Annotated in this window: 53 protein-coding genes and 1 tRNA gene (1 of these 54 running past the window's edge); 28 read left to right on the top strand and 26 right to left on the bottom strand. The window is 37.1% G+C overall.

The annotated features are described in order from the left end of the window. The 4 genes from ACTBZY_RS01785 to ACTBZY_RS01770 form a co-directional block, all read right to left on the bottom strand. Nucleotides 1-280, bottom strand: the 5' end (the start) of a protein-coding gene (locus ACTBZY_RS01785; RefSeq protein ID WP_463044608.1) for a DMT family transporter. Its footprint begins 608 nt before the window's first position; only the first 280 of its 888 coding nucleotides appear in the window; the start codon lies at nt 278-280; its stop codon lies off the left edge, out of view. Between the two features lie 105 nt (nt 281-385). Continuing rightward, complete coding sequence (gene metK, locus ACTBZY_RS01780) at nt 386-1,675, bottom strand: methionine adenosyltransferase (protein WP_463044607.1); 1,290 nt, start codon at nt 1,673-1,675, stop codon at nt 386-388. 303 nt (nt 1,676-1,978) lie between these two features. Further along, nucleotides 1,979-2,848 (bottom strand): lipoyl synthase, encoded by an 870-nt coding sequence (gene lipA, locus ACTBZY_RS01775; protein ID WP_463044606.1) that lies wholly within the window; start codon nt 2,846-2,848, stop codon nt 1,979-1,981. 12 nt (nt 2,849-2,860) lie between these two features. Further along, nucleotides 2,861-3,640, bottom strand: coding sequence for a hypothetical protein (locus ACTBZY_RS01770; RefSeq protein ID WP_463044605.1), 780 nt, complete (start codon nt 3,638-3,640; stop codon nt 2,861-2,863). Nucleotides 3,641-3,735: 95 nt separating this feature from the next. On the opposite strand from ACTBZY_RS01770, the gene xerD reads away from it, so the two are divergent. Beyond that, nucleotides 3,736-4,641, top strand: coding sequence for a site-specific tyrosine recombinase XerD (xerD, locus tag ACTBZY_RS01765; RefSeq protein WP_463044604.1), 906 nt, complete (start codon nt 3,736-3,738; stop codon nt 4,639-4,641). Here the strand turns inward: xerD and ACTBZY_RS01760 are convergent. From ACTBZY_RS01760 to ACTBZY_RS01735, 6 genes are all read right to left on the bottom strand, one after another. After that, entirely contained in the window at nt 4,638-5,360 is a 723-nt protein-coding gene (locus ACTBZY_RS01760) for an alpha/beta fold hydrolase (RefSeq protein WP_463044603.1), read from the bottom strand. The genes xerD and ACTBZY_RS01760 overlap by 4 nt on opposite strands. Then, on the bottom strand, nt 5,357-5,797 hold the full coding sequence (locus ACTBZY_RS01755; protein WP_463044602.1) for a hypothetical protein: 441 nt from the start codon (nt 5,795-5,797) through the stop codon (nt 5,357-5,359). The genes ACTBZY_RS01760 and ACTBZY_RS01755 overlap by 4 nt, the downstream gene beginning before the upstream one ends. A 175-nt stretch (nt 5,798-5,972) precedes the next feature. Then, complete coding sequence (clpX, locus tag ACTBZY_RS01750) at nt 5,973-7,241, bottom strand: ATP-dependent Clp protease ATP-binding subunit ClpX (protein WP_463044601.1); 1,269 nt, start codon at nt 7,239-7,241, stop codon at nt 5,973-5,975. A 143-nt stretch (nt 7,242-7,384) separates the two neighbouring features. Beyond that, nucleotides 7,385-8,056 (bottom strand): ATP-dependent Clp protease proteolytic subunit, encoded by a 672-nt coding sequence (locus ACTBZY_RS01745; protein WP_463044600.1) that lies wholly within the window; start codon nt 8,054-8,056, stop codon nt 7,385-7,387. Between the two features lie 121 nt (nt 8,057-8,177). Beyond that, nucleotides 8,178-9,524, bottom strand: a complete 1,347-nt coding sequence (locus tag ACTBZY_RS01740; RefSeq protein WP_463044599.1) for a trigger factor — start codon at nt 9,522-9,524, stop codon at nt 8,178-8,180. Between the two features lie 72 nt (nt 9,525-9,596). Beyond that, a tRNA-Leu gene (locus tag ACTBZY_RS01735) sits at nt 9,597-9,678 on the bottom strand. A gap of 177 nt (nt 9,679-9,855) precedes the next feature. Between ACTBZY_RS01735 and ACTBZY_RS01730 the strand changes: the two genes are divergently transcribed. From ACTBZY_RS01730 to ACTBZY_RS01675, 12 genes are all read left to right on the top strand, one after another. Then, nucleotides 9,856-12,111, top strand: coding sequence for a RelA/SpoT family protein (locus ACTBZY_RS01730; protein ID WP_463044598.1), 2,256 nt, complete (start codon nt 9,856-9,858; stop codon nt 12,109-12,111). Between the two features lie 34 nt (nt 12,112-12,145). Next, complete coding sequence (locus tag ACTBZY_RS01725) at nt 12,146-12,679, top strand: hypothetical protein (RefSeq protein WP_463044597.1); 534 nt, start codon at nt 12,146-12,148, stop codon at nt 12,677-12,679. 76 nt (nt 12,680-12,755) lie between these two features. Further along, on the top strand, nt 12,756-13,220 hold the full coding sequence (locus tag ACTBZY_RS01720; protein WP_463044596.1) for a Fur family transcriptional regulator: 465 nt from the start codon (nt 12,756-12,758) through the stop codon (nt 13,218-13,220). Nucleotides 13,221-13,257: 37 nt separating this feature from the next. After that, entirely contained in the window at nt 13,258-14,529 is a 1,272-nt protein-coding gene (locus tag ACTBZY_RS01715) for an adenylosuccinate synthase (protein ID WP_463044595.1), read from the top strand. Between the two features lie 6 nt (nt 14,530-14,535). Further along, nucleotides 14,536-15,126, top strand: coding sequence for a hypothetical protein (locus ACTBZY_RS01710; protein ID WP_463044594.1), 591 nt, complete (start codon nt 14,536-14,538; stop codon nt 15,124-15,126). Between the two features lie 146 nt (nt 15,127-15,272). After that, nucleotides 15,273-17,441, top strand: a complete 2,169-nt coding sequence (locus ACTBZY_RS01705) for a TonB-dependent receptor (RefSeq protein WP_463044593.1) — start codon at nt 15,273-15,275, stop codon at nt 17,439-17,441. Between the two features lie 59 nt (nt 17,442-17,500). Then, complete coding sequence (locus ACTBZY_RS01700) at nt 17,501-18,139, top strand: hypothetical protein (protein WP_463044592.1); 639 nt, start codon at nt 17,501-17,503, stop codon at nt 18,137-18,139. Further along, a complete protein-coding gene (locus ACTBZY_RS01695) occupies nt 18,130-18,732 on the top strand; it encodes a hypothetical protein (protein WP_463044591.1) in 603 nt (200 codons plus the stop codon). Before ACTBZY_RS01700 ends, ACTBZY_RS01695 begins: the two co-directional genes overlap by 10 nt. After that, nucleotides 18,729-20,990: a histidine kinase gene (locus ACTBZY_RS01690; protein ID WP_463044590.1), complete on the top strand. Its 2,262-nt coding sequence runs from the start codon at nt 18,729-18,731 to the stop codon at nt 20,988-20,990. The genes ACTBZY_RS01695 and ACTBZY_RS01690 overlap by 4 nt, the downstream gene beginning before the upstream one ends. Further along, complete coding sequence (locus ACTBZY_RS01685) at nt 20,980-21,741, top strand: LytR/AlgR family response regulator transcription factor (RefSeq protein WP_463044589.1); 762 nt, start codon at nt 20,980-20,982, stop codon at nt 21,739-21,741. Before ACTBZY_RS01690 ends, ACTBZY_RS01685 begins: the two co-directional genes overlap by 11 nt. 746 nt (nt 21,742-22,487) lie before the next feature. After that, nucleotides 22,488-23,468 carry a helix-turn-helix transcriptional regulator gene (locus tag ACTBZY_RS01680; RefSeq protein ID WP_463044588.1) on the top strand — a complete coding sequence of 327 codons (981 nt, stop codon included), beginning with the start codon at nt 22,488-22,490 and terminating at the stop codon, nt 23,466-23,468. Nucleotides 23,469-23,489: 21 nt separating this feature from the next. Then, the gene (locus ACTBZY_RS01675) at nt 23,490-24,116 is read left to right on the top strand and encodes a GyrI-like domain-containing protein (RefSeq protein ID WP_463044587.1); all 627 of its coding nucleotides are present in this window, start codon (nt 23,490-23,492) and stop codon (nt 24,114-24,116) included. A gap of 1 nt (nt 24,117) precedes the next feature. On the opposite strand, the gene lhgO is transcribed toward ACTBZY_RS01675, so the two are convergent. Beyond that, complete coding sequence (gene lhgO, locus ACTBZY_RS01670; RefSeq protein ID WP_463044586.1) at nt 24,118-25,320, bottom strand: L-2-hydroxyglutarate oxidase; 1,203 nt, start codon at nt 25,318-25,320, stop codon at nt 24,118-24,120. 147 nt (nt 25,321-25,467) lie between these two features. On the opposite strand from lhgO, the gene ACTBZY_RS01665 reads away from it, so the two are divergent. Next, on the top strand, nt 25,468-25,695 hold the full coding sequence (locus ACTBZY_RS01665) for a hypothetical protein (RefSeq protein WP_463044585.1): 228 nt from the start codon (nt 25,468-25,470) through the stop codon (nt 25,693-25,695). Between the two features lie 79 nt (nt 25,696-25,774). Continuing rightward, entirely contained in the window at nt 25,775-26,836 is a 1,062-nt protein-coding gene (locus ACTBZY_RS01660; RefSeq protein WP_463044584.1) for an NAD-dependent epimerase/dehydratase family protein, read from the top strand. Here the strand turns inward: ACTBZY_RS01660 and ACTBZY_RS01655 are convergent. After that, a complete protein-coding gene (locus ACTBZY_RS01655) occupies nt 26,823-27,932 on the bottom strand; it encodes a nucleotidyltransferase domain-containing protein (RefSeq protein WP_463044583.1) in 1,110 nt (369 codons plus the stop codon). The genes ACTBZY_RS01660 and ACTBZY_RS01655 overlap by 14 nt on opposite strands. A gap of 439 nt (nt 27,933-28,371) precedes the next feature. On the opposite strand from ACTBZY_RS01655, the gene ACTBZY_RS01650 reads away from it, so the two are divergent. Continuing rightward, entirely contained in the window at nt 28,372-28,572 is a 201-nt protein-coding gene (locus ACTBZY_RS01650; RefSeq protein WP_463044582.1) for a hypothetical protein, read from the top strand. Between the two features lie 13 nt (nt 28,573-28,585). Here the strand turns inward: ACTBZY_RS01650 and ACTBZY_RS01645 are convergent, their stop codons facing one another. The 10 genes from ACTBZY_RS01645 to ACTBZY_RS01600 all read right to left on the bottom strand — a co-directional run bounded on the left by ACTBZY_RS01645 (nt 28,586) and on the right by ACTBZY_RS01600 (nt 39,064). Then, the gene (locus tag ACTBZY_RS01645) at nt 28,586-29,374 is read right to left on the bottom strand and encodes a class I SAM-dependent methyltransferase (RefSeq protein WP_463044581.1); all 789 of its coding nucleotides are present in this window, start codon (nt 29,372-29,374) and stop codon (nt 28,586-28,588) included. A 17-nt stretch (nt 29,375-29,391) separates the two neighbouring features. Beyond that, nucleotides 29,392-30,648 (bottom strand): cytochrome P450, encoded by a 1,257-nt coding sequence (locus ACTBZY_RS01640; protein ID WP_463044580.1) that lies wholly within the window; start codon nt 30,646-30,648, stop codon nt 29,392-29,394. Further along, nucleotides 30,638-32,689 carry a prenyltransferase/squalene oxidase repeat-containing protein gene (locus ACTBZY_RS01635; RefSeq protein WP_463044579.1) on the bottom strand — a complete coding sequence of 684 codons (2,052 nt, stop codon included), beginning with the start codon at nt 32,687-32,689 and terminating at the stop codon, nt 30,638-30,640. The genes ACTBZY_RS01640 and ACTBZY_RS01635 overlap by 11 nt, the downstream gene beginning before the upstream one ends. A 3-nt stretch (nt 32,690-32,692) precedes the next feature. Further along, a complete protein-coding gene (locus tag ACTBZY_RS01630) occupies nt 32,693-33,595 on the bottom strand; it encodes a hypothetical protein (RefSeq protein WP_463044578.1) in 903 nt (300 codons plus the stop codon). 25 nt (nt 33,596-33,620) lie between these two features. Further along, the gene (locus ACTBZY_RS01625; RefSeq protein WP_463044577.1) at nt 33,621-33,761 is read right to left on the bottom strand and encodes a hypothetical protein; all 141 of its coding nucleotides are present in this window, start codon (nt 33,759-33,761) and stop codon (nt 33,621-33,623) included. Nucleotides 33,762-33,806: 45 nt separating this feature from the next. Then, nucleotides 33,807-35,636 (bottom strand): asparagine synthetase B family protein, encoded by a 1,830-nt coding sequence (locus tag ACTBZY_RS01620; RefSeq protein WP_463044576.1) that lies wholly within the window; start codon nt 35,634-35,636, stop codon nt 33,807-33,809. Further along, on the bottom strand, nt 35,633-36,091 hold the full coding sequence (locus ACTBZY_RS01615) for a lasso peptide biosynthesis B2 protein (protein WP_463044575.1): 459 nt from the start codon (nt 36,089-36,091) through the stop codon (nt 35,633-35,635). Before ACTBZY_RS01615 ends, ACTBZY_RS01620 begins: the two co-directional genes overlap by 4 nt. Continuing rightward, nucleotides 36,091-36,366 carry a PqqD family protein gene (locus ACTBZY_RS01610; protein WP_463044574.1) on the bottom strand — a complete coding sequence of 92 codons (276 nt, stop codon included), beginning with the start codon at nt 36,364-36,366 and terminating at the stop codon, nt 36,091-36,093. Before ACTBZY_RS01610 ends, ACTBZY_RS01615 begins: the two co-directional genes overlap by 1 nt. Nucleotides 36,367-36,638: 272 nt before the next feature. Beyond that, nucleotides 36,639-37,793 (bottom strand): MFS transporter, encoded by a 1,155-nt coding sequence (locus ACTBZY_RS01605; RefSeq protein WP_463044573.1) that lies wholly within the window; start codon nt 37,791-37,793, stop codon nt 36,639-36,641. 77 nt (nt 37,794-37,870) lie between these two features. After that, a complete protein-coding gene (locus ACTBZY_RS01600) occupies nt 37,871-39,064 on the bottom strand; it encodes an Nramp family divalent metal transporter (RefSeq protein ID WP_463044572.1) in 1,194 nt (397 codons plus the stop codon). Nucleotides 39,065-39,170: 106 nt separating this feature from the next. Here ACTBZY_RS01600 and ACTBZY_RS01595 point away from each other — a divergent pair, with 106 nt between their 5' ends. From ACTBZY_RS01595 to ACTBZY_RS01560, 8 genes are all read left to right on the top strand, one after another. Beyond that, nucleotides 39,171-40,163 carry a 2-hydroxyacid dehydrogenase gene (locus ACTBZY_RS01595; RefSeq protein ID WP_463044571.1) on the top strand — a complete coding sequence of 331 codons (993 nt, stop codon included), beginning with the start codon at nt 39,171-39,173 and terminating at the stop codon, nt 40,161-40,163. A 50-nt stretch (nt 40,164-40,213) separates the two neighbouring features. Continuing rightward, nucleotides 40,214-40,924, top strand: a complete 711-nt coding sequence (locus ACTBZY_RS01590; protein ID WP_463044570.1) for a DUF2927 domain-containing protein — start codon at nt 40,214-40,216, stop codon at nt 40,922-40,924. A gap of 168 nt (nt 40,925-41,092) precedes the next feature. After that, complete coding sequence (locus ACTBZY_RS01585; protein WP_463044569.1) at nt 41,093-43,468, top strand: TonB-dependent receptor; 2,376 nt, start codon at nt 41,093-41,095, stop codon at nt 43,466-43,468. 90 nt (nt 43,469-43,558) lie between these two features. Then, entirely contained in the window at nt 43,559-45,784 is a 2,226-nt protein-coding gene (locus tag ACTBZY_RS01580; RefSeq protein WP_463044568.1) for a DUF5916 domain-containing protein, read from the top strand. 8 nt (nt 45,785-45,792) lie between these two features. Next, on the top strand, nt 45,793-46,563 hold the full coding sequence (locus tag ACTBZY_RS01575) for a sulfite exporter TauE/SafE family protein (protein ID WP_463044567.1): 771 nt from the start codon (nt 45,793-45,795) through the stop codon (nt 46,561-46,563). Between the two features lie 194 nt (nt 46,564-46,757). Then, nucleotides 46,758-48,374 (top strand): sodium:solute symporter, encoded by a 1,617-nt coding sequence (locus ACTBZY_RS01570; protein WP_463044566.1) that lies wholly within the window; start codon nt 46,758-46,760, stop codon nt 48,372-48,374. 134 nt (nt 48,375-48,508) lie between these two features. Further along, nucleotides 48,509-49,654, top strand: coding sequence for an aldose epimerase family protein (locus tag ACTBZY_RS01565; protein ID WP_463044565.1), 1,146 nt, complete (start codon nt 48,509-48,511; stop codon nt 49,652-49,654). A gap of 204 nt (nt 49,655-49,858) precedes the next feature. Next, nucleotides 49,859-50,629 (top strand): glycerophosphodiester phosphodiesterase, encoded by a 771-nt coding sequence (locus ACTBZY_RS01560; RefSeq protein WP_463044564.1) that lies wholly within the window; start codon nt 49,859-49,861, stop codon nt 50,627-50,629. Here the strand turns inward: ACTBZY_RS01560 and ACTBZY_RS01555 are convergent. Further along, complete coding sequence (locus ACTBZY_RS01555; RefSeq protein ID WP_463044563.1) at nt 50,626-50,919, bottom strand: Dabb family protein; 294 nt, start codon at nt 50,917-50,919, stop codon at nt 50,626-50,628. The genes ACTBZY_RS01560 and ACTBZY_RS01555 overlap by 4 nt on opposite strands. Before the next feature lie 207 nt (nt 50,920-51,126). Here ACTBZY_RS01555 and ACTBZY_RS01550 point away from each other — a divergent pair, with 207 nt between their 5' ends. Further along, nucleotides 51,127-51,705 carry a superoxide dismutase family protein gene (locus tag ACTBZY_RS01550; RefSeq protein ID WP_463044562.1) on the top strand — a complete coding sequence of 193 codons (579 nt, stop codon included), beginning with the start codon at nt 51,127-51,129 and terminating at the stop codon, nt 51,703-51,705. Between the two features lie 79 nt (nt 51,706-51,784). Here the strand turns inward: ACTBZY_RS01550 and ACTBZY_RS01545 are convergent, their stop codons facing one another. Both ACTBZY_RS01545 and ACTBZY_RS01540 read right to left on the bottom strand, forming a co-directional pair. Then, on the bottom strand, nt 51,785-52,258 hold the full coding sequence (locus ACTBZY_RS01545; protein WP_463044561.1) for a hypothetical protein: 474 nt from the start codon (nt 52,256-52,258) through the stop codon (nt 51,785-51,787). Between the two features lies 1 nt (nt 52,259). After that, entirely contained in the window at nt 52,260-53,129 is an 870-nt protein-coding gene (locus tag ACTBZY_RS01540; RefSeq protein ID WP_463044560.1) for an acyl-CoA thioesterase, read from the bottom strand. A gap of 384 nt (nt 53,130-53,513) precedes the next feature. On the opposite strand from ACTBZY_RS01540, the gene ACTBZY_RS01535 reads away from it, so the two are divergent. Continuing rightward, nucleotides 53,514-54,692 (top strand): alpha/beta hydrolase family protein, encoded by a 1,179-nt coding sequence (locus ACTBZY_RS01535; protein WP_463044559.1) that lies wholly within the window; start codon nt 53,514-53,516, stop codon nt 54,690-54,692. A gap of 44 nt (nt 54,693-54,736) precedes the next feature. Continuing rightward, complete coding sequence (locus tag ACTBZY_RS01530; RefSeq protein ID WP_463044558.1) at nt 54,737-55,165, top strand: nuclear transport factor 2 family protein; 429 nt, start codon at nt 54,737-54,739, stop codon at nt 55,163-55,165. Nucleotides 55,166-55,167: 2 nt separating this feature from the next. Here the strand turns inward: ACTBZY_RS01530 and ACTBZY_RS01525 are convergent, their stop codons facing one another. After that, a complete protein-coding gene (locus ACTBZY_RS01525; RefSeq protein WP_463044557.1) occupies nt 55,168-56,256 on the bottom strand; it encodes a LacI family DNA-binding transcriptional regulator in 1,089 nt (362 codons plus the stop codon). 289 nt (nt 56,257-56,545) lie between these two features. Here ACTBZY_RS01525 and ACTBZY_RS01520 point away from each other — a divergent pair. Beyond that, a partial coding sequence (locus tag ACTBZY_RS01520; RefSeq protein WP_463044556.1) for a rhamnogalacturonan acetylesterase occupies nt 56,546-57,671 on the top strand: 1,126 nt, incomplete at its 3' end.

Raw genomic sequence — 57,671 nt, 5'->3', positions numbered from 1 at the left:
CCACTTCATTAATGGCTACAACAAATAGACCTAGTGCCACCGTAACATTCAAAAAACCAAACAAGGCTAATTGTCCCCATTCCTTTCCTTTAGGGAAGCGTTTTCGTTGAATTAAGTAGACCAGAATAAGTAGGCAGATAGCCGCTAATGTAAACCTACCTTGATAAAGGACAAAGGGTTGGACAAACTTCAAACCCAGCTTTGCGGTTACTGAAGCTGAAGACCATACCAACGCAAATAGAACGCCAAAGAAATAAAACTTATTAGAGGAAGATTGCATCGTACAAAAGTGTTAAGTACTTCAAAAAAAAGCAACAGCTTAGAAACAAAAAAACTCGTAATCTTTAAAGACCACGAGTTCATTCTAATAAAAACCCCTTAAATCCTAAAGGTTAAAAGCAGCTTTTACTTTATCTACATAATCCAATTTCTCCCATGTAAACAATTCCACTTCTACTTCTGCCGTTTGACCCGCATTTTGGAAAACTTTAGTCACTGTTTTAGGCTCACGACCCATGTGACCATAGGCGGCGGTTTCGGAATAAATTGGGTTTCTAAGTTTTAATCTCTGCTCAATAGCATAAGGTCTTAAGTCAAATAACTTCTCTACCTCTCTCGCTATTTGTCCATCATTCAGCTTATTACCGTTAGCATCTTTAACAGTAGCAGTGCCATAAGTGTCCAGAAAGACACCACAAGGCTTCGCAACGCCGATGGCATAAGAAACCTGAACCAAAACCTCCTTAGCAACTCCAGCAGCTACTAAGTTCTTTGCAATATGACGTGTAGCATAGGCTGCAGATCTATCTACTTTAGAAGGATCTTTTCCAGAAAAAGCTCCTCCTCCATGTGCTCCTTTACCACCATAAGTATCCACAATGATTTTACGACCAGTTAGACCAGTATCTCCATGAGGTCCACCAATCACAAATTTCCCTGTTGGGTTGATATGATATAAAATATCATCGTTGAATAATTTCTGAAGACTTGGTTTTAATTTAGCCGTTACTCTCGGAATTACAACTTTAATAATGTCGTCCTTTATCTGCTTAAGCATGATTTCATCTTCCGCAAAATCATCATGCTGTGTTGATACTACTATGGTATCTATTCTTATAGGCTCGTTATCGTCAGAATATTCAATAGTAACCTGAGATTTAGCATCTGGTCTTAAATATTTTATGGCGTCGCTTTCTCGTCTAACATCTGCTAATTCCTGAAGAATTTTATGAGACAAATCTAGAGCCAAAGGCATATAATTATCAGTTTCGCTAGTCGCATAACCGAACATCATCCCTTGGTCACCAGCTCCCTGAGCATTTGCTTTATCCTCAAAATTATCAGAAGTTTTTCTGTCTACGCCCTGGTTAATATCGGAAGACTGCTCATGGATGGCAGAAATAACGCCACAAGAGTTACCCTCAAACATGTATTCCGCCTTCGTATAACCTATTTTATTAATAACCTGTCTTGCAATAGTTTGTACATCCAAATAGGTCTTTGTATTGACCTCGCCTGCCAAAACCACCTGCCCGGTAGTTACAAGCGTTTCACATGCTACTTTCGAATTTGGGTCAAAAGCCAAAAAGTGATCTATTAAAGCATCAGAAATTTGGTCTGCTACTTTATCTGGGTGTCCTTCTGAAACGGACTCGGATGTGAATAAATAAGGCATTAATATTTATTTTTTGATTGGAAAACTACCACTATCAATACAGTATTCGTTCCAAAAAGGTGCTAACCCTTTAAATGTTTTTTATCGACTTACTAACTGACCATGCAAAAATGCATATTATTTAGTAAAACTTAAAATCGAAGTTATATTTTCTTTCCCAAGCCACTAGAATAGATAATTTATCTAGACACAGAATCATTTGCAGATAATCTAACAATCCACTTCCACTCTTAAACTCAGCAATAAAACAAAGAAAGCAGCCCTAAGGCTGCTTTACAATAAAAAATATTTGTCCCGTAATGATTACACATTCACATGACGCTCAGAATGATAGCTAGAACGTACCAAAGGCCCAGATTCTACATATTTTAAGCCCATCTTAAGTCCCTCTTCCTTATAAAGAGCAAACATATCAGGATGAATAAATTCAATCACCTCATGATGCATTTTAGTAGGTTGAAGATATTGACCTAAAGTTAGGATATCACATCCATTTTCTACCAAATGTCCCATAGCCATTAAAACCTCCTCCTTTTTCTCTCCTAAACCCAGCATCATGCCAGTTTTGGTTCGCTTACCATATTCCTTGGTTCTTCTAATCTGTTCTAAGCTTCTTTCATATTTGGCCTGCGGCCTTACTGGTCTATAAAGCCTTTCAACAGTTTCCATATTATGAGAAACCACTTCCTGGCCACCAGAAATCATTTTATACAAAGCCTCCCAGTTTCCCTTTGTGTCTGGAATCAATGTTTCTATAGTGGTACTTGGAGATAATTCTTTTGTTTTTATAACCGTATCATACCATACCTGAGCTCCTTTGTCTTTTAGCTCATCTCTATTTACAGAAGTGATCACAGCATGCTTTACCCCCATAGTTTTAATGGCATCTGCCACTCTTTCTGGCTCAGCAGTATCATACTCTGTAGGTCTGCCTGTTGCCACCGCACAAAAGGTACAGCTTCTAGTACACACATTACCTAATATCATAAATGTAGCGGTACCCTCTCCCCAGCACTCACCCATATTTGGGCAGTTTCCAGATTGACAAATAGTATGAAGATTATTCTTATCTACTACTTCTCTTACTTTTTTATAATTTTCGCCTATCGGCAATTTCACACGCAACCAATCTGGTCTTTTAGCCCTTTTTGACTGCTCTACTGCTTCTACCATACACCTAAAAGTTTATTTCTTCTTTTTAAGTTTCTTACTTCCGAAGTACAAAGTTAGGTAAGCTGTAGCAAAGGCTTGGGGATTTGAAGAAAGTTTTGAGGAAATTATTTCAGGACGTCGTCCAAAAAACTCAAATGTAGTACCTAGCTCGAACCCCGTAATATTATCTCCAAAAGTGCTCATGTCAATATTAGCCGCAGCTTTGACATGAAAACCAGGGTTTAATTTTGCATTATTCAAGAAACCTTGCCATATACTAGCAGCCCCCGTTATTTGACTTAAATCTGTGTGAATGTCGGGATCGTATACCGTTACTATCTCTTGTTCTCTATTAGCTCTACCATATTTTATGTAATAAGGTTTTTCTATTCCTAAGGAAGGACCAGCAGCCAGAACCCCACTTAAACCAATACTCGTCTCCCCGTTTTTCTTAAAAAAATACCACTCTCTACCGTATTCCGGTCTTACCACAAAGAAATAGTTTGTTTTACCATATATAAACTTACTCCCTATGGACGTTGGATTTTGATATTCCTTGGGGTGCTTTATATTAACAAGCTCTAGAGCAATGTAACGATGAACCGGCAGATTGTTTTTCTGCGAAATGGGTGTTGAACTTCTAAAAATCAAACCGCCCAAAAGACCCGAATGTGTATTTGTGGTAACTCCATACCCAAAATATTTTGATTCATCCAACTCAGATTCTTCAGCAGCATCTGTTCGGCGTTGACCAAAAGATACTACATTCACCAAGCAAAGAAGTATGAAAATCTTAAAAGTAGCTTTCCCCATAGGTTTATTAGTAGGAAGTAAATATAGATTTTAAACCCAAAACCTCCTAAACAAAATATTTTTTCTAAGTTTAAACTCTGACCTATTAACGCACTGTGGCAACAAAAGATTTAAATTCTTGGCAATTTTATATTAATGAGTTCAAAGATTATCTAAAATTGGAACGCTCTTTGTCGGAAAACAGTATTCTGGCCTACGAAAGGGATGTTTTAAAACTGCTCAGCTACTCTCAAACTTCCACGCCACTATTGCTAAAAGAAGTGGAAATTTCAGACATAATAAATCAACTCAATGAAGTGGGACTTGCTCCTACTTCACAGAGTAGAATTCTGAGTGGTTGGAAAGCTTTTTATAAATTTTTACTCATGGAAGACCATCTACTAACGGATCCTACAGAGCTTATCGAAAGCCCAAAAACAAACAGAAAAATACCAGAGATTCTTCACTTTCATGAGATTGAAGGATTACTGTCGGCCATTGACCATTCTACGGATGAAGGGGTAAGAAACAGAGCCATTCTTGAAGTGTTGTATAGCTGTGGACTTAGGGTAACAGAACTTATTGAGCTAAACATCAGTAACTGTCACTTTGACGAGGGTTTTATCACCATTACGGGAAAAGGAAACAAAACCAGACTAGTGCCTATTGGCCTGGAGGCCATCAAGTATTGTAAGATTTATATGAAAGAAGCTCGGTTCAATTTAGATATTAAATCGGGGCACGAAGATTACCTCTTTCTAAACAGACGAGGTGCTAAGCTATCCCGAGTGATGATTTTCATTATCATAAAAGATCTAGCAGTACACAGCGGACTCCCCAAGAAAGTTTCACCACATACTTTTAGGCATAGTTTCGCCACGCACTTAATTGAAGGAGGTGCCGACTTAAGAGCTGTACAAGACATGCTAGGACATGTGAGCATCACCACAACGGAAATCTACACTCATTTAGATAGAGCTTATTTAAAACAAACTATGGAACAATTCCATCCAAGAGCCTAAGAAAAACAAACCTCTAAAAAATCTGTTGTTATTCCAGCACAACTTTCTGGGGCTTCTTTCATTCCCGCATGAGCTATATGCCCCAAAACAAGAACAAAGGGATTTCTTAGTAGTGGAATCTGCTCCATAGAATCCTCAAAACTTATAAACTTATCCTTTTTACCCACTACGAACAGCACAGGAAGCTTTAAAGATTTAAGCACCGCCGTTCTATCAAGTCTAATTTTCATGGCCATGGTGGCTTGTATTAAAGCTTCTTTTGGCAACTTCCTGTTTTCTTCTAACTGTTGACCAATATAAACTGCATTCTTTCGGACAAAATCTTCATTATACATATTAGGCAAGAAGCTATCAATGAATAGTTTTGAACCTCTTTTCCCTATAAATGCGGCTGTCTTATCTCTATTTAACTTTTTTTCTTCCGAATCTGCATATGCCGTTGAATGAAAAAGACCTAAACCTGCCAAATACGCCGGATGGTTTTCCGCATATGCTAAAGAGATATAACCACCCATAGAGTGGCCTATAAGCACAAAACGAGTCAAGCCCAATTGTTCTATTTCTGTATGCACCCATTGAGCATACTGATCTATAGTTTGACAAAAGGCTATTTTAGAGTAGTCCAGAAGAATAAAGTTATATTTCTGAGGTAATTGAGGCAAAAAGCTTTCCCATATATTCGGGTTTTCGCCAAAACCGTGAAGAAGTACTACATTCATTGTTTTTTCTTAAATGGGTTGTTGTTTTGACGCTTTCGTTTTTTGAAAAACTTTTTCATTCCAAAAAATAGGAATAAAATAGACGCCAAACCAAAAATAGCTGCCAAACTCTGCAAATGAACCAGAGAAAGGACTATAGCAATACCTAAGAAAAAACCTCCAATAGCAAAATTACTACCTACCTGTCTCCAGAATCTTTGCCTCTGCCTTTTCTTTTTTTGCTTTTCTTTTAATGTGGGCTTAGGCTTTGGTCCTAGTTTTTGTGGACTAAAAGTTGAAAACTTAGGGATTTTCACTTTCTCATCTTTCACCGCTACTTTAGGAAAGTGTTTCCCAACGGAAAGAATTTTAGCCACCACTCTCGGAACATCATGCTCTATTAGAACTTCCCTTTTGGGAGAAATTTCAGCAACTTCAAAATCTAGCGTTTTTTTCAATAATGGCTTTTTATAATCAGAAGAGTAGCCTTCATTTAAAAGTGCATAGTTAGGCCTACAGGCCGAAAACAATACCGAAATAATTACGAAATAGAAAATTTTAGGGGAGCACATATAAAAAAGCGTCAGACAAAATGATATTTCATCCAACGCTATTAATTAAGTTTTTGATATACTAAGCGACCAATTTCAATTCGTAATACGAAGATCTTTCGAATTTCTGCTTCGCATACTCTAATGTCAAGACAAACTTCTTCACATCCTTTTGTGATGGAAGTTCAAACATGGCATCTGTAAGTATAGCTTCACAGATAGAGCGAAGCCCACGAGCACCTAAATTGAAAATCACAGCTTGATCTACGATATAGTCTAAGGCATCGTCTTCTATCTCCAGCTTGATATCTTCCATATCAAACAACTTCCTGTATTGTTTCAACAATGAGTTCTTAGGTTCTACGAGAATTTTCTTTAAAGTTTCTTTATCCAAAGGATTTAGATAAGTTAATAACGGCAATCTTCCTATTAGCTCAGGAATTAAACCAAAAGACTTCAAATCTTGCTGCGTCACAAAACGAAGCATATTCTCTTTATCCCAGACTGAATCTCGCTTTTTATCCGTTGAAAAACCGATTGGCTGCTTATTTATACGTTTTGAGATATGTCTTTCAATACCATCAAAAGCACCTCCACAGATAAAAAGAATATTTTCTGTATTTATCTGCTCCATTTTTTGTTCCGGATGCTTTCTGCCACCCTGAGGAGGCACACTTACTATAGAACCTTCCAAAAGTTTTAAAAGTCCTTGTTGAACACCTTCTCCACTAACATCTCTCGTAATAGAAGGGTTATCAGATTTTCTAGAAATCTTATCTAACTCATCTATGTAAACGATGCCTCTTTCTGCCAGTTCAATATTATAATCTGCGGCCTGTAGCAACCTACTCAAAATACTCTCTACATCTTCTCCTACATAACCTGCTTCTGTCAAAACAGTGGCATCAGCTATTGCGAAAGGAACTTGAAGCATTTTAGAAATGGTCTTAGCCAAAAAAGTTTTACCTGTACCCGTCTCTCCTACCATGATAATGTTTGATTTTTCAATCATCACATCATCCTTGACTTTGGGCTGCATTAATCTTTTATAATGATTATACACCGCCACGCTTAAAACTTTCTTTGCTTCGTCCTGACCTATGATATAATCATCTAGATACTCCTTTAATTCCTTAGGAGGTCTTAGGTCAAACTTAGGTAAGCCTTCCTTCTTCTTCTTTTTTTTCTTATCTCCTTCAAAGGTATTAACGCCAAAAAGTTCTTGTTGAACCAAGTCGTTTCCTTGTACAATACAATGGTTGCAAATGTGACCATCTGTACCTGAAAGAAGTAAATCTACCTCATTTTTTTTGCGACCGCAAAAAGAGCAAAAGGCCTCTTTATATGCCATTTAGAATATTTATTTTTATACAAAAGTACAATTTTCCATGTACTTAAAAAGAATGAACAACTCAAACAATGAACTCGATAGCTATTGGATTCAAGCAAATTTCATTTTTCAAACATGCTTGAATCCAAATCGAAACTCATTTATTAGTCTCTGTAAAGCACCTCGTCTATTAAACCGTATTCCTTAGCAATTTCAGCTTTCATCCAATGATCTCTATCAGAATCCTTCTCAATTTGCTCAAAGGTTTTACCCGTATGCTGAGCTAGAATATCGTATAATTCTTTTCTCAATTCAATAATCTGCTTTACAGAAATTTCCATATCACTAGACTGCCCTTGAGCTCCACCGCTAGGTTGGTGAATCATAACTCTTGCATGAGGTAATGCCGATCTTTTTCCTGCAGCACCACCAGCCAGTAAGACCGCTCCCATAGAAGCAGCCAAAGAAGTACAGATAGTTGCCACCTCTGGTCTTACGTACTGCATGGTATCATACATTCCTAATCCAGCATAAACAGAACCTCCAGGACTATTGATGTACATCAATATATCCTTCTTAGCATCTACAGATTCCAAAAACAACAACTGAGCCACTACTATATTTGCTATTTGATCGTCTATGGCTGTACCTAAGAAGATAATCCTATCCATAATCAATCTTGAAAAAACGTCAATGGCAGCAAACCTCATTGGACGTTCCTCAATAATATTTGCAGTCATGTTATTCACATTATGCTTTAGGTAATCGTCAACTGTATTACCACTTAGGCCTCTATGGTGGACCGCATATTTTCTAAATTCTTCTCCGAAATGCATATTTTTATTTTTTAGCTTTTGTCCTATATCAAAATTAAACAAAAAAGTATTGCTGGTGGTTCGCCTATTAAAAAAGCCGAAACATGATGTCTCGGCTTTTCTAAAGAAATTAGCAATGTTATTAGGCTACAGCATCATACTTAGCTTTAGCTATATCATTAAACTCTTCAACTTTAACAGTTTTGTTCTCAATAGTAACCTTATCTCTTGCAAAAGCAACAACCGCCTTACCAAAAGCTTTGTTATAATAGTTTCTGAACGCTCCGTCTTTATTTTCTTCCAATTGCTTCTTAGCCATCTGCTCTACAAATTCATCCATTCCACCATATCCTTGGTTTCCGAAGTAGTTTCTAATTTCAGATTTCACCTCTTCTAAAACGTCAGCATACTCAATCTTGATTTCGTTTTTCTCCGCTATTTCTGCTTTAATCAAATCCAATCTAAGGCCTCTTGCAAATGCATCGTAATCCGTATCAATTTGCTCTTCCGTAAACTTACCTTCATTAGCTTGGAATAACCACTTCTTTAAGAAAGCGTCTGGCAAATCTATTTTAATAGATTCATGAAGCGTTTTCTCAATATCAAAATCTAAAAGATAAGCAGACTCTCTATCGTAATTTTCTTTGATAATATCTGCCAAGCCCTTTCTGAATTCTTCTTCGTTAGAAGCTTTACCTTCTCCTAAAGTTTTATCAAAAAGCTCTTGGTTTACTTCTGCTGGAGCCATTCTAGAGATTTTATTAACCTCATATTCAAAAGTACCATTTAAAGCAGCAGCTTCTTCGTCAGACTTACCAGTGGCAAATCCTAAATCTTTATCTGTTTCAAAAAGGGTTTGAACATCAAAACTTACTTTCGAACCTTTCTCTAAACCTAGAAACAGTTTCTGAACATCCTCTCTCAGTTTATCCGTAGGAATTCCAGAAGGAGCTTCAAACTCCGTCTCAGCTTGACTTAAAGTTCCGAAAAGCAAATCACCAATCTGGGACTCCTCTGCCTCAGAATCTACACCATTTCTTTTTCTAACATCTTCAATCGCCTGATTCACTTGGTCCTCAGCAGGCTCGATATCATACGTTTCTATGGCAGGAAGTTTATCCAACGCCACTTCAAAATCAGAAGCCAAACCCACTTCATATTCAAAAGTATAATCAGTCTGGCTATCCCAGTCAATATCATAAGCCTCATTATCTGGAATAGGATCTCCTACTACTTTTAATTTATTGTCTTTGATATAATTATTAACACCTTCACTTACTTTATTGATAACGGTATCTACCAAGACACTCTTACCATATAGTTTTTTGACGTAGCCAATAGGCACATGACCAGGTCTAAAACCTTTAACATTGGCTGTTTTCGCGTACTCTTTAAGTTTTTTGTCTACCTCAGGTTTGTAATCCGCCTCAGCAATTACAATTTTCAAGCGAGCATCGGTAGCTGAAGATTTATCAAATGTTGTTTCCATCAAAGGAGATAATTTTTGGAAGATTAAAAATAAAAAAACCCTCTAGCCGAATTAAGACCAGAGGGTTGAATGTACGGGCGGAGGGTTTCGAACCCCCACGCCTTGCGGCACTAGATCCTAAGTCTAGCACGTCTACCAGTTCCGCCACGCCCGCATCCTTTTTGAAATCTTAGACTTCAATCGGGCTGCAAAGGTAAACTAGAATTTTATTAATGCAAACACTCTCAGAAAAAAAATCAAAAAATTATTTCTTAAAGATTCTAGTCGCTTAATAAAAAAGAGATGTCTAAATTTGATCATTAAATAACATTATTAGAAAAAAGGCTCTTGAGTGGAAAAGGTTAAAGAAAAAGAATATTATTCTGAGGCAGAGAAGAAAGAGATTAAGGCAAGGTATAGAGCCATACTTAAAGAAGCTAAACCATACCTACAAGGCGACGACCTCAAACAAATCAGAAAGGCATTCAATATCTCAATGGACGCCCATAAAGAGATGCGTAGGAAGTCTGGTGAGCCTTACATCTACCACCCCCTTGAGGTTGCTTTGATATGTATACAAGAGATAGGACTCGGCCCTACTTCGATTGTTTGTGCCCTTTTACATGATGTAGTAGAAGATACGGAACTAACGCTTGACGACATCGAAAAAGACTTCGGCCCTAAAGTTCGAAGAATCATAGATGGTCTAACCAAAATTGCCGAGAACTTTGAGCAAAGTCAATCGGCTCAAGCTGAGAATTTCAGAAAGATGCTTTTGACGCTTTCTGAAGATGTCAGAGTGATTTTAATAAAACTAGCAGATAGGCTTCATAACATGCGAACCTTAAAAAGCATGGCTCGCAACTCGCAACTAAAAATTGCACATGAAACCATCTACATTTATGCTCCACTGGCTCACAGACTCGGTCTTTACCAAATTAAATCTGAATTAGAAGACCTATACTTAAAATATAACGAGCCCGACTTATACAAGACGGTGGCACAAAAGCTGAAATCTTCCAAGAAAAAGAGAGAGGAATTTATTGAAGCTTTTATGGATCCAATCTCAAGAAGATTAAAAAACTCAAACATAGATTTTTTTATCAAAGGAAGGCCGAAACATATTTTCTCTATTGCCAATAAAATCAAAAAGCAAGGCACTTCCTTTGAAAACATTTACGATCTATTTGCCATCCGGATCATTCTTAAAGGAATCTCTGTCAACCACTTAGATAGAGAGAAAGCGGCCTGTTGGCAGGCTTACAGTATTGTAACAGACGAATATAGGCCCAACCCAGACAGATTAAAAGACTGGATTTCTACGCCCAGATCAAACGGATACGAATCGCTACACACTACCGTAATGAGCCATACCGGTGCCTGGGTAGAAGTACAAATTAGAACCGAAAGAATGGATGACGTAGCCGAAAGAGGCTACGCAGCACACTGGAAATACAAGGGCAACGAATCTAATCTTAACAAACCTTTAGACCAGTGGATTAATCAGGTTAGAGAAACCTTAGAGTCTAAAGACAATTCTGCCATGGAATTCGTGGAGGACTTTAGAGGAAACTTATACAACGAAGAGGTTTTTGCCTTTACTCCTAAGGGAGATTTAAAGGTGCTAAGAAAAGGAGCCACCGTTTTAGACTTTGCCTATGAAATACATACTGAGGTAGGAAAAAAATGTACCGCAGGAAAAGTAAATGGTCATCTTTTGCCCATCTCTCATGTATTAAGAAACGGCGACCAAGTTGAAATTTTAACCACTAAAAACCAAAAACCTTCTGAAGACTGGTTACGCTTTGTTGTCACTACCAAGGCAAAAGGCCGAATAAAAGAAGCCTTAAAAGAAGAAAACAAAACCTATCAGATCGACGGTAAAGAAATCATAACAAAAAGGCTCAAGATTCTGGGAATAGAAAACAACTTGGAGACGATGAACCAGTTGAGAGCCTATTTCAACAAAAAGGACTATAACGACCTATATTATTCTTTTGGAAAAGGTTATATTCTACCAGAAAGACTGAGAAGATTTAAGGCTGAAAGAGAGGCCCAAGCAAACCTTAGACTTAAAAACAACATTGATGATGATGCCTTTTCTAATGCCAAGAGCTTTGAAAAAGCCATTAAAAAGTCTAACGGAAACGACTCCCTATTAATAGGAGACGATTTGCAAAAATTAGACTATACGCTTTCTCAGTGTTGTACTCCTATACCTGGAGATGATGTTTTCGGTTTTTTAACAGTAAACGAAGGCATTAAAGTCCACAGAACAAGCTGCCCAAACTCTCAACAGCTACTTTCTTCTTATGGCAACAGAGTTATTAAAGCTCAATGGTCATCTCAGATTGAGAAAGCTTATTTGGCCACTATCCAACTGAAGGGAGTCGACAGAGTCGGTATGATTCAGGATATTTCAAAGGTTATTTCTGAAGAACTACATATTAACATGCGTGGACTGAATGTAAACACCGAACATGGCGTTTTTGAAGGTGAAATAAAAGTATTTGTTTTTGACACAAAACACATGGAGAAATTGGTCAGAAAACTTTCAAAAATCCAGGATATTGAGAATGTTAGTCGAGTACGAATTAAGGATATTTAAAATTCCATTACTTTTGAAAAAAAGCAATCGGCTAATGCCAAGATTATTTCTGATATTTTCAATTCTCTTTCTGCCTTTTTACGGGCAATGCCAAACAGAGGATCCAACGCTGATGGACACGCTTAGTGTATCAAGGAATTTTATGCAAACTAACATTTATAAAAATGGCATTAAGCTCCAAAAGCACAAGTTCTCCTCCTTATTAAGCGACAGTAAAAAATGGTCTAAAAAAAATAAACTAGCCAACATCATTCTACCTGCTGGCCCTATCATTTCTGCGGGAGGCGTTTATCTAGCATATGACGCTATTAAGGGCGTGCCTATGGTATATATTGAAAATGGCGTAGAATACCCTTACGTGGTAAGAAGTTTACCCAAGCTTCTCGGAGGAATTGCTTTTTTCGTCACGGGTCTTTGTCTTGTAGAGTCTGCCAACGAGACTAAAAGCAATGCTGCTCTTTGGTATAATGAAAATCTAAAGAAAAACCTTGAGGCCAAAGAAACTACCTTCCAGCTTAAATTGGGCATAAGTAATTCCGGCGGCCTTGGACTTACAGCCAACTTTTGATCAAAAGGGCATTGTTTGCCATTAAAAATAGGTAAATTTGTGAGTAATTTGCTTGAGTGAACATAACCGAAAATTAATGAATCCGAATAGTTCAAATTTTGATTCTGCTAAACAAATTTTTCTTGCCTTTTTGGAGAATAAGCAGCTTCGCAGAACTCCAGAACGTTTTGCCATACTTGAAGAAATTTATGGTAGAACAGATCATTTTGATGTAGATGACTTGTACATCTCCATGAAAAACAAAAAGTATCAAGTGAGTAGAGCTACTGTTTACAATACGCTGGATCTTTTAGTGGAGTGCGACCTGGTAACTAAACATCAGTTTGGTAAAAATTTAGCTCAATATGAAAAAGCTTTTGGCTCTAGACAGCATGATCACCTTATCTGCCTAGACTGCCATAAAGTAGAAGAATTTTGTGACCCTAGAATCCAAAATATTCAAACAATGGTAGGCGACGCACTTAAATTTGACGTCATGCACCATTCTTTGATTTTTTATGGCAATTGCAAAAAAGAAAATTGCGAAAATAAAACAGTTTAAAAACAATCATTAATAGTACAGTCTTTGACATTTTAGTATGGTAGATATTTTATTGGGTTTGCAGTGGGGAGATGAAGGGAAAGGGAAAATAGTAGATGTATTAGCACCACAATACGAAGTAGTAGCAAGATTTCAGGGAGGACCAAATGCTGGTCATACCCTTGAATTTGATGGCTTAAAACATGTTTTACATCAAATCCCTTCTGGTGTTTTCAGAAAAGATTGTACCAATATTATTGGTAATGGTGTAGTTCTGGATCCTGTGATTTTCAAGAAAGAGATTACTAGTTTGACAGAGAAATTCGGCATGGATTTAACGGGCAACTTAGTTATTTCTACTAAAGCTTCTATCATTATTCCTACACATAGGCTTTTAGACGCTGCTCAAGAAAAAGCCAAAGGAGTTAATAAGATTGGCTCTACATTAAAAGGAATTGGCCCAACTTATACAGACAAAGTTGGCAGACATGGATTAAGAGTGGGAGATATTTTATCACCTTCCTTTAAAAGCAAATATGACAAGCTAGTTAACAAACATAAGGAGCAATTAAACTTCCTAGACTTTGAAATTGAAGGTTTGGAAGAAACAGAAAAAGTTTTCTTTGAAGCTTGTGAGTTCTTAAAGACTTTTAAAATCACAGAAACAGAGTATACTGTTAATAAACACCTCAACGAAGGCCAAAAAGTATTGGCAGAGGGTGCTCAAGGTTCTCTTTTGGATATTGATTTTGGTTCTTATCCTTTTGTAACTAGTTCTTCTACCACCGCCGCTGGCGTGTGTGCCGGTCTTGGTGTAGCTCCTGGAAAAATAGGTGAGGTTTACGGAATTTTCAAAGCTTACTGTACTAGAGTAGGTAGTGGTCCTTTCCCTACAGAACTGGAAGACGCTACAGGAGAACTGATGCGTAAGGAAGGAAACGAGTTTGGTGCTACCACCGGTAGACCAAGAAGATGTGGATGGTTAGATTTACCAGCCTTGAAATATACCGTTATGCTAAATGGTGTAACACAGCTGGTGATGATGAAAGCAGACGTACTAAACATTTTTGAAAATTTAGAGGTATGTACGGGATATAAATTACCAGATGGCAGCACTACAGATCAAATGCCATTTGACCTTTGTGATGAAGAGGTAACTCCTGTTTACAAGACGGTTAAAGGTTGGAACACTTCACTAGAAGGTATAACTGATTTTGATAAACTTCCTGCAGAACTTAAAGACTACGTTAAATACATTGAAGAAGAAGTAGGCGTGCCTATTACATATGTATCTACTAGCCCAGACAGAACTGCCACTATAAAAAGATAAAATTGAATGGATAAGAATCTGGCCAATTATTTATTTCACACAGAAACGCTCTATTTTTCTAAAGAGGATTTAGCTTCCGCTACTCCCAAAATAGAAGTTGCTGAAATAAGTAAACCAGATTCTAATCCTGAAATTAAAACCGAGGTCGGCACTAAACCACCAGCTACACCTATTAGTAAGGTAACCACCGCTGCCTCAGAAAAAAATACGCCCACAGAAGAGGCGAAACCTTTCAAAATGGACACCAACCATCTGGTGGTCGTACATGGTATAAAAACAGACGAAAGGGAGTTTTTAGTAAAAGTGTTAATGGCTCTTAATATGTCATTGGCCAAAGTGGATATATTAAATACCACTAAATACAACAACCCCGATTTCAAAGAAATCATTTATAACAATTCTATTTCTTCTATTTTATTCTTAGGTGAAGAAGCTGGAGGAGATTTCCTTCCAAAACTTAAGCTTAGTCCCTATCAAGTTAAGGATATTAAAAACATCAAATTTCTATTCTCAGCAAGTCTTACTGACGTCAGTTTGAATAAAGATAACGAAAAAAGACTTCTGTGGGAGTCTTTAAAAAGTCTGTATGGCAATTGATCTAGCTCAGTAGAGAAAACATTTACTCCAGAAAAAGCCAAATTCACTCCAAGAAAATTGGTCTTCGTCGGAAAGAGCTACTCCTAAAAAACTATTTTCAACAGTTTTGTATCATCAAAAATCGGGTAACCGACTTAATACAAAACATGAAAAAACTACACTTACTCTTTCTAACCATTCTCACTCTTCCTGCTCTATCTCAAAGCATTCTTAAGGGAAAAGTAACCGACAAAAAAGGTGAAGCACTACCATTTGCCAATATATCAATTGTAGGAACGTATGATGGTGGCTCTTCTGACATCAACGGCGTATTCAACTTTTCTACATCAGAAAAAGGGCTAAAAACGCTTCAGGTCTCTATGATTGGGTACAACGCCCACAAAGAGCAAATCACCCTAACAGACAGCACCCTGAGTTATGAAATAAAACTTACGGAAGCCATCAATTCTCTAAACGCCGTGGTCGTAACCGCTGGAATGTTTGAAGCCTCAGACGAAAAGAAAATGGTGATGCTCAAACCCATGGATATCGTTACCACGGCTGGAGCTGGTGCAGATATAGTATCCGTCATGCAGTTTCTTCCAGGAGCCACCAGGGTAGGTGAAACCGAAGGGCTTTTTGTTAGGGGCGGCTCTGCCAATGAAACCAAAACAGTTATAGATGGTATGATAGTCCAAAATCCATTTTTTAGCAGTACACCGGATGTTCCACAAAGAGGCAGATTTAACCCTTTTATGTTTAAAGGAACTGCCTTTAGCACTGGAGGCTACTCCGCCATGTACGGTCAGGCTCTCTCATCTGTCCTTCTACTCAATACACAAGATAAGCAAGGCGATAATAGCAACCTGAACTTAGGACTAAATATGGCAGGAGCCAATGCCTCCTATACGCACAAGGGTTGGATAACAGGAACGGTGAACTACACCAATCTGTCGCCTCTTTTAAACTTAGTTAAAACGAATATTGACTTTGAAAAAGTACCGCAGGGATTTGGAACGTCTCTTACCATTAATGAAAACTTTGACAATAACAGCTCATTAAAAGTATACGGAACATACTCCGATAATTCTTCCGCTCTTATCCTACCCTCATATGATGAAGAAAACAGTACTTATGTATTCAAAAACAACAATAATAACACTTTTACCAATGCATCATACCGCCAGTCTTTTGATGATGGTAACTGGGTAATGATGACCGGATTATCTTACAGTAACAATAAGGACAATTTATTACTAGACCACGTCAACTCTGACAGAAACGATAAAAGAACTCAAGCCAGAATAGTGATGAGCAGGCTTTTTGGAAATAATCAAAGCAGTACATTAAACTTTGGAGCGGAGTATCATGACATCAGATTATCCAACCTCTATGGCGAATCAGCGTTGACCTTAAACGACCAGTATAGCAGTATTTTTGTCGAATCAGAATTTTATATTTCTTCAAAATTGGCAGGAAGAATTGGAGCAAGAGGAGAACACTCCACCATTATCGGAGCAATGAATTTAGCTCCTAGAGTCTCTTTAGCCTATAAGGTTGGAAAGTTTGCTCAGTTTTCTTTAGCCGGAGGTAGATTTTACCAAAACCCTGATAAAGAATATTTATACATTAATCCAAACCTAGGCTACGAAAATGCCGACCATATTATCCTAAACTACCAAGTAAAGAAAAACGAGAGGACTTTCCGAAGCGAAGTTTTCTACAAAAAATATAATAATCTAGTAAGCGAAGCTTCTAACTATTTTGACCCTAATCCGTACAGATTCCCAAGCGGTGTCACTGATAATTCAGGCTCGGGATATGCTCAAGGCTTTGATGTGTTTTTTAGGGATCAGAAATCTTTAGAAAACGGTGACTTTTGGTTAACCTACTCCTACCTCGACACAGAACGTCAATTCAAAAATTACCCGTCAGAGGTGACACCAAGTTTTGCTACAAAACATAACTTTTCCGCTATTTATAAGCAGTTTATAAACAAAATAAGCACCAACGTAGGTGTAACTTTTACGCACACATCTGGAAGACCTATTTACATCATAGGAGACGACTTCCAAAATGTGGAACTAACGAAAGCCTTTCAAAACTTGAGCCTTAGTGCCAGCCATGTGAAACAGATTGGAAACAACTTCATTGTCTTTTATGCCACTTTAGATAACGTTCTAGGTAGAAAAAACATTTTTGGGTACAGATACTCTGCCGATGGTAAAGAAAGGTATGCCGTAAAACCAACGTCCAACAGGTCTTTCTTCTTCGGATTAAGCTGGACTATAGGGCAGTTAAACGGCAGAAGCCGAGAAGCCGACTTAGATTTTTAATAAACGCTCTCTCATCATATAAAAATTAACATATTTCAAATTTTAAACAATTCCTCAAAATGAAAAAAATATTCATTTCTATCTTATTAACGATTTCGGTACTCGCTGTTTCAGCTCAAAATGCTGCTTATGAAAAAACAATGACAGATTTGGTTTCTCAAATCCAACAGACGGGTATCGAAGAGTCATTTCAGCCATTGACAAATAAAATGGAACGTATTGCAGCGGCCGAAAAAGAACAATGGCTTCCTAATTATTGGGTGGCATATACCTACGCTAACGAATCTTTCAAAAAGCAAACTCCAGGAGAAAAAGACCAATTATTAGAACTTGCAGAATCTTTTTTAGCAAAAGCCGAAAAATTATCTCCTATCAATGATGAGATACAAGTACTTAAAGCACAAATAGCATCTGGTAGGCTATCTGTAGACCCTATGAACCGATTCCAGACCTACGGCGAAAAATTCACGAAAGCTCTCACCACCGCGACTAAACTAAATGCCAATAATCCACGGATATCATATTTAAGAGGAACTAGTGCTTTCTTTACACCCGAAAACTTTGGTGGAGGAAAAGCTGTAGCAAAACCACTTTTTGAGGCAGCACTAGAAAAATTCAATAACTTCGAACTTAAATCTGCCATGCATCCTAGTTGGGGCAAATACGAGTCAGTATACTTCTTATCACAATGTCAATAAAAACAATGCAAGCATCTCCATTTTCAATATTAGGATACGCCGATTTAATAGCGAAAACAGAAAGAGTACGTAGGAAGAATACTTTCATTAAATTTCTACTTGTATTCCCCGCAGCATTCATAGCCTACACCATACATGGTGGTGTAGGCCCATTTCTTCAAGAATGGTTTACAAAACTTGATGTTATAATTCCGATTCTCCAAATCGCTTTATTTATACACTTCATAGGTTCTGGAAACTTACTAAAGGGTTTTGATAAATGTTTGGCGGTTTTCAATGAAGAACGCTGGAAAGTGAATCACGTTTTAAGATATATTCCGAATAATGTAGGTGAAAACTGGCTACCACTATTTGTAAATCTGATGATTTTTATGGGCATGATGATAGGCATTCAGATAGGTCTAAGCATAGTAGCCAATATTACTCTTGTTCAGCGTTTTCTTGAAAACTGGAACATCTTATATCCAAATGCCGGGGCTGCACCTATTTTCCAATTTTTTAAATATTACATTCTCTCACCTATTGCTCTGTCATTTGCTGCAGTTACTATAAACTGGCTTTTTCTAGACAAATTGAATCAAACCAATGCATGATTGGCTCTCCCTTACATAGCAAATCCTTTCCATCGGAAAACATTAAAAACCTAGAGGTTCATACCTCATGGGGTGCCATTGAAGTTTTAGGAGGAGATTATACCGCGTTGCGGGTAGAAGTTTACGCCTACAAAAGAGGCTTGTTGAACTTTTTCTTACAAGATCCCATGAGCAAATCTGAATTTGAGAAGCTGGGCTTTAGAATTTTCACGGAAAATGAGACCCTACTCATCAAAAGTATCCATGGAAAAAGAAACTGGCTAGATAGTATTTTTTCTGGACACCAGGTTTCATTTAGGATTTTTGTGCCTAAAGACTTGTCAATCCATCTTAATTCTAGCATTGGTGATTTGACCCTCGTTAATGTTACTGGTAAACATTTGCTAAAAGGCTCCATAGGAAAGATAAACTTAACAGGGGTAAAGGGAAGCTTAAAAGGCCTAGGCAAGAATTTTGGAGGTGGTATTAAGGTGGAACAATGTCACGGCGATTTCGAACTCCACACCAGTGGAGGAAACTTAAACATTTCTCATTGCCAAGGAAACCATACCTACGCCACAGATGGAGGGAATATCAACATTTCAGACTTCAATGGTGTCTTAAACTCAAAAACCAAGGGCGGAAACGTAAATATCAACAGACTAACAGGAGAGCTCAAAGCCATTAGCTGGGGAGGAAACATTAAACTCACGGGCATCAGAGCCAATGCGGCTGCCACCACTAAAGGAGGAAACATAAGAGCAGACATTGACGAGCTTAAGGATTATTTATGGCTAGAATCTAGTGGAGGGAACGTAAAAACCCATCTCCCAAAAGATAAAGGAATTCAATTAAACGCAAGAGCCTCGAGAGTAAAAACTTACGGCAATTTCAACTTTAATGGCTTACGTTCTAGAACAGAATGGGACGGCACCATAAACGGTGGGGGCTGTAATGTAACCTTACGCTCTAGAGGAGGAACCTTGACAATTTACGAAAAAGAAACCATAGAATATTCAAACCCACTTTCTCCTAGTAAAAGTCCAAGTGTTCAGTCAAATTTTCAATTCAGTAAACCACGTTCCGAAAAGCAATCCGACACTTCAAGTCCGCCCAAAAATGCTCCTAAAGTTCACAAACCCGTGGCGTCAAGCGAAAAAAGAAATTGGAAGTTTTCACCCTTCGTTCCTTCCGGACTACAAGTTTTTTATGCTTTCATGTTTACCGTATTACTTGTTTACGGTCTAAACAGCATCACATATTTTACCTCGGAATTATTCAATCCCACTTCATTAGAAATAGAACATAATAAGGCGGTAGCCCTTCTAAATTTAACCACAGGTCTCTCAGCATTTCTGGGATTTATACTTTTCATCTCTTTTGTAGAAAAATATCTTCAACCCAAATGGCTGAAATATTTGTCTCTAATAGGACTAACATGTCTTTCTTTTTTCCTGGTTCACCTAGCGGTCAATCTCTACTTTGAATCCCAAACAAACACATTCGAGTTTTGGCAATACTTTATGGAGATCACAAGAACAAGAAGTAGTATTTCTGGTTTTAATAACTCCAAAATATTTTACAGCGTTATTCCTTCATTTGTGGCATGTGCGTATTATGCTTTTTGGAGTAGATCTACACATTTAAGCAGAAAAATATCAGAGCAAGAATACCAGTTGCTCAATATGGAGAAACTAAAAACCAAGGCACAGCTAACCGCCTTGGAAGCCAGAATTAACCCTCATTTTCTATATAATTCTCTTAACAGTATTGCGGGGCTTATTCATGAAGATCAAGACAAAGCCGAAGACATGACTGTGGAACTCTCTAAATTGTTTAGGGCCACCACTGGACGAAACAATGAAAGTAACCATTCTATAAATGAAGAGATAAGCTTGGTGAAATCTTATTTAGCCATAGAGCAAATGCGTTTTGGCAACCGCTTAAACTACAGTATTAACGTAGAAGAAAAACTAAACGATAAGCTTATTCCAAGATTTCTACTTCAACCTTTAGTTGAAAATGCCATTAAGCATGGAATATCTAAAATAGCCGACAGCGGCGAAATCAAAGTAGACATTAAAGAAGAGGGACAATTTATTGTGATAGACATACATGACAACGGACCTGATTTTGGCGAAGATATATCTGGCGGATATGGTTTAAAAAGTGTCAAAGACAAACTAACCTTAATATACGGAGATTCGGCGATGCTCCAAATCAGCAACGACCCTATCAAAAACATCCAAATTAAAATAGATAAAGACCATGAATTATAAAGCTATACTCATAGACGACGAACCATTGGCTATTAGCAGATTAAAAAGACTACTCTCCAAATTTGAAGATATTTTTGAAGTCATAGATGAAGCGACTAACGGCGAAGAAGGGTTAAAAAAAATAGAAAGTCAAAAACCCGATTTGATTTTCCTGGACATTGAAATGCCCATCCTAAACGGTTTCGAGATGTTGGCTGCTTTGGATTATATGCCTATTGTGGTTTTCTGCACCGCATACGATCAATACGCCATAAAAGCCTTTGAAGAAAATAGCCTAGACTATCTCCTAAAACCAGTGGAGAAAGAAAGACTGCAAAAAACAGTAGATAAACTAAAAGCCAGATTATCCGAAAAAGACAGGGGTTTTGAGCAAGCTACGCTGCAAAAACTTATGGAACAGCTAAACCCTAAAAAGGAACTGCATAGCATTACGGTGAAATCTGGAGATAAAATCCTATTTATTTCCCTATCACAAATCAGTCATTTTCAGGCGGATGATAAATATGTTTTTCTAAATACAATGGACGGAAAACAGTATTTAACCACTCATACCATTACTTCTTTAACAGATAAACTTCCAGAAGAATTTGTAAGAATTAGCCGTTCGGCAATTATACATGCTTCCAAAATCCAGTTTATGGAAAAAGGCTTCAATGGCAAATTTGTGATTCAATTAAAGGACCAAAAACAAACCAAGCTAGAGTCTGGCGGCTCCTTTGCCGATAACTTAAAGCAGCTGATGGAAGTGTAAAGTTAGGTAGAGCTTCAATTAGATTTCTTCAGGGAGTTCTTCAAAAATCGAAAAGGTTAGTTGGACCTACAGTCGGACTTTAATTTAGGAAATTGGCACAAAATTATCTGAATAGCTTTTTGTTAAAATACTCAAAAAGAGGATTACCATTGATTTACCAAAAAAGTAACCCATGAAAGCTACAAATTCAAAAACGTCAATTGGACCCTGATTATGCGTTGGGGAATCGTTATGAGTAGTTAAATCACAATAAATCAGACAATTAAAGGAAATTAGCATATACCGCTATGGTGATTTAGTTTAAATGGATTTACGTACTGATTTGAAGCAATTTAGCTACGGTTCCGATAAAATCGGGAGATTGACTAATGCATAAAGCGGGTTGAAGCAATTCAGAAAATATTGCAGCGATAATAAAACTTGAACAGAGAAAGAGTATGCTGAATTATAGCGGAAAACTAGATTCAACCATTGATTTAGATGTTTTAGGGGACAGTCGTTTAAAATGGCATAATTGATAGCTCTGTTTGGATTTATTAATTTTAAGGGGGTGTAAAATCTTATATTCTTACTGAGTTAATTGTAAATGATTTAGTAAGAATGAATGAAATTGTTTGGTCAAAATGATATAATTGAAAGTGTTGTAAATTAAAAAATCGTACAGACCATTTCTCGAATTTAACTATGATACACCTGATTTAGGTTTTCCCAATGTTTTACACTATTAATAATCGCAAATCAAGTAAATGCCTCGCTTAAACCGACTTACAGAAATCCTTATTCAGCTTCAATCTAAAAGAATTATTAAGGCTCAGGAAATAGCCGACAGATTCGAGATAAGCTTAAGAACTGTTTATAGAGACATTAGAGCTCTTGAAGAAGCGGGGGTACCCATATTGAGCGAAGCTGGAGTGGGCTATTCCATCATGAAGGAATATAGACTTCCACCGGTACAATTCACAGAAGATGAAGCCTTTTCTTTTTTAACCGCCGGAAAACTTATTTCAAAATTAACAGATGAAGACACCAAAAAATCTTTCGAATCTGCTCTTTTTAAAATCAAATCTGTACTTAAAAATGCCGACAAAGAACTACTTGATGATGCCTACCAGCATATTGAAGTTTTAGAAAACGACTATTTACCAAGCGAACGAAACGAACGGCTAAACATAAAACAAATACTTAAGGCCATTCTTAACAAGAATATTATCAAAATAGAATATTTCACAGGTTCTAGGTTTGAAAAAAATGAAAGGGACATTGAACCCATTGGTATATTTTCAAGCCATGGAAATTGGTATTTGATAGCATGGTGTAGATTAAGGAAAGACTACAGAAATTTTAGAATTGACAAAATAACGACCTTGGTAATACAGACAGAACGTTTTGACAAAAAACATCCGAAGCTCCATACCTTTATCAATAATACGCAGTCGAAAGAAAACCTCATTAAAGTGGTTTTAAAAATCGACAAAAAAGGATTCCGATACATGGGAGACCAATATTATTATATGGGTTTTATCTCTCAAAAGGATTTAGGTGAACAAATTGAAATGACATTTTTGACTGGCAACTTAATGGGCTTCGCCCACTGGTTTCTCTATTTAGGAAAAGTAGCAGATATTATTGAACCCGAGCAACTTAAGTTAGATGTAAAAGAACTTCTTATAAAGAGCATGGATAGGCTTCAACAAAAAGAAGCTGACAAGTGGTTGTCACTCCTCTAACCTAGTTTAGCAAAAACAATAATGGGAAAATTAGATTTAACAAAGACCTACAAAACTTACTATAAATCACAGGCAAAACCTGAAATAGTGAATTTTGAGACTATTAATTACTTATCAATAACGGGAATTGGTGACCCATCAGGAGATGAATTTGCTCTAAAAATTGCAGCACTCTATCCAGTCGCTTATACCATTAAATTTGAATGTAAAGCTGTTGATAAGGATTTTGTAGTCCCGAAACTAGAAGGATTGTGGTCATTTGACTTAGATAAATATGATGGCATTGCCATGGAAAATGCTCCTATAAAAATCCCAAGAAGTGAATGGGCATATCGATTATTAATTAGAATGCCTGATTTTGTAAATCCTGAAATGGTACAAAACGCTATAGACCAAGTTAAGGTCAAAAAAGGTGAACTCCCTTTCATAGACGAACTGACATTCCATACTATGAATGAAGGCAAATGCGTCCAAATACTTCATATAGGTCCTTTTAATACAGAACCCAAATCTTTAGCAAAACTTCAAGAAGTCATGGAAGAAAACGGTTTTGCAAGAAATGGTGAGCACCATGAAATATATCTTTCGGATTTTAGGAAAACCGATCCCGAAAAATTGAAAACAATTCTCCGAGAGCCAGTCAAATAAATTAATCCAATCTTTTTAAGACCATTTCACTAACCGCTTGACCAATGGCCAATGAACTTGTAGCCGCAGGTGATGGTGCATTACAAACATTGATGGCTTGTGCATTTTCAATGATCTTGAAATCATCCAAAAGTCCACCAGTAATATCACATGCCTGAGCTCTTACACCTGCTCCGCCTGGAATTAAATCTTCCGCTTTTAATTCTGGAATTAAAGCTTGGAGTGCCTTTGTAAAAGCAGCTTTTGAAAAAGACCTATAATACTCGCCCATACCGGTTTTCCAATATTTAGCCGCCACTTTTTGAAAACCGGGCCACATGAGTGTTTCCGCCAATTCGGAGAACTTAAAATCTGTTTTTTTATATCCCTCTCTTCTAAACGCCAAAACCGCATTAGGCCCTGCCTCAACCCCACCATTTATCATTCTTGTAAAATGCACACCCAAGAAAGGAAAGTTAGGATCTGGAACTGGGTAAATTAGATGTTTAACTAAATATTGTTTTTCAGGTTTTAACTCATAATACTCGCCTCTGAAAGGAATGATTTTTAAATCAATTTTATCATCTTGAGTCATTTGAGCTACTTTATCAGAATATAGACCTCCGCAGTTTACCACCAATGTTGTGTTATAACTCCCCTTTGTGGTCACCACATTCGAAACTCCATTTAACTGCGAAACAGATGTTACCCTCTCGTTATATCTTATCTCCCCGTCGAGCTGTAGAATTTTCTCGGCATATTTTTCACTAACCTTTTTATAGTCAATAATACCAGTCTGAGGCACTTTAATGCCTTTAATACCGGCAACATGCGGTTCTATCTCACGCATCTCGTCACCACTTAAATAAACCAAGTTTTTCAATCCATTTTCTTGTCCCCTTTGAAAAAGTGTATCCAAAATAGGCAATTGCTCTTCTTTCGTAGCTACTACTATTTTCCCACATAAGTCGTATTCTATTCCTTCTTGCTCACAAAATGCTAACAATTGATTATAACCAGATATACAATTAGTAGCTTTTAAACTTCCTGGTTTATAATATAAGCCAGAGTGAATAACGCCACTATTATTACCAGTTTGATGTTTGGCTGGTGAATCTTCCTTTTCCAAAACCAAAAGCCTTGTATTCGGTTTTTGCGTTTTTATTTTCAAAGCCGTAGCTAAACCCACTATCCCACCACCAATAACCACCACATCGTATCTCATAAATTTCTTCTGATTTTTAGCTTTAAAGACATTTGACCTCAAAATTGACAATAAGTAATAAACTCCTGAAGTTTAAGTACAATATATTTTGGCTGTTCGGCCTGTCAATCTTAAATTTGTGCAAATTTATTTATTGAGCGTAAAGCAATGAAAAAAATCAGCTTTTTATTATTCGTAGCCGCTACTGGCCTTTTAAGTTCTTGTAACTATCAAAAGAACAACCAAATCAAGCAAAAAGACCTTCATGAAGGTGATGAGAGAGTATATGGTGAAAGCCTAGAGGCTCCTGCAAGACAGCTTTCAAAGCAGTATGAAGCAACTCCAGAGGATATTGCTAGAGCTGCAGCTTTAAGAACAAAAATTTACGGTGAATAAAATTCACTTAAAAAGTTTATAACTGAAAATTGCGAACGACATCAAGGAGTTCGCTTTTTTTGATATACCCAATTTACAAATGAATATAGCTATAGTAACAGGATCTGCCGGATTGATTGGCAGTGAGTCCGTTGCCTTTATGTCTGACAAGTTTGACCTAGTTATTGGAATTGACAATAACCTGAGAGCTTACTTTTTTGGTGATGAAGCTTCCACAGAGTGGAACAAAAAAAGAATAGAGGACCAGTACAGCAACTATAAGCACTATCAAGCTGATATTCGTTCTGAAGAAGAAATTGGCAAAATCTTTCAGGAATATGGTAAAGACATAAAACTTATCATTCATACTGCCGCTCAACCCTCTCATGACTGGGCCGCTCGTGAGCCATTTATGGATTTTACCGTGAATGCCAATGGAACATTGGTGATGTTAGAAATGACTCGTCTTCATTGCCCTGAAGCGGTATTTATTTTCACCTCTACAAACAAAGTATACGGAGACAATCCTAACTTCCTTCCTTTGGTAGAGCATGAGACGCGTTGGGAAATAGCTGAAGACCATGCTTATTTCAAGGATGGTATTGATGAGCAAATGAGCATTGACCATACAAAGCACTCATTATTTGGAGCTTCCAAAGTAGCTGCTGATGTATTGGTTCAGGAGTATGGTCGTTATTTTGGAATGAAAACTGGTGTATTTAGAGGAGGTTGCCTAACAGGACCAAATCACTCTGGAGCACAGTTACATGGCTTTTTGGCCTACCTTATGAAATGTGCCATTACAGGCAACCACTACACTATTTTCGGTTACAAAGGAAAGCAAGTTCGTGATAACATTCATTCTTGGGATTTAGTAAACATGTTCTGGCATTTCTACCAAAACCCAAGAAGTGCTGAGGTTTATAACGCTGGTGGAGGTAGATTCTCTAACTGCTCTATGGCAGAAGGTATTACACTTTGTGAGGAAATCACAGGTAACAAAATGAACTACAGCTTATCTGACGACAACAGAAGTGGAGACCATATTTGGTATATTTCTGATTTAAGCAGATTTAAGTCGCACTATCCTACTTGGGATTGGAAATATGACTTAAAAACTACTTTAAGTCAGATGCATGATAATATTTCTAAGAGGGTTTAGTTTGATTAGGAAAAAACACCTTAAACGTAGCATAATACAGGAAAGTGAACCATAATATTTTCACTTTCGTGTATACGCTATTTCTTAATAGGAACTGAAGGCGAATTCTTCTATAGTGATATTTTAGTGTAAAGGGTTTCACACTTGGATCCAATACATGCCCGTGATAATTACCTAATAAATTTGACGGAAGCTTCTCCTTTATCAAAGTTTTAATTTCTACAGGAAGTGGGGCATCTAGTTCGCAACAAGCCAAGTGGATTGAAAAAAGAAATATATTTTGAACATCCCATTTCTTTGATACTTCTAAAATCATCTCCCAATCTATTAATTCAGTATACTTTGCCAAAAGAGAAGCAACATCCATTATGCTCTTGAAGGTAGGATACCTGATGGAAGTATGATGAATGCAAGTTGTGAGCAAAAGACCTTCTGGACCTAATAGGTTTATAAAATCTGTTGATGACAGATTTCCGTAAGTTGTAAGTTGTTTTACTTCTTCGAAAGGAATATTATTTTGGAGCATTCGAGTACCTAAAAACCAGTGCGGCTCCACAAAAAACTTCCTATGACTATGTTCCTTAAATAGAAAGTTGTACTCACAATGATGATATAAATATACCTTCTCAAACGCTTTAGGCACTTTTTTTTCTGGCAGGTATCCCTTTTCTATTAGTATTCTCTTTAGTGCAGCAAAGTCATCTTTTTTAAATAGAAAATCAATGTCACTAAATTCACGCATCCCAAAACTACCGAATGCAGCATTTGACAGAACTAATCCTTTATATGGTATTATTTCAATATTATTACTCTTTAAAAGCTTAATTAAAACATTTAATTCTGTCAGCTGCTGTAAGTTGAAAGCTGTTATCCCCAAGACTTCCATTCTCAACTTTAAAACGACATCGTTGCTAAAATCACCATAATACATAGATAGAGCCTGATAAACTGATGGCCTAACCTGATGAAAGCGAGACAAAAACAAAACCACATCCCAGTCAAGCGTTTCTAGTTCAGTATATAGTCTTTCTTCTTTCCCAAGAAAAAGCTTTAGTAAGTGTATTAGAAAGCCATGCTCTTTCGAATCAAATTTCATTAACAAATTCGTTTAAAATCAAACATTCTTTTTTAAAAAAACTCCATCCATTCTAAAAATGCTTTTTGTCAATATTGCTTCATTTGAAAATTCATTATAAGCGATTAATTTATAGTAAAATATTGCTACAACACTTGTAAAATCAAATTTAGCTGAAAACTCTTGATTATAGCGTTTGCGGCCATCTCGATCCTTCGAGAAAACACGTGACCGCAACTTATTTTAACTTGTCAAGCTAACTATATTTTATTTTCTTTGAAAAAAGTAAACTTAAACCTCTTACAATTTACCAGTCTTAAAAATATTCACATAATAGTTATCTGATTTAAATCTAAACAAATTGCTCAACCTACAAAAGAAGTCTTATGTTCCTTTTATTTCGGACATAACCTTCTCATTTATACTGTTTTGGTGTACTATTATTTAGTAATATAATTATATGTCCGTTCAGAACGCATTAACACTCATTCAAAAACTAAGGAATGAAAGCCCAATCGAAAATATTATTTCATTGGAAGATATTCAAAATATAAGTCCTACTTACAACTTAACTTGTAGCCTTGAAGAACTTCAAAAGGCCTTTAAAATTGATTGGAAAATGCGATGGATAAAGACTCATGAAAGTAGACTGAAAACTTAAGAAAGTTGATGTATTATTTTTTCACTGAAGATATAAACAGGTAATTATTTATAGGGTTTTTATTCAAAAAATCTGATAAAGAAATAATATACTTGCACTCCTCAGGATTTATTTTTTTATAAAACAATTCTGTCAGTGCCCACTTTCTTAAATTAGATGAATACGCCACACAAGTGCTCTCTTTTTTATCTATTATTGAATCGGATGTAAATCCATTATTTTCAAGTAAAAATTGATAATCTTCAATACTCCTTTCTTTATTATCTTCAGAAATAAACCAATTAAGCTGTTTATCAGGAGTTAGAACAATGTCACAAATTATAAGCTGACCATTTTTTTTTAGTACCCTAGCCGCCTCTCTAATAAAATCAGCTCTAGTGTTAAAATGAAACGCTGCTTCTACACAACAAACTACATCAAAATACTCATCAGGAAACTGTAAATTAGTCGCATCCATTTCCATAAACCTTAGATGAGGATACGTTTCTTTGCAGCATTGGATTTGCTTCCCCGAAATATTTATACCTATGGTAGTTGAATTAATAAATTCTTCTTGTAAAAAATCGGTAGTAGCTCCCATACCACAAGCCACATCAAGTATATTCCCTTTAGCCTCATATACATTTTCCGTTAATGTTTTCATCAAGTTTCTGCATGCTTTAGCCTGACTGTTTACATTACCTTCCCATAAACCTACATTATTAAAGTTGCTGTTTTCATAATACATCTGCATTACAGGGCTATTCATAAATCTCTGATAAACCTGTAACATTCGATTGTCTTCTTCAAATAATGTATCCATCTGATTTTTATTGAAAATTAAAGCAAATTGACTTTTAAGCTATTTAACCCTCTCACCCTAAAGTTATCATACCAGTCTAAAACTTGATTCTGCTCAAAAGACAGCATAGGGAATCTCTCGAGCATCACTTCTAACGTTACTTTTGCTTCCATTCTAGAGAGGTATGAGCCAATACAGTATCTAGTGCCATAACCAAATGCCAAATGCGAGTTTGACTCTCTAAGTACATCGAACTCTTCAGCATTCTTAAATACAGATTCATCTCTATTAGCTGCCCCTACAAGTAAAACAAGTTTTTGGCTAGCTTTTATTTTCTGACCAGAAATCTCTGTATCCTCTAAAGCATATCTAACACTAAAAGAATTAGCCGTCTCAAATCGAAGAGTCTCCTCACAGGCTTTTTCAATAAGTGATGGCATCTTTTTTATCAAGGCAAACTGATCTGGGTATTGCTGCAGACAATAAAACAAATTACCAATAAAATAAATGGTAGACTGCACCCCAGCAAGAATAAAAAAAGAAAGGTTGGCTAGTACCTCATCCATGCTTATTCTTCCAAGGCACTTACCTTCAAGTAGAAGTGCAATTAATTTATTTGCATCACCTCCGGCTTGCTCTTTAGTTTCCTTTCTAAAAAACTCCATAAAATTTATAAGAGAAGAAACACCTTCTTCTTTTTCTCTTTTAGTAATATCAAGAAAAAAGAGCATGCTTAGTTTTAAAGAGTGTTCCTGAATCCAATCACTATATTCATAACCAACCCCTAAAAGATCCAGAAAAACCCTAGAAGTTAATGGTATACTAATATCTTTAATAATATCTATTTGAGATTTACCTTCAATATTATTTAATATATCATCAAGTTTCTTTCGCACCCCCTCTTCAGATAATTTCAATTTCCCTGAAAGAAATGGGGGTGAAAATGCCTTTTTTATACGACTATGATCCTCTGCATTTCTATTAGAGATCCAAAGACTTTGACTTTCAAGTGTCTTATTCTTAAGTGACAGATAACCTTCAAATCCAATGGCATTGTCTGCGATTTCGCTCCATGTGGGATTAAGAGATTTAACACCTTCAACAGGTACAGGAAACCCGAACAATGACGAATCCCCTAAAACATTTTTCACATCCGTATATTTTGTAAGAAACCATGCATTATACCTCTCTGAATAATAAGCTGGCGAGCAATTTCTTAGCGTTCTATAAACAGGATATGGGTCAGAAATAAAACCAGCATCCTTAGTGTCAAGAAAAAAAGGGTCAAGATTCATTTGAATGTTTATTTATCTTTTGTAAAGCATAAAGAATAGTAATAGTGGTAAAAACTTTATTTTGGTCAGCAACATGCCAATTATTCTCACTCGCATCTGGACTAATCGTCCCAGGCATGGGTACTTGAAGGTTCGCATAAGAACCCCAGCTCCCATCTTCAAGTTGACTGCTTAGTAGATATTCCAATCCTAAAGTGATGTTGGCCTCATCTAAACTCATTTTCCCCGAAAACAGTAGTATACGTAACAAAAGAGAAATTTTGAATGGAGAGGGCTGAGAAGAATCCAGTTCATTTACCATTCTCCCTCTGGCCCAGGAAACTGACCTTGCGATTTCCTCTGCGTTATTTCCTTTATTTAAGGCCATAGCTTCAGTAGCAAGTGCAGTGGCATATTCATCTGTTGACCACCAATAGGACTTAATCGAACCATCTTCATTTTGGTTATTTAGAATAGCTTTTAATGCTTTTTTGTCCCCAGCTAAGGCATAAGCGGCAGTAACACATAAATGCAGGCTCTGCCAGCCATTAAAAGATGCTTTTTCACCAAGCTTAGTAACCTTCCGAATCTTGTCTTTTTCAAGATAAGTTGTTACCCCATTGTCATCCAAAAAGTATAATTTTAGAATGTCTTGAAGCTTCAAATTATCTACCTCAGATATACGGATTGAAAAGAGGTAAGCCCAAATGGTACTATCCGCGTCACCAGGGGTCATCACATTATATCCAAACCCAAAACCTAGTCTACACCTTTTTCTTAAAACCGACCAAGCTCGTTTAAGACTCTCTTTTACGCCCACTTTTTCAAAAAACGAAAGATGATATCCTACATATGCCGTTACCCATTCGTCACTTTTTCCTGGGGGCAAGGCGAAATCAATCCAAAAACCAGTCTGCAATTGTGAATCAAGCACAAAATTCACCCCTTTTTCTGTAGCAATTTCTATATTTTCGGCTTTTGAAAATATTGCCCTTTTGTTTTTGTCATTTTTTAAATTAAGCCATAGATTACCATAACCTAAATATGCTTTTAATTCAGGCTTCCCAGAGGGCTTAATACTTAACTTTAGATGAGACACTTCTCTTTTCATATAAGTAAACTCATCCTCGGGCCTTTTTAATGTTTCCAACCAAAGCTGTTCAGGCCAAATTGTTAATGAGCTTGGAAATATTTCCTTTTCCCAATCTAAAACGGCTTTGGCTTTTTCTGCTAAGCAAATCGCTTTTTTAACACACTCGTCGAGGAAGAAGCTCCATCGAGTGTCCTTATTAGGTTGGTCATCCCAAAAACACTCAAAGCCAATCTTTTTTTGAACAGACGCTCCTAGATCAAGACACAGCCTTACTCTATCAGAAACGCTGTAAATAAATTCTACCCAGCCTTCAATATTCTCTGTGTCATACCTATAGCCTACTGCCCTGAGAAAAGGAATAACTTGATCAGCATACATATTTTTTATATTAATACGTATCACATCAGTTTCTCTTGAAAACTGAATGCCTGCAAAAAAGATATAAGCATTCTCTGGACAACAGCTAATACAAGTATTTAAAATTGGGTAAAAAGGACGGCTCTCTCCTAATGTTTCTTGGAGGACTTTATACAGGAACACATTATTATCATTTTTCGATTTTTTAGCCAAGGAAAAAAATATGAGTGGAATTCTTCTCTCACCGGTTCGAATATCCATCTCAAAAAATATTTCTTCTATATTCTTATGGTATCCATCTGAATGGTCTAACCACTTGCGGAAAAACTCAAAAAACGAAAACCATTCGGCATTGTCTGAAATATTCCGAAAATCCAACCATTCTGATAGGATATCAGTATTATCTCTTCCGCTAATCAGACACTGTTGTAAGTCTACTTGAGCCTCTTCATTCATTCTGCATTCCAATCCTATACGAAGTATTGGAGGAAAGAAACGAGCTCTATCTTGTAAAAGCCTTAACTGCTTTTTACCTACTAAAGAAACAGGTAATCCGGACCAAAAAGAATCAAGATAATCAGAAAGTGAATTGTCCTTAGCTACCCTGTTCATCTGCTATTCCATTCTAAGAATAGATTCATATAAAACATGTATTTCTTCCAAATTGTTTGAGGCCTGTACTTCATAAGCATCAACCTCATTTAAAAACTTTATACTTTCTCCAAAATAATATCTTCTATAATCTTTTGATACTAGTTCAGGAATCATGATTTCCTGAATTAATATTTTCAAGCTTTCCATTATTTCAGAAGACTTAATCACCGTTTCTACTCCTCGTTCTTTTAGAAAATAAACACCCCTAACCTTTAGTGGAATACGCTCCGAGGAATTTACATCATTATGATAATATGATTTAAATGTACCAACAGGAGTAGTCAGCGATTCAATCTCGGGCTCCGGAAGATATAAAGGTTCTATATGAGATGCGGGAAGTGACAAACCTTCTATTGTTTCATTTTTTACCTTAATTATTGATTCACCGGGAAAAGCAAAAAACTGCCCCTCCTTTTGCTCAAGAATACAATAATCATCACACCAAATTGGATAGCCCATTGAGCCGAAGTAAGCCGCAGTGGTAGACTTTCCAGCTCCTTTAGAGCCGACAAATAGAATTACTTCTGACGCGATTTGAATAGCACTGGCGTGCAAAGCATATATTTCATTAATCTGAAACCATAATTTCAAAACAGCTCCCTTTGATATGCCGTCAATTGTTTCTTGCGATACTGACTTTTTCTGCGAGTAAAACACCAAATCACTTTTAGCTTTCAGAATAAATGAAAGCCATACATCATCGTAGAAACAATATTCAATCAAATACCTACTCTGGTTTTCTGTACATTGAGATATACGCTCATGCCAACCTAAGTACTCCTGTGACTTATTGACAAACGCAAAAGAGTTCTTTTCTACAAGACTAGAAAAGTCTCCCAGAGATAACAATTTTAACCTAAACAACGAGCTATAATCAATTAAAAATAAATCATGAAGTATAAGCCGCAGCTCCTGCACCATCGTTAACACTGCCACCACCGATAGTTTGAGTAACATCTGCCAACTTCCCAAAATCTTTTAATTCAGGTGATACGTATTCCTTTTTTTTTATTGAATCTGACTTTCTCATAATGTAGTATTAATAAAACAACCATAACCTACTAGCCGAAAACAGCTAGTCATGTAAAGTTAGTTTTTTTTTCCATGCTAAAACATGTATAACATATATTATTATACGATGATCATTTAATTGAATCTTATTAGGGTTTTGAATTAAACTAAGTAAAACTGTAGTATCAATTTTGTCCTTTAAAAACTCATTCTCTTCCTTAATTACACTTTCCAATTCATTTAAAACCCCACTTGATACTAGGTTATTAAAATGAGGTCCCCCGAATAAATGTGTTTTTGGTCTTCTTACCACTTCTATAGGTAAAAAGGATTGCATACTTAGCCTTAACAAATATTTATTATGAAGTAAGTGCGGCGGAATGGCCCATAAAAACTCTTGAAGTTCCAATGAGAAAAAAGGATGACGAACTTTCACTCTATTTTCGCTAAAACCCTGATGACCATGCTCAAGAATAGATTGCCAAAAGCTATTGGTAAACAAAGCAAATACCTTAGATTTTGAAGATACACCATTCTTCTTTTGTAACTCTAGGTAGTCATTTTTTATAAATGCAGGATTGAACCAAGTAGGTAAAAGATTAGGATTTGTCGACCCCCCCATAATCAATCTCTTAATTACCCTTTTTATGCCAATAGAAGGCAGTTTACCATGAGCTTTAAAAAAGTCCAAACCATCCAAGAAAAACTGAATAAAGTGTCTCGACCTGAGCATTTTGAACCAATGCTGTCCGTCATAATCAAAAAGAACATCTGCCCCAAAACCTGTCAACAACACGTTTAAAGAGGAATTTGAAGCATCCTTAACCATTGCCCTTTCTGGGACAGCATTTGGCACTCCCGCTGGCTCGGGTATCCAGTCTTCTAATGTAAGTGTTAATTTTTTTAAAAATTCTTCAGCAGTAAATTGTTTTAGCTCAATATCCAGATGGCTTGCAATCATATTAGCATAATACCCTTCACTTTCTTTAACAAGGTTTTTATATGTCAGATTATACGCCTGTAGTTCATAATCCTGAAGATAACCCTTTGCAAGTACATGTTTAGCCATTGCCGTTACTGACGAACTATCCATTCCACCACTAAGTTGTGAAGCAACCCTATTGTTTCTTAAACGTTCCGATACCGATTTCTCAAAAAGTCGAGTAAAATGTGTTATATAATCTTCAGTCTTTTTATACCTTATTAACTTTTCTGGCAGCTCGGGAGTCCAGTACCTTTTGGTTATAAGTTTTCCATTTTCAAATACTAATATGTGTGCCGGTGGCAGTTTGAATATTTTCTTATAAATGGTTTGACTAAAGCTACCATCATTACCTGTAATGAAGTAACTTTTAAGTACCTCTTCATTTATTTCAGTCATAAGGCCAGGCACCTTTCTAAGAGAAATATAATAATTGGAAAAATAAACGCCTTCCTCTGTTTCGGCATAATAAAAAGGAATAAGCCCAAAATGATCTCTTGCACAGAAAAGAGAGTTTTCTGCTTCATTCCAGATAGCAAATGAATAGTCGCCACTTATACGATTAACACATTCCTTTCCCCAAAACATATAGGCATATAAAAGGATGTGAGAGTCTGGGTCTAATTTATTAAGTTCCGGAAACCTTCTATTTAAATCGGTAATTAGCTCTTCCCTATTATCTAGGCGAACGTCTCCAATAATTCTTAAGTTCTGATCTTGGGTATAAGGTAGTTCTTCTTTTTTTGTATCATCAAGAACCTTAAATAAGCCAAAACGAAGTTCAATCTTAAGACTTTTCCAACAACCACTAAAATCACTACAGGTCTTAATTATTTCCTGATGACAATAATCTAGAGTCTTTGAATGGTAATCCATAATTACCGGTGCAACAAATCCAATATATCCACTCATTTGATTAAAGCTGACGTTATATCCCCAACTAATACTTTGTATTGTTCAATTACAAATGGGTGATCATTCACAACTTCACCACCCTTTTCTAGCCACGCATGAGCAAACAAGTTCCCTTCTTTTATATAGGTACCAATAACAAGGTCTGTACTAATCGCTCTACGTTGAAGCACGAATTGCAAAGCAAGTGACTGAGAAAGGCACTTACCCTTCAAAAAGCCACTTTCTTTAATTTGATTAAATACCGTAATTGAACGGTCCAAATGAGCTACTTTATTAATAGTATCAGCATTTACTTTTTTTGAAAAAAAATGCAATACTTTAGAAGTTCTCTTTAGCCCAATAAAGCGTAGACCGGCTTCAATTAACAAAGTAAGACCATGACATTTAATAAGTCGCCAACTGTGACCTTTTAAGGTTGTTTCAAATACTTCAAAGTCTTTTTTCTTTCCCATTAAGAAATAGAAATCAACCCTGCATCAGAAAGTTTCTTAATAAAAGTAAACATATCAGATTTCAGAACTTCTGGCGTCACATCAAACTCCTCGATGGCTAAATTGTAAACGTATTCTACATCCTCATATTTAGAAAACATTTGCCATAGATACTTCCCAACTACATTAAGACCATAGTAATGTTCTGTTGGCATATTAAGAATAACAGATTCATTGACTAAATCCTGTACAAGTACGTCCTCTGAAATCCTGATCTTATTAGGAAGCTTATTCATTTTTAAATTAATTATAGTATAAAAGAACCTTTTGAAAAATAAAAGATATATAAAAAACAATGTTCCGCATTAAATGTTGTAGTTCAAAAACAACCTCATCGTTTTAAAGTATAAAATAACTTAGCTCTTACCCTAAAGAGGCATAAAGCAAGCTAAGTTTTGTGATGTTTTAAGATATTATACCTCACTTCAAACTGTAACATCCACTTGATAAAGCCTGTGATATTATTTACAATAAAACTCTACCACTTATTGAAAGCAAATAGTTAGAATCACTTCAAAAGACTACTCCTTCCGCCCACAAAGGCAGCCAAACACAGCATTAAAACCACAAACATAAAGCCTACAGAAAGGCTCCATTGCTCAGATATAACTCCAATCATAGAAGGGCCCGCTAGAAAACCAATTAAGCCCCCAGAAGTTATCATACTAAAACCTTGAACCTCGCTTACGTCTGGAATATTAGAGGCCGCACCAAATAATACGGGCACAATACAGCAGCAACCCACTCCTGTAAACACAAAACCACTAATGACAAAGATTGGTGACACGCTTAGACTTACTACTAAAAAACCTATTGCGGCCAGTAAGGTGCCGATGACAATAACTTTCTTCTCGCCAACCCTTGGGATAATAATATCACCATTTAATCTACCCAAGGTCATGGCCATGAAAAAACCGCCATAACCCAAACTAATAAGAGACAGCGGTGACAACAAATCTCTTTTAAGGTAAATAGAGCTCCAATCCACCACCGAACCTTCCGACATGAAAACCACCAAACAAATAAAAGACAAACCAATGATGCTTTTGTTTGGCATCCTAAAGCCCGATCCCGAGTGAATGTAATAATCGTGCAGATTATATTCTTTCTTTAAAAGAGCAATACCTGTACAAATAAAACCTAAAACGAAAAGTATTTGTGTGCTGCTGGTAAATTTAAAACCGAACATAAAAGCCGCAAAAGCAGCCCCCACCACTCCTCCAACACTATAAATACCATGACAAGTACTTAGAAACCGTTTTTGATATTTTTTTTCAAACCTCACGGCCACTGCGTTAACCGCCACACCATTCAGAAAACCTATACCTCCCCTAAAAAATAATGCAATGCCGAAAACCACTGCATTTTGGGCATAAACCTCCACACAGAATAATAAGGCCTGAACAATATTCCCAATGCCCATCCAGTGCCCCACTTTAATATTTCCGAAAACTAAAGTGCTTAAAAAAACCGCAGTAATAGAGCCCGCTGGAGCCATTAAAAGTATTAATCCCAAATCGCCATCGCTTAAGCCCATTCGTTCCTTCATAAAAGGCAAGGCTGCCGCCCATACTCCAATCATTAAACTAGAGGTAGAAAAAAGAAAACCCAATGAAGCTACGGGCTTGATCTTAAAAAACTGAATGGTATTCCTAAGGAGCATTATGCTTAAATATTTCGCAAATGTATCATAAAAATACCACTTGAAAACCACATGTGTTTTCTAATCTTGTAAGACGGCTAATAGACAAGTTGCCAAAGCAATAGACTTGCAAAAACTAGAAGGCCAATCAATAAGATAACCTTCGTAAAGGTCTTGTTTACCAGATCTCCCATTCTCACTTTATCATTATTTATAAGCAATAAGGTTAAACTAATTCCCACTACAAAAACCGAAGAAATCAAGGTATAATTGATGACATTCTTAATGGTATTTTGAAGAAAGGTAAGCACCAAAGGTGCTATGGAAATAAAAAGCAGAAATGCTCTATACGCCTTTGATTTATCTATGGAGGCTTCCTGCACAATTTCCCTTTTGGTTATACCTTTATAGAAATCTACAAAAAGATAAGGCACACCGCTCCAAACCGTAATTACCGAAGAGAACGCAACACCCCAAAAGCATATTTTAAACAGGAGTTGACCCGTATTTCCTAAAACGCTTCCTATAACTTCTCCCAAGGCAAATATCATTTCAGAACCACTTGACTCATAGGTTTCCAGTTTTAGTCTACTAGAAATTACCATTACAGCGAAAATGAAAATGGCCGTTATGAAATATGAAAATTTGAGGTCAAATCGGACATTGGTAATGTGTTCTTTGCCGATCCATTTCTTCTCCTGCAGCCAATAAGTGTAGCTTAGCATTGTCACGCTTCCGCCTACACCGCCTATAATACTCATAATTAAGGTAGGAACATCATAGACACTTCCGTTAGAAGGAACAACATCCGTTTTAAAAAACAACAAGATAGCGGTCGGAATTAAAATCACAAAGAGTAACAAAATAAGAACCTTTGTAAGATTCTCAACAGACTGATACCTTCCAAAATATATCATTAAAAATGCTAGCAATGAATGGACTATAGCCCAATGATTCTTGCCAAGAAATGGCAAAAAAGAATGAGCCGCTACTCCGCTGGCGGATAAAAGTGCTGCACCTACCATAAAGGACCAAACCACAAAAAACAACATAAAAAACAGCCTTAATCCAAGCGGTATTTTCTCGTTCCAAAAATGGATCACGGATTTCCTGCTAGCCAACTGATGCCTAGCTATTCCTTCTGTAATAACATACTTCAATATGGCCGTTAAAAGCACCGCAAAAACAAACACCCATTTAAAATCTATCCCTATCTGAATACCAAGTATCATATCTCCCGCTCCTATACCTGCAGCAGCAACCAATAAACCTGGGCCAAGTTTTTTCAGCATGTCTTACCTATTATTTGGGCTAAAAATAGAAAGTTGAATTCATTCTTGTGGCATTTATTTCGTTATAATCAAAAGCCGATTACTTTTACATATCAAGCCTATAATTATGAAAAAAGAACTAAAACAGCTTAAAATTCTAGTAACCAGAGATATTCCAGAAATTGGGTTAGACTTATTGCGTAAAAAAGGGTGCGAGCTAAAAATACAATCCTCCGAAAATCCATTCACATCTGAAGAGTTACTTCAAGCTACGAAATGGGCAGATGTACTCTTATGTAGTAGTAAAGAAAAAATAACCGAAGCGTTTCTACTAGGAAACCCTCAACTTATCATGATTTCTCAATACTCAGCAGGTTATGATAATGTGGATGTGGCGGCATGTACTAAAAGAAAATTGCCAGTAGGACATACCCCTCAAGCTATGAACACGGCCACTTCTGATGTTGCTTTCGGTTTAATGATAGCCACGGCCAGAAACTTCTTTCAAATGCATAAAAAACTAGTGGAAGGCACTACAGAAGGTTTCAAACCGAGAGCTAATTTAGGACAAGAGCTTCAAGGTAAAACCTTAGGTGTTTTTGGGCTCGGAAGCATTGGTTTTGAGATGGCAAAAAAATGTAAAGGGGCATATAATATGAATATTATATACTGCAATAGGTCTGAAAATCTAATTGCCAATAAAGAATTAAATGCTAAAAAAGTAAGCTTTGAAGAACTTTTGGCTACCTCGGACGTCATTTCTGTGCACAGCAACCTTTCCTCAGAAACATATCAAAAATTCAATAAAAAGGCTTTTGCTGCGATGAAACAAACATCCATTTTTATAAATACATCTAGAGGCCCAGTACATGATGAAGTGGCACTTACAGAAGCATTAAAAAAAGGTATTGTTTGGGGAGCTGGTCTAGATGTAACAGATCCAGAACCCATGCAAACAGGTAACCCACTTTTAAACATGAAGAATGTATGTGTGCTACCACACATAGGCTCTGCCACATTAGAAGCCAGAGACGAAATGTCAAGACTCTCTGCGGAAAATATCATCCAATATTTTGAAAAAGGTGAAATGATTCACTGTATAAATCCCGAAGTATTGTAATTAACCTTTGAAACGTTTTTTCAGAAAAATAATCTATAGCTCGATCGGCATTGAAAAAAATACAACTCTATAATCTTTTACTAGTTGTGGTTACTTCTTCTTGCTTGCAGCTAGAAGAGCCTATAGTACCTAGCGTTTTAACTGATTTTGACAAAGAAACCATTAGCTATTTTAAAGAAATTGCTCTCGGCTTCGAGTTTGGAAACAATTCCGAAATTACCAGGAGATGGGAAACAGATATGAAAATCTTTGTGGGAGGAGAAAAAAGACCAATGTTAATTGCCGAACTAATAAAAGTAATGGCAGAGATTAACGAGCTGGCTACTACCTCTTTTTCAATATCAACCGTGAGTGACTCCTCCAAGTGTAATTTCTACCTCTTTTTAGGTACTGGAAAAGACTATGGCAAACTTTTCCCTAGCTCTCAAACCTATATTGACTCAAACCTTGGACTTTTCAGCATTAACTGGAACAACCAAAGTAACATCGATAATGGCCGAATGTATGTCGACATTTATAGAGCAAACGAACAAGCACAAAAACATCTTTTAAGAGAAGAATTAACGCAGTCCTTGGGTTTAGGGAAAGATTCCTTTAAATACCCTGAAAGTATATTCCAGCAGAACTGGACCACCACCACTTCTTATGCCGCCATTGATAAAGAACTGATAAGACTACTCTATCACCCAGAAGTTACCTCTGGAATGGACGCCACAGAAGTTACAGAAGTACTAACTACTATTCTCACGCAAGACCTTTGACGTATAATGATACTTATATAGAGCAGTATAAGTCTCTCTATATTTACTACTCGTCGATATTCCGTTCCTCATTTACAGGGTAATAGTTAGAATAAGTAGAATAAGACTATAAATTTGTCTTCAATCCAGAGAAAGGTCTTAAGACCTCCAAAGACTAACCTTATTAAAATGCTCAGAAAATATACTCTATTGAAAACCTGTGTTCTCCTGCTCATATGCCTTAGTGGCTTTAGTCAACAAGGTAAAATCTCTGGAAAAATAATTGATTCAGAAACCGACGCCGTACTTAGTTTTTCAAGTTTAAGGGTTTTCGCTGCCAAAGACAGCAGTCTTATAGATGGTAATATTTCTAATGAAGAAGGAAAATTTAATTTCAATTTACCCTTCGGGCAATACTACATCAATGTGGAATTTATGGGTTACCAAAGCCTAAATTCCCCAGCAATTACTTTAAACTCGAGCAATAAAAACATTGATTTAGGGGCATTAAAACTTCTTTCTTCTACCAATAGCCTTGACGAAGTTACGGTCAGAGCAGAAAAAAGCAGCATGGAGCTTTCGTTGGATAAAAGAGTCTTCAATGTTGGAAAAGATTTGGCAAATGCCGGGGGTTCTGCCGCAGAGGTCTTAATAAATATCCCATCTGTAAATGTAGGGGTAGACGGAACGGTAAGTTTAAGAGGTAGCTCCAACGTCAGAATTTTGATTGACGGAAAGCCTTCTGGATTAGTTACTTTTAAAGGAGGAGCAGGTCTTAGACAGTTACAAGCGAGCATGGTGGATCGTGTAGAAATAATCACCAATCCTTCTGCAAGATATGAGGCCGAGGGTATGACCGGAATTATAAATATCATTCTCAAAAAAGACAGGAAACAAGGCTTTAACGGCTCTTTTGAAGTAAGCACAGGCTTGCCAACCACTTATGGTGTGGCGGCCAATATTAACTATAGAAAAGATAAGCTAAACTTCTTTGTCAATTATGGCCTATCCTATAACGTATCGCCCAATGTTTCCAGTCTTTACCAAGAAGTTTTCAATGAAGGCTCCACCAAAATCTTAAAACAAGAGTCTGAAGGGGAAGTCACTGGTTTCAATACCAATGTTAGAGCGGGTTTAGATTATTTCTTCAGCGAAAAAAGTATCCTTACAGCTTCTTACTTATTGAGCCGAGCTAATGGTGGCAGACACACAGAAAATACCTATCAAGATTTTATAAATACCCTGAACAATCCAATTGCGAATAGCCTTAGAATACAAGAAGAGGATGAAATAGAACCAATAGGAGAAACCGTTATCAGTTATAAAAGACTTTTTGAAAAGAAAGGGCACGAATTAACCAGCTCGTTTAGGTATTTAGACCACTCTGAAACCTCAGACCAACTATTTACGCAAACAGGAAATTTAGCAAATGGAGCTATAGATCCTAGCAATACTTTTGTACAAAAATCTCTAAACGACGAATTCGAAAAACAATTCCTTTATCAATTAGACTATGTGCAACCCATCAGTAAGGAAGGGAAGTTTGAAGTTGGAGCCAGAAGTAATTTCCGTAAAATGGTTAATGACTATTTTGTAAATACCACCAGCGGTTCACCAGAAAATGCTGCCATTCCCGAACTTGACAATTTATTTAGGTATAATGAGCAAATTCATGCCGCCTACGCCATTGTTGGCAATAAGCAAAACAAAATTTCATATCAGCTAGGTGTCCGCTCTGAGTGGACAAATATTGCTACCATTCTAGAAAAAACAAACGAAAGAAATCCACGTAAGTATGTCAACCTTTTTCCAAGTGCTCATATCACTTTTGACTTACCTAAGGAGCATGCCATTCAATTAAGCTATAGTAGAAGAATCAGAAGGCCAGAATACAATGACTTAAGTCCATTTTATACGGTATCTGACAGTAGAAACTTTTTTAGTGGAAATCCAGACTTAAACCCAGAATATTCTGATGTTTATGAAATTGGTCATGTGAAGTACTTTGACAAAGGGTCCTTTACATCCTCTATCTACTTTCGTCAAACTGATGATGTCATTGAAAGAATAAGAACCGTTAGCTCAGATGGCCTGGCCACTACTTTTCCTGAAAACCTAAATTCTGCTCAAGCTTATGGCGTAGAGTTCACCTCCACTTTTGAGCCTGCTAAATGGTGGAAATTAGATCTCAATGTTAATGCATTTCATGGAGAAACAGATGGAACGAATATTAGTGAAACCTATTTAACAGAAACCAATTCTTGGTTTGCTCGCCAGACCTCAAGGTTTACATTAAGTCACGATATCAAGCTACAGTTTAGAGCCAATTATAATGCTCCGCAACGGGGTGCACAAAACCTTAGCAAGTCAATTTATTTCTTTGACCTATCTGCAAGTAAAGGGCTTTTTGAAAACAAAGGAACTTTGAGTCTTAGTATTTTAGATCTCCTAAATTCCAGAATTAGCCGTTACGAAGGCTTTGGCTCTAATTTTATGACGGATGGCAGAAGTCAGTATAGAAGACGCTCTGCTGTTTTGACATTTAATTATAGGCTAGAGAACTAATTCATTGCCTATTATACCTTTATACGGTTAAAAGAGACCCGCTTTTCAAATACCACATTAAAACTTATTATTGATTAATGTATTGAAAAAATGCCTAAAGTATTAGTTCTATTACTTCTTTGTTGCTCGGCCATTGCTCAAGATAATTATGTGGTGAAGTATTTCGATACACCCATTGAGTTAGATGGCAAATTAGACGACGAGCATTGGAAAAAAATGCAGTCCATAGGGGATTTTTGGCAGTATTTCCCATCTGACAGTACCGAAGCTCAGTATAATACACATATCTATATAGGCTATGACAATCAGAATATTTACCTCGGGGCAATCATGGAGTCAATGGGTAATGAATATGTTATACCCACCCTTAAACGTGACTTCCGCGGTGGGGGCAATGACAATATCTCTTTCGTATTTGACACATTTCGCGATAATACAAATGCCTTCTTATTTGGCATAAATCCACTTGGAGTTCAGCGTGAGGCTCTTATTTCAAATGGGGGTAGCAACGACAATTTTTTTAATGGGTCATGGGATAACAAATGGCAATCAGAAACCTTCATTGGTGAAAAATATTGGAGCTGCGAACTCATAATACCATTATCCACACTAAGATTTAAAAAAGGTAGTAAAGAGTGGTTTTTTAAATCATACAGATTTGATACACAATCAAATGAAAATTCTGTTTCGGTAAAGGTTCCACAGAACCAAATCATTATGTCTCTCGGATATGCACAGCCTATCCAATTTGAAAAACCCTTAGACAATACAGGTAAAAATATCTCCATTATACCATATATTTCTGGAGGTAAGTCAAAAGATTTTGAACATCATTTACCCCCTAAAAAGACATTTGGAATTGGTGGAGATGCTAAAATAGCCGTTACCTCTGGCCTAAACTTGGACCTCACGGTTAACCCTGACTTTTCAACTGTTGAAGTAGACCGTCAGGTGGTAAATCTAACTCGCTTTGATATCACTTTCCCAGAACAACGACAGTTTTTTATTGAAAACTCAGACCTTTTTACGGGTTTTGGTTCTTACAGTACTAATCCTTATGTGCCATCTAGTGGAGGAGTAACCAACAGCGGAAATCAAATAGTTAGTCCTTTTTTTAGCAGAAAAGTTGGAATAGCCTTTGACTCCACCACAGGTACAAACGTCCAAAATCCAATCTTATATGGCTTGCGATTAAGTGGAAAGCTCAACGATGACTGGAGAGTAGGTTTACTAAATACCATGACGGCCAACGAACCGGACAAAGGAATTCTCTCTACCAATTATACCGTAGGGGCGGTACAAAGGCGTGTTTTCCAGCGGTCAAACATTGCTGGTATTTTTGTAAACAATCAACTTATAAATCCATCGGCCGAATATAGCGGTAGTACCTTTGATAGGGTTGGAGGGCTTGAGTACAACCATCAATCGCTAGATAATAAATGGTCTGGTAAACTCTTTTACCATCAATCATTTTCTGACGAAAGTTCTAAAAATGCTTTTGCTCATGGCTTTTTGATGAACTATACCATTAGAGCCTTTACGGCCAAATGGTCGCATGATTATGTAGGGGAAGATTTCCGTTCCACTTCTGGTTTTATTCCTAGAACTAACTTTTTCCATATCAACCCTACTTTTGGGTTTAATTTTTATCCTAAAAAAGGTTTTTTAAACAGATATAGCTATGGAATAGCTTGGGATGAATATATTCAACCAGGATTAGGCCGAACCGACCTTCAGGCCGGGCCTTTTTTATCTTTGTCATTTAAGAATAGTGCTAGTACCCTTATTTCTTTCAATCGGAATTATACTTATTTATTCAGCTCTTTTGATGCTTTACGCTCCAATGGGAAAAGCCTAAGCCTACCCATTGGCACTGATTATACTTACCATAATATTCAGGCCACTATAGTAACAAACCGCAGAAATGCTTTTTACTTGGCACTTCAGCCCTTGATAGGCGAATATTATAATGGACGGATAATGTCACTTACCGGTGCCGCCATTTATAGGTTTCAACCTTACGCTTTATTAACACTTAACATGGCCTATAATGACATCAACTTGGAAAATGCGAGTAACAAGGTCTATGTAGTGGGTCCGAAATTAGAAGTCACTTTTAATAAAAAATTATTCTGGACTTCAAATTTACAATACAACAGCCAGTTTGATAACCTAAATGTTAACTCCAGATTACAATGGAGGTTTGCACAGGTTTCTGATATATTTTTAGTCTATTCAGACAATTATGACACAAATATTGGCGGTGTTAAAAACAGAGCTATATTAGCAAAAATGACATACTGGTTAAACCTTTAACAATCCCAATGGACATAGACCTTTCTTTAGTAGAGTTCCTACTTTTTGCTTTAGCTGGCATTTTTACGGGTATCATTAATACAATGGCTGGAAGTGGCTCACTCATTACCCTACCGATATTTATTTTCATGTGTGGGTTGCCACCGTCCATTGCCAACGCCACCAATAGAATAGGCGTGTTTATGCAATCTGGCGTAGCTGCTTTTAAGTATAACAAAACTTTCCCTGGCTTATATAAAGGTGTAGAATGGCTTGCTATCCCTGCCATTATTGGCTCCATAATAGGCTCTAAAGTAGCGGTAGATCTTGATGAAAAAACCATGAACTATAGCATCGGGATCCTTATGATAGCCATGCTTATCGTTCTTCTATTTAAACCTCAAAGATGGCTGGAAGAAACCGTGAGTGGTGGTGGCGGAAACAAAAAATCCCCTCTTTCCATTTTTGTCTTCTTCGTCATAGGTGTATATGGAGGTTTTTTACAAGCTGGTGTTGGCGTTTTTTTACTGGCAGGAATGGTTCTAGTCTCTAAATACAGTCTCAAACAAGCCAATGGCATTAAGCTGCTACTTGTCTTAGTATTTACTATCCCCTCTTTAGTTTTATTTGTTTATTACGATAAAATCCATTTTGGATATGGCATACTTATGGGAATTTTTCAATCTATTGGAGCTTGGTTAGGCGTTAAGTTTATTGCCAAAATCCCAAATGCCAATGTTTGGATTTACAGAATACTAATTATCGTAGTGGCCATTTCTGCCGCTAAGTTTTTTATTTAAACAAAAGCTATTCAGAGGGTCATTTCTCCGAAGTTCATTTTCATAAAACCAAATCTATTCGCTTAATGGATTGAGAATAACTTCGTAAGTTTAACACAAATAAATTATATTTTTTCTTGATAAAATTAGTCGAGTCAAAATAGAATATTTATAATTGTCAATCTTACACTTATTTAATCTTAACCTTAAAATATATGAATACTTTGGTAACCCTTGACTGGGTAGTTATAGCGGCATATTTCGCCTTACTGCTAGCTGTAGCCTGGTGGGTAGTTTCTAAAAAAGCAGAAAACAGTGAAGACTATTTCTTGGCTGGAAGAAACATGGGCTGGTTTGTGGTAGGTGCATCTATCTTCGCATCTAACATTGGGTCAGAACACGTAGTCGGCCTTGCGGGCTCAGGTGCAGCAGATAAATTCCCTTTATTGATTTATGAGCTACACGCCTGGGTAGTGGTTCTGTTAGGGTGGCTATTTCTCCCATTTTATGTAAGAAGTAATGTCTTCACCATGCCAGAGTTTCTTGAGAAAAGATTTGGATCAGAGGCCAGATGGTTTCTATCGCTTTTCAGTTTAGCCGCATATGTATTAACCAAAGTTTCTGTCACACTTTACGCTGGAGGAATTGTCATCTCCACACTTTTGGGTGTAACCTTTATGCAAGGAGCACTGGCCACCGTAATTCTAACCGGTATTTACACGGTGCTTGGAGGCATGAGAGCTGTGGTTTACACAGAAACACTCCAAGCCATCATTTTAGTGGTGGGTGCTGCCATGTTGACTTTCTTAGGTTTAGATGCCGCTGGTGGCTGGAATAGCGTTGTAGACACCGTAGGCCCTGAATATATGAACATGTGGCGTTCCATGGACGACAAAGATTACCCTTGGCATTGGCTGGTGCTTTCCTCTTCTATTGTTGGTATTTGGTATTGGTGTACAGACCAAGTGATTGTTCAGCGTGTGCTAACCGCCAAAAACATTAAAGAAGGAAGACGTGGAAGTATTTTTGGAGCATTCTTAAAATTAATGCCTGTATTCTTATTCCTTATTCCTGGGGTAATTGCTTTGGTATTAAAAATGAGAGGCGAGCTAGAATGGGCTACGCCAGACAGAGCATTCCCTGCTTTAATGATGCACGTTTTACCAGCAGGTTTGAGAGGTTTAGTGGCCGCAGGACTTATGGCAGCACTGATGTCTTCTTTAGCATCGGTATTTAACAGCTGCTCTACCCTTTTCACCATTGATATCTACAAAAAACTAAAACCAGATGCTTCTGAGAAGAAAATGGTGCAGGTGGGTAGAATAGCCACGGGTGTGGTCGTTTTATTGGGTATTCTTTGGGTTCCTATCATTGAAAGACTCGCAGGAGGTACACTTTATGAGTATCTTCAAAATGTGCAATCTTATATAGCTCCGCCAATTACAGCGGTGTTCTTATTGGGAATTTTCTCAAGTAGAATTAACAATAAAGGTGCTTTGGCTACCTTATTCTCAGGTATTATTATAGCAGGTATCCGTCTTACATTAGAGATTACTAAAGACTCAATGACAGAAGGAAGTATGATTTATAATTTTGCAGACATGAACTTTCTGAAGTTCTCTTCTTTCTTCTTCCTGTACTGTGTGGCCATTGCGGTTATTGTATCCATGTTTACACAAGCACAAGACAAAAAAGACCTTGCCGGACTTACTATCAGTACCGTTAGCGATGAAGACAAAGCAAAAAACAAAGCAAGTTTCAATTGGATAGATATTGGAGCCAGTCTTTTTGTAATCTCTATTGTAGTCTGGGTGATGATATATTTTAGCTAGGCATTTAGAATATTTATCTAAACCCTCTTCTTAATCGTATTAGGAAGAGGGTTTTTTATGCTAAATTTAGCCTTAAGTAATAAGCCTCCATCCTTGGAGAAATTACTTTTACAACCCTAATTAAGATTTCAATCATGAAACAACTCACTCTTTTCTTTTTAACAATACTTATGATATCATCCTGTAATTCAAACTCCGAAGAATCTTCTAACGAAAACATGCTTGCCAGCATTTCAGAATCCGTTTACGGCTCTTTAGCAGATGGAAGAGAAGCCAGCATATTCACTCTAAAAAATGCCAAAGGAATGGAAGTCACCATTACCAACTATGGCGGTAAAATTATCACTTGGACTGCCCCAGACAGAGAAGGCAATTATGAAAATGTGAACCTCGGCATGAAGAAACTAGAAGACTATTTTGATGGAGCCTCTTTCTTTGGTACGCTTGTAGGACGATTTGGAAATAGAATTGGTAATGCCAAATTTTCGTTAGATGGAGAAGAATTTCAATTAGTAGCTAATAACGGTGTCAATAACCTCCACAGTGGTGGTTTTGGTGTAGATAAAAACCTTTGGGATGCGGAAATCGTAGAAAGCGAAAACCCAACATTAAAATTAACCACGGTTTCTCCAGATGGTGCAGGTGGTTTCCCTGGGAATGTAACCGCCACAGTGACCTACACACTAATGCCAGACGACGCCCTTAAAATAGACTATAAAGCGACCACCGATAAACCAACGGTGGTTAACATGACTAACCATTCTTACTTTAACCTTGGTGGTTTTAAAAGAGATGTTTTAGAGCATGAGGTAACTATTCATGCAGACACTTATTTGCCAGTGGATGAAGGTTTAATTCCTTTCGGAATGCCCGCACCAGTGGCTGGAACTCCTTTCGACTTCACTACATCTCATGTCGTGGGAGAAAGAATCAACGACACTACAGATACGCAAATAAGCCGTGGCGGTGGCTACGACCACGCTTGGGTATTTACAGACAAGTCAAATAAAATGAAATTGGGTGCTTCTGTATTTGAGCCTACCACAGGTAGAGTAATGGAAGTTTACACCACAGAACCTGCGGTACAGTTTTACACTGGAAACTTTTTGACGGGTAAGCTAACAGGCCATAACGATGTCAATTATAAGAAAAGATGGGGCTTTTGTCTAGAAACGGAGCACTATCCAGATGCTCCAAACAAACCTGATTACCCAAGCACTACATTAAGACCAGGTGAGACTTACGAAACGACTACGATGTATAAATTTTCTGCGAAGTAGATATTAAAAAGATGAATGCACCCAAAGACAAAGAAATCATCAAAGGCGAAATAGCAGATTACTATTTCGACCATGGCGTATTGGTTTCTTTGTCTAAAGTGTTAAAAGGACTTTCGTAATCTTCATCCTTAACAAAACCTTCACTTTCAAAAAGCCATTTGACACATCATTTTTATTTATTTGCACCCTCATTCAACATCAACCATGAAAAAATTAATTTTTAGTACGCTAGCCATTTTATATGTTTTAGCAACGCAAGCTCAAACCAAAATTATAGCCCACCGTGGTTTTTCGGGAGTTGCTCCAGAAAATACCTTGGTTGCTTTTCAAAAAGCCATTGACGCAGGTGCGGAATATTTTGAATTAGATGTACACAGAACCAAGGACGACTCTTTAGTGGTTATTCATGATTACGATGTAGAAAGAACGAGCTCCAATGGTATGAAGGGCAAGATAGAAGAAATGACCTATGCAGAGATAGCACAAGTTACTGTGGGTGCCCCAAAAGAATTTGGCAAACAATACTCGGATGTAAAAATCCCTACTTTAAGAGAAGCATTGGCATATGCCAAAGGCAAAATAAAAGTATGTGTAGAGGTCAAAGTTTATGGCATAGAGGAAAGCGTTATGAAAACCATCAACGACCTAAAAGTAAACGATGAGGTAATTATTTTCTCTTTTTACTACCCTGTACTGGCCAAATTCAGAAAGCTAGATAGCCGAATACCGATACTCTATCTCAAAGGCAGAGCTGACGAACATATGTTAGACTACGCCAATGTATTAGACGCGACAGCGATAGGCGTGGGAACCAACACGCCTATAACGAAAGAATACATAGCCCAAGCTCATAAACAAGGTTTAGAAGTATGGCAATGGACCGTCAATGAGCAAGCTCAAATGAAAGAACTGGTGGACATGGGTATTGATGGAATTATCACCAATTACCCAGATAAAGCTTTAGAAGTTCGTTAAACGTAAGGCTCGTAATCTATCTCTAAAAATTCAGCGACATCTCTTACCCAATACGTTTGGACGAAATTGGTATGCTCTGGATGATTATTATAACCTTCATAGGCTTCCACATTTTCAAACTCCATAGAAAGTCCGTAATCAAAATTATTCTTCTTCCCTATTTGACGGAGACACTCAAACTTCTGTACACCTGGCAAAGCATCTAAATCTTTGGCGGCAGTTAAGAAATCTTGTTCTTCGGCGGAGCCCTTTGGATATTTCAATTTGAAAACTACGGTATGTCGTATCATCTGCTTTTCCTTTAGAAGGTTTCCTTTTAAACCAGTTCCGCTAACATTAAGTGCCCCTACACCTCAGTCATTTATCAAAGAATTATTGTGGAGCATCTAAAAATCCACACAAAGCGTTGAATTAAATCTACATATATCATCTTACAAACGCTGGAACAAATTTTTCTAACTGATGGATAAGCATTTGTAAACTTAAAAATTAAAATTATGAAACGTTTAATCTTATCTATAGCCTTACTTCCTCTTTTATTCGCTTGTAATAATGGTTCTTCCACAGATGAAGCAGAAAATGAAATGGAAGATGAAACAGTGGTTATTGCAGAATCAGAAGAAGCGGTGGCAGTAATCAATCCTAAAAGTGGCAGCAAAATTACCGGTACCGTTAACTTTTCAGATGTCGATGGCACCGTTGAAATGGATGCCAGAATTGAAGGTCTTGCGGTAGGAAACCACGCCATACATATTCATGAAGTTGGGGATTGTTCTTCAACAGATGGTAAAAGTGCGGGGGGACACTGGAACCCAACGAACGAAGCACACGGAAAATGGGATACGCCACCATTTCATACAGGTGACATAGGAAACTTAGAAGTGGGAGAAGATGGTGTAGGAACATTAACACTCACTACCGACAAGTGGTGTGTTGGCTGTGAAGACTCAGAGAAAAACATTATTGGCAAAGCCATCATTATTCATGAAGGACCAGACGATTTCTCTAGTCAACCGTCGGGAGCTGCAGGTCCTAGAATAGGTTGTGGAGAAATAGTAGAAAATAGTGTGATGTAATTAAGAAAACATTGAGCCATAAAAAAATGGGAGCAAATTTTAATTTGCCCCCATTTTTTTGCTTTATGTAATTAGTGTTTCAACATCCACACTCCCCTATTACCTCAATCTCTAATTTACTTCCGTCTATCCTATCTATTTTCATTGTGCCTTCATATTGCCAAGTTTCATCTTCGTGCCCTATTTCCTTCAGATCTAATTGAAGGCCGTAGTGTTCCGCTCTGCATTTATGTTTTACAATACCATCTTCATCATTCGCTTCATAAATTTCCAATTCCTCAAAAGTGTCACCAATCTTGATAAAAGCCAATTTCGAAAAGTCATCCACATAAATGTAACCCTCACTTTCTTTTCCTTTTTCCTTGTAGTAACAGGCACATCCATCTATAAGCTCTGGAAATTCCGTTCGCTCAAATGTTGAAAGATGAATAGTATTTACAGCCTCGGTAGCTCCTTCAAGCTCCTTTACCTTTTCAGCATTATTTTTATTTGATGAGCTACTACAAGCACCAAAAATTAAAGCTAGACCTAAAAATTTTATTGATTTTATCATATTATTTTAACGTACCTTCTTTGGCCTTTCTTATTAATCCTTCTTGTACCACCGAAGCCACCAATTTGCCCTTTTCGGTAAAAATGTTTCCTCTGGTAAAGCCTCTGGTATTGGAAGCACTTGGGCTGTCTAGAGCATAAAGCATCCATTCGTCAATCCTGAAATCTCTATGAAACCACATGGCATGATCCAAGCTCGCCATAAATAAGCCTTTCGGAATTGGGCCTTTGGTATGCGGTAAGGTGGCGGTTGTTAAAAGATTATAATCAGAAACATAGGTTAAAAGCATTTGGTGTATGTCTAATCCTGCTTCTACTTTCTCCTTCGCCTTAAACCAAATATGCTTGTAAGGTGGTTTTGTAGTTCTGTCAAAAACATTCAGTTTCTCCACCGGCCTAAACTCAAAAGGGCGTGTTTTGATAGATTGAAGAATATTTTGAGGAACAAAAAGTTTGTATTTATTCACTAAATCTTCATCAGATTTCAATCTCTCTGGCCCCACCACATTCGGCATGTCAATTTGATGGTCAAAACCCTCTTGTTTTGATTGAAAAGAGATAGAAGTAATAAAAATAGGGACGTTATTTTGCTTCGCCACCACTCTTCTAGTACTAAAACTGCCCCCGTCTCTTACGCTTTCTACCTCGTAATGAATAGGGATAGAAATATCTCCTGCCAATAAAAAATAGGCGTGCATGGAGTGAGCAAATCTATCTACAGGAACAGTTTTATAAGCTGCACTTACGGCCTGAGCAAGAACCTGACCTCCAAACACCCTGTTCCAAGGAGCTTGATAATTTTGCCCCACGTAAACATTTGGATTTAACTCCTTTAGTTCAATGAGGTTTATAAGTTCATTAATATCTTTCATGTTTTACTGTCTTATTTTTTGCCAATCTCTATTTTAGAAACAGACATTCTAATTTGTCAATGAACCACAAAATTACGGGATTTCTTTGACTCTCCTTTTTTGAACCCGGATTATACGATGGGGAATAGTTATGAGTATTAAAGTACAATAAATCAGATAATTAAAGGAAATTAGCAAAGCGTTTACCCTGAGATAATGTCGAAAGGCTATGGTGATTGAGCTTAAATGGGTTTTACGTACTGATTTGTGTTACCATGAGCTTGCTGATGGGAAGAAATCAACTACAGCTACACGCCGTAATCTTTAAGACATGCAAGCGATTTAAATCCTAGGTATATATAAAAGGAATAGATAAATTGTGCATTCAACCTAATCAATTCAACCTTGAAAACTAAAAACATATTACTAGGTTTATGCCTAATAGCTTTACCCTCTTGGGCTCAAAATAAAGCGATAAGCAATAAGCCTAATTTAGAGCTCCGCCAAGGAGCCTATTTTACACCAGAACAAGGCAAAGCAGAGCATGAACAATTAGCTAAATTATACAGCGATAAAGCTAACTGGCAAGAGAGGGCTGAAGCTATCCGTCAAGGAATTTTAGACGGAGCCGAAATTGACGAGCTGATAAGAAATCAGCCTGTAAAAGCCACTATACATTCCAAGAAGACTTTTGATGGCTATACGGTTGAGAATGTTTTCTTTGAAGCCTTTAAAGGAGTTTATGTTTCAGGAAATCTTTATAAGCCATCTATTACAAAAGGTAAAGTACCAGGAATTCTCTGTCCGCATGGGCATGGAACTGACATGCGTTTTAAAGAATATACGCAGCAGCGATGTGCGACATTGGCGAGAATGGGAGCCATTGTTTTTGCCTATGACATGGTAGGCCAAGGTGACATGAAACAAGCTGAACATAAAATAAAAAATGTACTAAAAGCACAATTGATCATAAGTACGCGTTCGGTTGATTTTATATCCCAATTACCTGAAGTAGATCAAACAAAACTAGCTATGACAGGAGAGTCAGGTGGAGGAACGCAGACCTTTTTGCTATCTGCCTTGGATGATAGAATTTCAGTTTCTGTTCCAGTAGTCATGGTCTCTTCTTACTTCTTTGGAGGCTGCCAATGTGAAAGCGGTATGCCTATCCATGTGAGAGAGCATCATAAAACGTCCAATGTTGAAATAGCCGCTTGCTTTGCCCCCAAACCACTCCTACTTGTTTCTGATGGAGACGATTGGACAAAATATAACCCCGAGGTAGCTGTACCTCATATTAAAAGAATTTATGGCTTCTATGATGCAGAGCAAAACATAGAAAATGTCCATTTGCCCAATGAAAAGCATGATTATGGTCCTTCTAAAAGACAAGCCGCTTATGCTTTCTTGGTCAAACATTTAAACCTAAACAGCACTCAGGTGTTAAGAGATGGAAGCTTTGATGAGTCAAAAAATACGATACTCAGCCCAGAAGAGTTAAGTGTTTTTAACAAAGCCTATCCTAGACCCGCTGATGCCGCCATGGGAAATGAAACTTTAGTATTGGCAATAGACGCTTATTAACGAAAACTCCTATTAATTTTAGGCATTAATAATTCCCTAAAAAAATGAATAAAACAAAATTAATCGCAGTCCTAGTTATTGCACTATCGGCCATTTGTGGCTTTGCAAATGCTCAAAAACCTAAAATCGAAAATAGTGTGGAACAGCTACGTCAACTTATGGTAGAGCCTACCAAAGAAGGACTAACTTCTATTGCACATTTTAAACTTTCTTATGGCCATTCTAATGGAAAACTAGAAAACAGAGACCAATTTATAGAAGCTCTAGTTTCTAAAAGTTCTGATTTCAAGGAAATCAAATTGACAAATCAAACGATTGAGACTATAGGAAATACAGCTATAGTTCGTCATAACTTATACGCCAAAACTTTTGATGGAGGTAAACCTGGAGAAGTCAAACTTCACATTATGACCGTTTGGTTGAAACAAAAGAAAGGTTGGGTACTGTTATCTAGACAAGCTGTAAAGATATAAAGCTATAAATTTGAAGAAGCCCTTATCTCTAAGGAAGTAGCAAGTTCTAGTTGTTTATAATCTTTCCCTTTTTTTTTGTTTTCAATATTATCTATCAAAATATTCACTGCCTCTGCACCCAACTCAAAAGCGGGTTGGGTTACGGTAGTCATAGAAGGGCTTAAAAGATCAGCAACTTTTAAATTGGTAAAACCCACAATGGCAATCTCATCTGGAATTTTCACCTTTAAGTTCTTTAATGCTCCATAGCAGCTTAAGGCATGTCTATCGCTAGCTGTAAAGATGGCGTCTGGACTTTCTTCTTTGATCAGCTTCCTAATGGTTTCGGTTAGGATTTCGGTTTTATTACTGTAGTCGAACTCAAAAAATTTCACCAAATTATCATTATAAGGAATGTCATGCTTTTCTAAAGCCGCACAATAACCAGCTAATCTTTCTTTTGTAATAGAAAGCACCGGTGGACTAGTGATATGTCCTATTCTTTTTCTGCCCATTTTAATCAGATGCTCCGTGGCGTCAAAAGCTCCTTGAAAATTATTCGCCACAACTTTGTTCGCTTTTAATCCTTGAGGAACGCGGTCGAAGAAAACCATAGGAAAGTCACCTTGTAGCAGACTTTCAATAAATGTAAAATCCGTAGTACGACCAGAAAGGGATAATAACACACCATCCAACTTCCTTGACAAAACATGCTCCAAACAAGCCCTTTCCTTTTCAGCAGACTCTTTGGTTTGAAAAATCATTACATGGTAACCTCTCTTTTGAGCGACCTCCTCGGCCCCATTTATGGCATTAGAAAAGAAATTATTGTCAATCTCAGGCACCAAAATACCTATGCTTCTCGATTTATTTTCTTTTAAACTTAAGGCTATGGGGTTAGGTCTATAGTTGACCTTTTTGACATAATCCAAAACTTTTTTTTTGGTGGCATCGCTAATTTCATAGCTACCCCTTATTGCACGGGATACCGTAGAGGTAGATAGATTTAATTCTTTCGCAATATCTTTAATCGTTACAGCCTCCAAACCATCGTATTTTAAATTATTATTGGTAAATATCGGAATAACTCGAGCAATCAAACCAGGTCTCAAAATTATTCTATTTCAATTTACATTATAAAATTCAAAAAAATAATTACGGCAACGTTCCCGATAACGATTGCGTAAAAAAACAACTAGATACACTAGGCAAGGCATTCGCTATTCACTAATCTTGTCCATGCCCTGTTTTAATTGGATTTATAAAAATGTTTGTTCCATGACACCTATTGTCGCTTTGATAAACATAAAAACAAGGTGTCCTGAAGAGTCTAGTTAGAACAAAACACCTTCCTGAGCATGTATGGAAGCAAATGTTCATTAAGAAAATCAAAGTATTGAAATGATGAAAAAAAGTATTTACGCATTTGCAATTTTACTACTAGCAACAGCTTTTAAAACGAATGAAAATAAGGACATTAGGGTTTTCATGATTGGCGACAGCACCATGGCTAATAAAAACCCCGAGAATGCTCCTGAAACAGGATGGGGACAAGTTTTCCATGAGCTTTTTACCAACAAAGTAGAAATTCAGAATCATGCGAAAAACGGAAGAAGCACTAAAAGCTTTAGAGATTTAGGACATTGGGAAGCTGTTGAAAAACAATTAAAATCGGGCGATTATGTTTTCATTCAGTTTGGTCATAACGATCAAAAAGAATTAGACCCTACCAGGTACGCAGCTCCAAATACGGATTATAAAGAAAACCTCAAACGCTATATTTCTGAAACCAAGGCTAAAGGTGCCTATCCTGTTTTACTGACACCCATTAGTCGTAGAAAATATGGTGAAAATGGCAATTTAATTGACCAGCATGGCGACTACCCAGCAGCAGCTAGGCAACTTGCTTCAGAAATGCATATTCCTTTAATAGACATGCATAAGTCCAGTATGAAATTACTTTCGGAAATGGGCGAAGAAGACTCTAAAGATCTTTTTATGCATATCCTCCCAGATATTTATGATAAATTCCCTGACGGAATCGTTGACGATACCCATTTTTCACCTTACGGTGCTCGCGTAATGGCAAAACTAGTGGCCAATGCTGTGGTGGAACTGAAAATTCCATTAAAACATTATCTGACTAAATCTCCATATCCAGAGAAATATGTTTACGAGCTGCCAACAATTAATGAAGCTGTTTTCAAAAGGGATACTTTTAATATTATAAAATATGGAGCTAAAAGTGGCGGAATCAGTCTGTGCCATGAGCCCATCAATCAGGCCATATATAAAGCCTCAGAAAGTGGTGGTGGTGTCGTTTTAGTGCCAAAAGGATTTTGGCTTTGTGGTCCAATTGACCTTAAAAGCAATGTAAATCTTCATTTAGAAGAAGGTGCCCTTATTCAATTTTCAGATAACAGAAACGACTACCCGATAGTAGAAACGAGTTGGGAAGGCCAAGTAGCTTTTAGATCTCATGCTCCTATCTGGGGAGTCAACCTCGTTAATGTAGCCATAACGGGAA

Source organism: Arcticibacterium sp., from assembly GCF_055134445.1.
The sequence above is the reverse complement of the archived record's forward strand: the minus strand, read 5'-3'. Positions and strand labels throughout refer to the sequence as shown.

Coding starts and splice junctions, on each gene's coding strand:
- metK (WP_463044607.1), bottom strand. CDS start 1,675: ATGCCTTATTTATTCACATCCGAGTCCGTTTCAGAAGGACACCCAGAT.
- lipA (WP_463044606.1), bottom strand. CDS start 2,848: ATGGTAGAAGCAGTAGAGCAGTCAAAAAGGGCTAAAAGACCAGATTGG.
- ACTBZY_RS01770 (WP_463044605.1), bottom strand. CDS start 3,640: ATGGGGAAAGCTACTTTTAAGATTTTCATACTTCTTTGCTTGGTGAAT.
- ACTBZY_RS01760 (WP_463044603.1), bottom strand. CDS start 5,360: ATGAATGTAGTACTTCTTCACGGTTTTGGCGAAAACCCGAATATATGG.
- clpX (WP_463044601.1), bottom strand. CDS start 7,241: ATGGCATATAAAGAGGCCTTTTGCTCTTTTTGCGGTCGCAAAAAAAAT.
- ACTBZY_RS01745 (WP_463044600.1), bottom strand. CDS start 8,056: ATGCATTTCGGAGAAGAATTTAGAAAATATGCGGTCCACCATAGAGGC.
- ACTBZY_RS01740 (WP_463044599.1), bottom strand. CDS start 9,524: ATGGAAACAACATTTGATAAATCTTCAGCTACCGATGCTCGCTTGAAA.
- ACTBZY_RS01725 (WP_463044597.1), top strand. CDS start 12,146: ATGCCAAGATTATTTCTGATATTTTCAATTCTCTTTCTGCCTTTTTAC.
- ACTBZY_RS01720 (WP_463044596.1), top strand. CDS start 12,756: ATGAATCCGAATAGTTCAAATTTTGATTCTGCTAAACAAATTTTTCTT.
- ACTBZY_RS01715 (WP_463044595.1), top strand. CDS start 13,258: ATGGTAGATATTTTATTGGGTTTGCAGTGGGGAGATGAAGGGAAAGGG.
- ACTBZY_RS01710 (WP_463044594.1), top strand. CDS start 14,536: ATGGATAAGAATCTGGCCAATTATTTATTTCACACAGAAACGCTCTAT.
- ACTBZY_RS01705 (WP_463044593.1), top strand. CDS start 15,273: ATGAAAAAACTACACTTACTCTTTCTAACCATTCTCACTCTTCCTGCT.
- ACTBZY_RS01700 (WP_463044592.1), top strand. CDS start 17,501: ATGAAAAAAATATTCATTTCTATCTTATTAACGATTTCGGTACTCGCT.
- ACTBZY_RS01695 (WP_463044591.1), top strand. CDS start 18,130: ATGTCAATAAAAACAATGCAAGCATCTCCATTTTCAATATTAGGATAC.
- ACTBZY_RS01690 (WP_463044590.1), top strand. CDS start 18,729: ATGATTGGCTCTCCCTTACATAGCAAATCCTTTCCATCGGAAAACATT.
- ACTBZY_RS01685 (WP_463044589.1), top strand. CDS start 20,980: ATGAATTATAAAGCTATACTCATAGACGACGAACCATTGGCTATTAGC.
- ACTBZY_RS01680 (WP_463044588.1), top strand. CDS start 22,488: ATGCCTCGCTTAAACCGACTTACAGAAATCCTTATTCAGCTTCAATCT.
- ACTBZY_RS01675 (WP_463044587.1), top strand. CDS start 23,490: ATGGGAAAATTAGATTTAACAAAGACCTACAAAACTTACTATAAATCA.
- lhgO (WP_463044586.1), bottom strand. CDS start 25,320: ATGAGATACGATGTGGTGGTTATTGGTGGTGGGATAGTGGGTTTAGCT.
- ACTBZY_RS01665 (WP_463044585.1), top strand. CDS start 25,468: ATGAAAAAAATCAGCTTTTTATTATTCGTAGCCGCTACTGGCCTTTTA.
- ACTBZY_RS01660 (WP_463044584.1), top strand. CDS start 25,775: ATGAATATAGCTATAGTAACAGGATCTGCCGGATTGATTGGCAGTGAG.
- ACTBZY_RS01655 (WP_463044583.1), bottom strand. CDS start 27,932: ATGAAATTTGATTCGAAAGAGCATGGCTTTCTAATACACTTACTAAAG.
- ACTBZY_RS01650 (WP_463044582.1), top strand. CDS start 28,372: ATGTCCGTTCAGAACGCATTAACACTCATTCAAAAACTAAGGAATGAA.
- ACTBZY_RS01645 (WP_463044581.1), bottom strand. CDS start 29,374: ATGGATACATTATTTGAAGAAGACAATCGAATGTTACAGGTTTATCAG.
- ACTBZY_RS01640 (WP_463044580.1), bottom strand. CDS start 30,648: ATGAATCTTGACCCTTTTTTTCTTGACACTAAGGATGCTGGTTTTATT.
- ACTBZY_RS01635 (WP_463044579.1), bottom strand. CDS start 32,689: ATGAACAGGGTAGCTAAGGACAATTCACTTTCTGATTATCTTGATTCT.
- ACTBZY_RS01625 (WP_463044577.1), bottom strand. CDS start 33,761: ATGAGAAAGTCAGATTCAATAAAAAAAAAGGAATACGTATCACCTGAA.
- ACTBZY_RS01620 (WP_463044576.1), bottom strand. CDS start 35,636: ATGAGTGGATATATTGGATTTGTTGCACCGGTAATTATGGATTACCAT.
- ACTBZY_RS01615 (WP_463044575.1), bottom strand. CDS start 36,091: ATGGGAAAGAAAAAAGACTTTGAAGTATTTGAAACAACCTTAAAAGGT.
- ACTBZY_RS01610 (WP_463044574.1), bottom strand. CDS start 36,366: ATGAATAAGCTTCCTAATAAGATCAGGATTTCAGAGGACGTACTTGTA.
- ACTBZY_RS01605 (WP_463044573.1), bottom strand. CDS start 37,793: ATGCTCCTTAGGAATACCATTCAGTTTTTTAAGATCAAGCCCGTAGCT.
- ACTBZY_RS01600 (WP_463044572.1), bottom strand. CDS start 39,064: ATGCTGAAAAAACTTGGCCCAGGTTTATTGGTTGCTGCTGCAGGTATA.
- ACTBZY_RS01595 (WP_463044571.1), top strand. CDS start 39,171: ATGAAAAAAGAACTAAAACAGCTTAAAATTCTAGTAACCAGAGATATT.
- ACTBZY_RS01585 (WP_463044569.1), top strand. CDS start 41,093: ATGCTCAGAAAATATACTCTATTGAAAACCTGTGTTCTCCTGCTCATA.
- ACTBZY_RS01580 (WP_463044568.1), top strand. CDS start 43,559: ATGCCTAAAGTATTAGTTCTATTACTTCTTTGTTGCTCGGCCATTGCT.
- ACTBZY_RS01575 (WP_463044567.1), top strand. CDS start 45,793: ATGGACATAGACCTTTCTTTAGTAGAGTTCCTACTTTTTGCTTTAGCT.
- ACTBZY_RS01570 (WP_463044566.1), top strand. CDS start 46,758: ATGAATACTTTGGTAACCCTTGACTGGGTAGTTATAGCGGCATATTTC.
- ACTBZY_RS01565 (WP_463044565.1), top strand. CDS start 48,509: ATGAAACAACTCACTCTTTTCTTTTTAACAATACTTATGATATCATCC.
- ACTBZY_RS01560 (WP_463044564.1), top strand. CDS start 49,859: ATGAAAAAATTAATTTTTAGTACGCTAGCCATTTTATATGTTTTAGCA.
- ACTBZY_RS01555 (WP_463044563.1), bottom strand. CDS start 50,919: ATGATACGACATACCGTAGTTTTCAAATTGAAATATCCAAAGGGCTCC.
- ACTBZY_RS01550 (WP_463044562.1), top strand. CDS start 51,127: ATGAAACGTTTAATCTTATCTATAGCCTTACTTCCTCTTTTATTCGCT.
- ACTBZY_RS01545 (WP_463044561.1), bottom strand. CDS start 52,258: ATGATAAAATCAATAAAATTTTTAGGTCTAGCTTTAATTTTTGGTGCT.
- ACTBZY_RS01540 (WP_463044560.1), bottom strand. CDS start 53,129: ATGAAAGATATTAATGAACTTATAAACCTCATTGAACTAAAGGAGTTA.
- ACTBZY_RS01530 (WP_463044558.1), top strand. CDS start 54,737: ATGAATAAAACAAAATTAATCGCAGTCCTAGTTATTGCACTATCGGCC.